The organism is uncultured Alistipes sp. (genome assembly GCF_902388705.1).
In the GTDB taxonomy this organism is placed as follows: Bacteria; Bacteroidota; Bacteroidia; order Bacteroidales; family Rikenellaceae; genus Alistipes.
Genome location: NZ_CABMQJ010000017.1, coordinates 1 through 42,774 on the forward strand (window position 1 = coordinate 1; position 42,774 = coordinate 42,774).

Below are 42,774 nucleotides of genomic sequence, written 5' to 3' on the forward strand. Positions count from 1 at the left end.
GCTTACCGAGGAGCGCGGATATGCGGGCGGCGCGGCGATCGACGGCCCGGTGAAACTGGTTTGCGGCGAGGGGCTCTATACGGTCGGCGACTGGTGCCGCAACGATGCGCTGCGCACCTATTCGGGTGCGGCCTGGTACACTGCCGACGTCGATTTGGATGCGGCTCCCGCGGGCCGCGTGACGCTCGATTTGGGCGAGGTCGTTTCGACGGCGAAGGTGCTGGTCAACGGCCGCGAAGCCGGGCTGCGGCTCACGCCGCCCTGGCGCTTCGATGTGACGGGGCTGCTGCACGCGGGAAACAACCGGATCGAAATACGGGTGTGCAACACGACAGCCAACATCTTCCTCGCTTCGCCCACGGTTTACCGCGGCGATACGAAAGCGGGTATCCTCGGGCCTGTACGGCTGGAGATCGGGGAGTGACCTGCCCGGAAAGGTTTAGCGTATTCCGGGAACAGAAACCGGACGGCATCGCATGCCGTCCGGTTTTTTGTCGGGAACTGCGGGCCGCCCGCATCGTCGCGGCACAGTCGGGGGCGGGTAATTGCGGAATGCCGGCCGGATATATGCCGGAAAATTGTACTGCGGGGTGTTCGGGCCGCTGCCGGGCGGCAGGTGCGTTGCCGGAAAAGCTGCCGGATTATCCCCGCGGCCACTCGCCGACCTCCATGTCGCGCATTTCGGTGCCGTCGATTACGAGCCGTACGGCCGTGCGCACCTTGTGGAGCCCGTATTGCCCGGCGGCGCCGGGATTGACGTGCAGCAGGTCGTAGACGGGATCGTAGACGACCTTCAGGATATGCGAATGTCCGGCGATGAAGAGCTTGGGGTGCAGCTCTTGTATCTTCGCCACGGCGCGCGGGTCGTAACGGCGGGGATAGCCGCCGATATGGGTCATCAGCACCCGTACGCCCTCGCAGTCGAACGAGAGGAAAGCAGGGTAGAGGCGGCGCGTGAGGCCGCCGTCGATATTGCCCGAAACGGCCCGCAGGGGTTTGAAGGCGGCGATGCGGTCGGCCAGTTCGAGCGAGCCGATGTCGCCCGCGTGCCAGATTTCGTCCACCTCTTTGAAAAAGTCGCGGAGCGTGTCGTCGAATGTGCCGTGCGTATCCGACAGGATGCCGATGCGTTTCATGTTATTTCAGTCGTTTGTTTGCCTGTGTTCAGGATATGGGGAATGCCGTACAGCGGCGCGAAAGAGTACCCGCGGGCAGGCGGCGTATATGCCGGCAGCGGATACGGCCTGCCGGAGGGCGAAGGCGAAACGGGCCATGCCGGGTTCACTTATATTTGTCTTTCCACAACTCCCGCATGCGTTCGGCGATTTTCGCTTCGGTGGCGTTTCCCGTGTTGGGCTCGTAGAATTTCGTGCCTGCGAGGCTTTCGGGCAGGAACTCCTGCTCGGCGAAATTGCCGGCGAAATCGTGGGCGTATTTGTAACCCTTGCCGTAGCCCGCCTTGTCCATCAGTTTGGTCGGGGCGTTGCGCAGGTGCAGCGGCACCGGGCGGTTGGTGGTGTCGTGCTCGACCAGCGACAGGGCCTTGTTGATGGCCATGTAGGCCGAGTTGCTCTTGGGGCTCGTGGCGAGGTAGATGGTGGTTTCGGCCAGCGTGATGCGTGCCTCGGGCATGCCGATTTTGTGCACCGTGTCGAAGCAGGCGTTGGCCAGCAGCAGGGCGTTGGGGTTCGCCAGCCCGATGTCTTCCGAGGCGAGGATTACCAGCCGCCGCGCGAGGAAGCGCGGCTCCTCGCCCCCGGCCAGCATGCGGGCGAGGTAGTAAATCGCGGCGTTGGGGTCGCTGCCCCGCACCGATTTGATGAAGGCCGAGATGACGTCGTAATGCTGTTCGCCGTTCTTGTCGTAGAGGGCGATGTTCTGCTGCAGGCAGTCGGTGACATACCGGTCGGTAATCGTCAGTCTGCCCTCGGTCGCACCGGCAAGGATGTCGAGGATGTTGAGCAGCTTGCGGGCGTCGCCGCCCGAGAATTTGAACAGCGCTCCGGTTTCCTTTACCTCGACCTGGCGCGCCTTGAGCTCCGTGTCGGTGGTCAGCGCACGGTCGAGCAGCGTTTGCAGGTCTTTGTCCTCCAGAGATTTGAGGATGTAAACCTGGCAGCGGCTCAACAGCGGGGAAATCACCTCGAACGAGGGATTCTCGGTCGTGGCGCCTATGAGCGTCACGATACCCTGCTCCACGGCGCCCAGCAGCGAATCCTGCTGCGACTTGTTGAAACGGTGGATTTCGTCGATGAACAGGAACGGCGGCCGGGCGTCGAAGAAACGCTGCTTTTTGGCCGACTCGATTACGTCGCGCACGTCCTTGACGCCCGAGGTGACGGCCGAGAGGGTGAAGAACGGCCGGTCGAGCTGCGTGGCGACGATTTTCGCCAGCGTGGTTTTGCCCACGCCCGGCGGGCCCCAGAGGATGAACGACGGTACGTTGCCCGTTTCGAAGAACTTGCGGAACACCCCGTTTTTACCCACGAGGTGCTCCTGCCCGATGTATTCGTCTATCGTGCGGGGGCGCAGTCGTTCGGCAAGGGGTGCTGACATATCCGGTTCGGTTTAATCAGATAAATGGTTGCAAAAGCTCCTTGATTTTTTCAACTGTTTTTACAAGGACCGCTGTTTTTAATGTTTTGAACCATTCAGGCTTATGAATAGGATTGTTGGGCTTTCGCTCTCCCTCCAATAATGTCATAATATTTAAGTCGACATTGAAATAGGACATCAAAACATGGGTTGAATAGCTGCCGTAAATTACCTCTTTATTTATTTGTGAATAATCGCCTGTCAGTTGGCTTTCGAGCTGCAACAAAGCACATTGCATTTGAGGATAAACGGTTTTCAGCAATGAAAAATCCACTAAAATCCTTTTCAACATGGCATTCTCGGTATAGGCCTTGCACTCAATTCCCAATACAAATTCATCTCTGATAAAGACATGTACGTCGACTTGCGCTTTATATATAAAACTCTCGTAATTCTCATCTATGTGTCGCCGTACTTCCGGTGATTTTATTTTTTTCAGATAACCTTCTTTCAGAGCAATAGGGACTTTATGCGAAGAGAGCGATAATAATTTTTTATCTCCTCCTAATTCGTCCCAAGCAATCTTTACCAACGCCTTGCACAACTTCTCTACCAAAGCTCCTTTTTTGGCTCTGACAATTCCTCCATATGCACGATCGATATCTTTTTTGGCGATTTGTTCAATGCCTCTGATCTGTGCATTGGCTTCTATCGCCAAATCATCCAATAAACGAATATTAGCTTCTTTCATTGAGCAAGTATTAAAAAAGGGAATTTGAGGTTCTTTTTTTTGCAGTTTCGCAATATTTTTCGGAGATATCGATACCTAGATACCTGCGATTTAGTTTTTTTGCAACGCTTGTCGTCGTTCCAGCCCCGTTAAAAGGGTCGAGGATGATGTCGTTCTCGAAAGAAAACAATTGTAATGCCCGCTGTACCAATTCTTCAGGAAACATCGCGGGATGATCAAATTCTTTCATTTTTCTTTCAGGGGCAATCGACCACTTACCGACAACCCATTTTTTAAAATTATCGGCGCTAATGTCGGCATTTGCCGAGTTTCCAACTTTTTTTAAATCTCCTTTGCAAAAAATCTCCAAAAATTCCCACGTGTATTTTAAATAGGGATTCGACGGACTTTTCCAACTGCCCCAAGCCGTGTATTTACAATTGTAATTATTCTTTTCCCATAGGATTTCGCCCTTCCAGATCATTTTCTTTTCAATAAAGAAATTGCTGATCAAATGATGGGTCGGAATGTAGTCGGAGAATAGGGGCTGTACGTTAATTACTGCGCGGCCACCGTATTTAAGTACCCTTATACACTCCGAAAATATTGCGAATAATATATCAAAATATACTTTCCAATGATTGTCGTCATCTGTAGACGTATAATCGAGTCCGAAATTATAAGGAGGAGAAGTAACAACCAAATCAATACAATTATCTGGTAAGCGGGATAAAATTTCCAGACTATCTCCGCAGATTATTTTGTTTTCGTAGGCTGCAGGAATCTCTACATTCGTTTTTGAAAAATCGTTACCTTTCGTATAATAAAACTGCTGCCTTTTTTCCTCTTTTTTCTTGCGGTTTTGTACTTTCCTTTCGTCGTTATAAGTGGCGTAAATCCTTTTTCCTCCCTTGATTCCATAACTTTTAATCGAAGCTATGGAATACAATATGTCATGTATGACTTTTTTTGAAGCGGCATTCAGAATGTTGTCGCTTAAAATTTTCTTTGCTGTATTTTCAAATAACGTGTAATCTAAAACAGCGAGATGAATTTTTGCTTGTTTTTTTGCAAAAACAAATGAAAAGTCTTTGCTGAAAAAGGAATCGAATAAATTCCGGATTTTATCTTTTTCAACTAAAATATCATTTTCAATTATAACAGGTATTACGATCTTTTTTGTCATACGATTCTATTGTCTGGCTCTTTGCATATTTGAGGCTATGCCGGACATTAAATGATTATTATTGCTTCTCTTCCGGTTTGCGAAGCTCCAAGAAGAGTTCGTCCAGCTGCGAACGGTCGATATAACTCGGGGCGTCGAGCATCATGTCGCGGCCGGCGTTGTTTTTCGGGAAGGCGATGTAGTCGCGGATGGAGTCCGAGCCGCCGAAGAGCGAGCAGAGGCGGTCGAAGCCGAATGCGAGGCCCCCGTGGGGAGGTGCGCCGTATTTGAATGCGTTCATCAGGAAGCCGAAACGCTTTTCTGCCTCTTCGGCCGTGAAGCCCAGCACCTCGAACATCTTGGCCTGCAGCTTCGAGTCGTGGATACGGATCGAGCCACCGCCGATTTCCGTGCCGTTGCAGACGAAGTCGTAGGCATTGGCGCGCACGCGGCCGGGGTCGCTGTCGATATACTGTACGTCCTCCAGCTTGGGCGAGGTGAACGGGTGGTGCATGGCGTAGTAGCGCTGCGTTTCGTCGTCCCACTCGAAGAGCGGGAAGTCCACGATCCACAGCGGTGCGAATTTCTGCGGATCGCGCAGCCCCAGTTGCTGGGCCACTTCGAGGCGCAGGGCGCACAATTGGGTCAGCGTCTTGAACTTCTTGCCGCAGAGGATGAAGACCATGTCGCCGGCTTTGGCGCCGCAGCGTTCGGCCATCGCGCGGACCTCTTCGGGCGAATAGAACTTGTCGACCGAAGATTTGACGCCCTCCTGCTCGACGCGTATCCAAATCAGCCCCTTGGCGCCGATTTGCTGGCGCTTGACGAACTCGGTGAGTGCGTCGATTTGCTTGCGCGTGTAGGCGGCGCAGCCCGCGGCGGCGAATCCGGTGACGTATTCGGCGGCGTCGAATACGCTGAACCCGTGGCCTTTGGCAAGGTCGGTGATGTCGGCGAACTCCATGCCGAACCTAAGGTCGGGTTTGTCCGAACCGTATTTCTCCATCGCTTCGATCCACGGCATGCGGCGCAGCGGCTCGCAAAGCTCGATGCCCATCACTTCGCGGAACATGTGCTTGGCCCAGCGTTCGAAAATCGCCAGTACGTCCTCCTGCTCGACGAACGACATCTCGCAGTCGATTTGCGTGAATTCGGGCTGGCGGTCAGCGCGCAGGTCTTCGTCGCGGAAGCAGCGCACGATCTGGAAATATTTGTCATAGCCGGCGACCATCAGCAGCTGCTTGAGGGTCTGCGGCGACTGGGGCAGGGCGTAGAACTGGTTGGGGTTCATGCGGCTGGGCACGACGAAGTCGCGCGCGCCTTCGGGCGTGGAGTTGACCAGGTAGGGCGTTTCGATTTCGAGGAATCCCTCGCTGTCGAGGAACCGGCGGATTTCCTGCGCCATCTTGTGCCGCAGAATCATGTTGCGCTGCAGCGGCGGGCGGCGCAAATCGAGGTAGCGGTATTTCATGCGCAGGTCGTCGCCGCCGTCCGACACCTCTTCGATGGTGAACGGGGGAACCTCGGCCTCGTGCAGCACGACTACCTTTTCGGCGGCGACTTCGATGTCGCCCGTAGCCATTTTAGGGTTTTTCGACGACCGTTCGACGACTTTGCCGGTGACCTGTACGACCCATTCGCGGCCCAGCCTGCCGGCCGTTTCGCGGGCTTCGGCCGGGGAGTGCTCCTCGACGACGATCTGCGTGATGCCGTAGCGGTCCCTCAAGTCGATGAAAGTCATGGCGCCGAGGTTCCTCACTTTCTGCACCCATCCGGCCAGGGTGACGGTTTCGTTGACGTTGCCGGCTCTCAAACAGCCGCACGTATGGGTTCTGTACATATGAAAATCAGTTTTTGTTTCGTTTTGTTCTTGTAACCCGCAAAGTTAAATAAAAGATACGAAATAAGGAACTGCGTCCGGGATTTTATTTGGCGCCGCAGGTGCCGGGCCGTTTTTGCGGGGAGGGCCGGGGCGGAAAATTGCGGGTTGTAAAAGTTTTTCCCTATTTTTGCGGAAAATCCCCGCTATGGAAGAACAACGTAAGACCGATGAAAAATTCATGCGGCTCGCACTAAACGAGGCCCGCAAAGCGTTACAGGAACAGGAGGTGCCCATCGGCGCCGTCGTCGTGGCCGACGGCGCGGTCGTGGGACGGGGACACAACCTCGTCGAAACACTTTCGGATCCCACGGCCCACGCCGAGATGCAGGCCCTGACGGCCGCGGCTTCGACGCTCGGGGGCAAATACCTGCAAGGATGCACGTTGTACGTCACGGTGGAGCCGTGTATCATGTGCGCCGGGGCCATCGGCTGGGCGCAGGTGGGCCGCGTGGTATGGGGCGCCGACGATCCGAAGAGGGGATACAGGCGTTATTCGGAAACGGTTTTCCATCCCAAAACGACGGCCGCAGGCGGGGTTCTCGCCGCGGAATGCGAAACGTTGATGACTTCGTTTTTCGCGGGTTTACGCGATTAGGCCGCATTTATTTTTGAAAAAAAAGAAAAAAAATATACTTTTGCATCCAACGCGCCCGGAAAGGGGGCGCAGAGAACTGAAAAATTTAAAAACGAATCTTAAAATCGAATAGGGAATGAAAAAATTATTTGTATCGGTAATCGCGCTGATGGCAGCAATGTCGCTTTCGGCGCAGGATTTAACGGCAATTTATAACGAAGCTGCGGCTGCGTTCGGCGCCAAGAATTTCCAGGCTGCCGCCGAGGGCTTCGAGAAAGTCATCGACCAGGGTATGGACGACGAGGGTGCGGCTTCGCTGGTGGCCACCGCCAAGTCGACGCTTCCGAAAGCCTATTTCATGCTGGGCGGCGGTGCATTGAAATCCAAGAATTACGACGAGGCGCTGAAGAACTTCAGCAAATCGGCGGAGCTGGCCGAACTCTACGGCGACATGACGCAGATGGCCAAGGCGAACGGTTGGGTTGCCAAAATCTACCAGATACAGGGCGGCGACGCTTTCAACAACAAAGATTACGTGACCGCTTCGGAGATTTTCGCCAAAGGCTACGCCGCCGACCCCGACAATACGGCCATGGCGCTCAACCTCGGTATGAGCTACTGCGAAATGTTCATGAACACGGGCGATATGGCGCAGTATGAGAAGGGCATGGACGTTTACGAGGCCGTTGCCGCCAAGACGCATCCCAAATATGCGGATGACGCCGCCAAGGCCAAGGAGATGATTACGCTCTACACCAACAACATGGTTGCCAAACTGCAGGCTGCCAACGATTTCGACGGCATCATCGCTGCTGCCGACGCCATGCTGGCCAAGAACCCCGAAAGTGCGCTGGCACAGAACGTGCGCCTGCAGGCTTATGCCAACAAGAAAGATTTCAACAAGGTGATCGAACTGGGCGAGGCAGCCGCAGCGGCGCAGACCGACCCGGCCGACAAGAGCCTGATGTACTACCAGATCGGCGTGGCTTACAATGCCAAGGAGATGAAGCCGCAGGCTATCGCCGCGTTCAAGAAAGTGACCGACGGCCCCGCAGTCGAAGGTGCCAAGACGGCGATTGCCGAACTTTCCAAGTAACAGCGTAGACCGCGATATACGAAGCGGGTTCCCTTTTCCGGGGAGCCCGCTTTTTTTTGTTTGCGGTGAGGATTCGGGCCGTAGCTGGACAGGGCCGGGCCGGTTGCGGCGCCGCTGGTTTTGCGGTGTTTCCCGCCTGCCTGCGCGCGTTTTTTCGGCCGTTGTACGGGGCGCCTTTCTGCCGCCTGGGGGCGCCGCCTGCTGCTTCGGGGAGCCGGTCTGCTGTCCGGGATGTTTGTCTGCCCTTGTCCGGAATCTCTTTTGCTGTCGTCCGGGATGTTTTTCGTGTCGTTTTCGGGAGCGTTTGCCTGTCATTACCGGGGGGCGCGTTGCTTTCGGGAGTGTTCGCCTGTCATTGCCGGGGCGTTTTTATGCTGTCGTCCGGTGCTTTTGCCTGTTCCCGTCCGACATGCCTTTCTGCCGCACTCCGGTGCGGCGATTCTCCTCCGGCTTTTTCTGATTGCCCCTCGCCCGTGCATGCCCGGTCCGCCTCTTCTCGCAGGTCGCTGTTTTGTCCCCTTTTCCGTCCGCCCTTTTGGTACGAAATATGCGTGCCGCCTGGATAATCAACAGCTTTATTATGGAACGTAAAACGTATGTCCGGCCGGAAACCGAGGTGCTCGAAGTGTATGTCGGGCGCGGCTTTGCGGCTTCTTTGGAGGGTGAGGTCGAGGGTTTCGACCGGGAGGAGTGGAATGAATAGGTTTACCTGGGCGGTGATGGTCTACTGCGGGCTGCTGTGCGCCTGCTCCGACGATCCGACGCAAGGCGTCATGCCGCCGAAGACCGTAACGCGCAGCGTGCGCATCGAGGCTTCCGCGCCCTCGACGCGAACCGAACTGGCCCCCGACGGCTACAACGTGCTCTGGTCGCCGGGCGACCGTATCGGCGTTTATGTCCGGAGCGGCGACACCTTTACGACGGTCAACGCCCCGCTGGCTTTCGCGGGGACGGAAGCGGCTGCGGGAGGCGTCTTCAGCGGCGACATCACGCTGGCGGAAGGGGCGTCCGACTACACGCTCTACGCCTATTATCCCTATTCGGAGCAGGCGTCCGCGGATGCGACCGGCGTGGACTTTACGCTGGCGTCGCAGCAGGTGCAGGCGGCAGCGGGCGACTCGTCGCACCTGGGCGACAACGATTTCCTGGTCGCAGGGGCCGTGACGGGTACGACGGGCGAATTCGGCGCCCTGCTTTTCAGACACGCCTTCGCCGTCATCGAAGCCGATTTGACGGGGTCGGGGGAGATGGCCGGGAAAAGCATCGCTTCGGTAATGCTTTTCAATACGGACGCTGCCTCGGTCGCCTCGAACGGCGCCCTGACCGATATGGCCAACATGACCGGCGGGTTCTCGTTCGATTTGACGGCGCCGACGGGCAACAATACGGCGACCTATACCTATCCCTCCGTGCAGCTCAACCTGTGCGGGCTGGCCTTTACGGAGCCGCCCGTACTCGGGACGTCGCCCGTGAAAGCCTATTTCACGGTGAATCCCGCCGATTATTCGCGCGGCAGCGGCCGGGTTTATATCGTGGTGACCACGACCGACGGTTATACGGCGACCTATTCGCGGCCGGGGCTGGTCATCGGCTCCGGGCAGATGAAAGTCATCACGCAGGACGTCGCCACGGGAACCGCACGCCAACCCGTCATCGACCTGACGGCAGACGGTAAGACGGCCAACTGCTACATCGCCACGCTTTCCTCGCAGGCCTATTCGTTCGATGCGACGGTCGCCGGCAACGGCGTCATCACCGACGGCCTGCGGCAGGCCGTGCAGAAATTCGAGGGGCGTGCGCTCTCGGCCTCGCTTTCCGGCGCCGAGGCCCGCCTGCTGTGGCAGAGCAACCCCTACCTGATCGAGCCGGGAAGCATCTCCTGTGCCGGCGGCCGAATCGGATTCTCCCTCTCCGGGCGTCCCACGTCGCTCGGGGGCAACGCCGTGATCGGCCTCTTCGCCGATGCCGCAGCGACGGAGGCGCTCTGGAGCTGGCATATCTGGATTACCGACAAGACCGGCGACGAACTGCTCGCACAGGCGGAAACGTATGCGATGTACCCGGCCTACGAGCAGGTGTACGGGGCCGGGACGGCCGTGATGATGGACCGCAACCTCGGGGCCATCTACAAGGAGGACGGCGCCTATGCCCGGTCGTTCCGGGCACCTCTCTACCAGTGGGGACGCAAAGACCCGTTCCCGTGGGGACTGGTGGTGTTCGACGCGCAGAACGTGCCGCATAATTACATCAGCGGATGGCAGCCCGAGCAGACGACGGGAGCGCCCGGCCAGTATGCCGGCTATGTCGGCAACACGTGGTATGCCACGGCACATCCCGACATCTTTATCGCCACCGTGCCCGGAACCTCCTACGACTGGTATTACGGCGGGGGCAAGGGCAACGGGCCGGATTACCGCAACAACGAACTCTGGGGCAATCCGACGGGGTACACCGTTGGGCAGACGACCGTCAAGACGCTGTTCGACCCCTGCCCGCCGGGGTGGAAGATACCGCATCCCTATGTTTTCAGCGCGTTTACCAAAACGGGCAATACCGCGACGGTGGCCAGCGGTGACGTGAACGCCACGGGCTCTTTCGTCCAGGGGTGGAATTTCGTCTACGACGGTACGAATACGACCTACTATCCCGGCGTGGGTTACCGTTACGACGAATTCGGCACCTTCTCGTTTACCCCGTCGGGGTATTACTGGTCGAGCGCGCCGGCGCCCTCGGACACGTTCGGGGCGTGGGTGTTCGGCCTTACGGGCACCAATATCTACCAGCGCTATTCCGACCCGCGGGGATTCGGACTGCCCGTGCGGTGTATGAAAGAGTGATTTACTCCGGGGCCTTGTCTTGCGACGGATACTGCTCCGGGGCGATGTTGCCCCGGATACGTGCGAGGCCGCTGCGGATAAGGGGCGTGCAGCCCATGCGGGCTTCGAACTGCGCCTCGTCCATCGCCAGCCATTCGGCGGCGTCCATCGCCAGCGGATCGAACACGGGGTCGAAAGCCGGGTTGGCGTGCATCGGCGCTTTGTGGTTGTGGGGGCAGCAGCTCTGGCAGCGGTCGCAGCCGAATATCCAGCCGTCGAGGCCGAGTTCTCCGGGGGGCTCTTTTTCGATTGTGTGGCACGAAATGCAGCGCCCCGTGTCGATGACTTTCGGGGCGACGATGGCCCCCGTGGGGCAGCTTTCGATGCAGTTGCGGCAGCGCCCGCAGCGCGAGCCCTCGAACGGCGCGTCGTAGGCGTCGGCCTCTTCGGTGAGCAGCAGCTCGCCCAGCAGGACGTAGGTGCCGTAACGGGGCGTCACGAGTAGCGACTGGCGGCCTATCCATCCCAGCCCGGCCTCCACGGCGAGTTGTTTCTCGAGCAGCGGGGCCGTGTCGACGAAAGCCCGGCCCCCGAGTCGGGGACAGGCGGCCTGCAGCGCTTCGAGCATGGAGCCCAGCATCCTTTTTATCGTCGCGTGGTAATCGGCCGCACAGGCGTAGGAGGCCACTTTCGTGCGGTGCCCCGGGGGATAGCCCTCGCCGATGCGGCTCTTGTAACCGACGGCGCAGACCACGGCCGTGCGAGCCCCCTCGACCAGCCTGCGGGGATCGGCGCGCTTGTCGACGTTGCGCTCCATATACCCCAGCGACGACTGGTATCCCTTGTCGAGCCATGCCCGCAGCCACGCTTCGTTGCATGCCAGGTGGCGGCAGGGCGCAAGGCCGCACAGGTCGAATCCCGCATCGGCGGCAAGTTTTTTGATGTGCAGATGGTCGAGCATCGTATTATTTTGGTTCAAAAATAGTGATTTTTAGCCGGAAATTAGTAATTTCGCCCCAAACTTTCGCGTTATTGGGACGTAGTTAAAACGAGAACGAATTATGACCATCAATACACTTTACGAACTGGCCCGCAACAGCGTGGAGAAGTTCGCGTCGAAAGTCGCCTTTTCGATGTTCGAAGGTGACGACGTGACTTATGCCGAGGTGGGCCGTCGTATGGAAAAAGTACAGGAAATCCTCACCGGGGCCGGGCTCCGCGCCGGGGACAAAGTCGCCTTGTTGAGCAGCAACATGCCCAACTGGGGCGTGTGTTATTTCGCCGTCACGTCGGCCGGCATGGTCGCCGTGCCTATTCTGCCCGATTTCTCGGGCGAGGAGCTCGACATGATCATCGAGCATTCGGAAGCCAAGGCCCTGCTCGTTTCCGACAAACTCTTCACCAAACTTTCGAAACAGACCATCGAACGGCTCAACGTGGTGGTGCGCACCAAAAACCTCGGCGTCATCGCGCAGCGGGTGCGGGGCGAGGGTTCGACCGCCGTGCCGCAGCCCGGCGATTTGGCCGTGATTATCTATACGTCGGGCACGACGTCGAAACCCAAGGGGGTGATGCTGACCCATTCGGCGCTCTGCGCCCAGGTCGCCATTTCGTCGAGCATCTTTCCCGTGCAGCCCGACGACGTTTTCCTCTCGGTGCTGCCCCTGTCGCACACCTACGAATGTTCGATCGGCATGATTTATCCTTTCTCGATGGGCGCCAGGGTCGTTTACCTCGACCGTCCGCCCACGGCTTCGGCGCTGATGCCGGCGCTGCGTGCGGTACGGCCCTCGGTGATGCTCATCGTGCCGCTCATCATCGAGAAGATTTACCGCCACCAGGTGCTGGCCAAATTCAACTCCAACGGATTTTGGCGCACGCTCTATAAAGTCGGCTTCATGCGCCGCTATCTGCACCGCGTGGCGGGTAAGAAACTGCTCAAGCTGTTCGGCGGCCGCCTGCGTTTCCTGGGTATCGGCGGCGCCAAGCTCGACGGCGGGGCCGAGAAATTCCTGCTGGAGGCGAAAGTTCCCTATGCCATCGGTTACGGGCTGACGGAAACCGCGCCCCTGCTGGCCGGTGCCGCACCCTCGCAGGTGCGCCTCGGCTCGACCGGGCCGCAGGCGCCGGGTGTCGAACTGCGGCTGGAGAACATCAATCCCGACACCAAGCAGGGCGAAATCGTGGCCCTCACGCCGAGCGTCATGCTCGGGTATTTCAAGAATCCCGAGGCAACCCGTGAGGTATTCACGGCCGACGGCTGGTTCCGCACGGGCGATTTGGGCGAGTTCGACAAGAACGGCTGGCTTTATATCAAGGGGCGCCTGAAGAACATGATTGTGGGCCCCGGCGGCGAAAACATCTATCCCGAGGATATCGAAACCGTGCTCAACTCGCACGTCTACATCGCCGATTCGATTGTCACCGAGCAGGAGGGGCGACTCGTGGCCCTCGTACACTTCAACCGCGACGAAATCGAGTCGATGATCGACGACTGGCGCGAAGAGTGGGAGACCAAAAAGGAGGCCTGGGAGGCCAAGACCGAGCAGCTCAAAAAGGAGATTATGGATTTCGTGAACGCCAAGGTCAACCGTTTCTCGCGTATTTCAGAGGTCGTCGAGGAGAAAGACGATTTCGCCAAGACCCCGACGCACAAAATCAAACGGTTCCTATATAATAAAAAGAGCGGGCACGGCAAGCAGGAGCAGCAACCTGCGGGAAAGCCCGAAACGAAATAGCGAACGCCCCGGATCATCCGGGGCGTTTTTGTCGTGCTCCTCCCGGTGCGGGGCGAGTGGTTGTGCTCGGGCGGGGACTGCGTATTTTCGGCGGCTCTCCGGACAGTGGTGCCCGAAGCCGGCAGGGGGCGAAGCCTGTGTGTGGCTTTTTCTTAATGGTCGTTATCCGGACGGGTCGGCGGGGTGTTTCGTTGATGCGGGAGCAGCTTATCCCGGCAGGAGGCGCCGATTCCGGCGGGGGTTATTCTATCTCTTTGAAAAAAGCTTCGAGCGATGTGTCGTAATAGCGGCAGAGCCGGGCGAGGGTGCTGACCGTGATGTTGTATTTTTCAGTTTCGATTTTGCCGATATGGATGCCCGTATCCTCGTATACGGCCTCCTGGGAGATGCCCCTGGCGGAACGCAGTTCCCGGAGCCGCCCTGCGATTGCTTTCAGCAACGGTTTATCTCGCCACGGTTGTTTCATGCTGACAAAGAAACGATGCTCCCCGAATTTTGGTAATGATGCATGCATCATTAACGGAGAAATTTGCGTACCTTTGTAACAAGTACAGAAAGCAAGCCAGAACGGGGCGGCAGCTCTTCGGGCGGGATGAGGCGTCGCTGTGAAGCGTACCCGCCGTTGCCGGGGCCGTTTTGACTGCGGGGAATCCTCTTGCGGGGGTTCCCTGTCTTTCTGTCGGGCATGGTTTTCCGGCGTATGGAAACCCCCTCCCCCGGGAGCCCGCAGGCGATTGAAAGGCTGTAACGACCCGATAATTCGGGCCGCTTCTTTTTTATAGGAGAATCGCTGACGGGAAGGCAGCGGTACTGGTTTCAATTTTCCGGGCATAATACTGCGTTCCCAATGACCTGTTGCAGGTTAGGAACTGATTGCCCGCAAGCCCGGAGATTTGCAGGACCGCGGACTGTTCGTCAGGTTGTCGGCGTAGGTTCTTTCGGCAGCAGGGCGGCGATTTCGGAACCTCGACCGGCAGCGGGGCGGCGATAGGCGGATGGCAAAGCCGGATAGCAAACCGGCCGTTCTCTCTTTCTGGAGGGGCGCAGCCGGTTGCTTGCCAGGAGCCGGCCGGGCTCCGGAAGAACGCTTTTCCCGGCTGAAATTGTCAAGCGGGGAAATAACTTCGAATACATAAATTTTCCCCGGAAACGAAAAAAATACCCGACTTTTTTGGATTTTCATTTTATCTCCCTATATTTGTCATACAAATAGGATTATTCAGTCTGTTTCTAAAAAAACTTATGAACCCAGATACCATGACAAAACTTTCCGGACTCATTCCTGCCGTATTCACACCGTTCGACAAGACCGGTGCAATCAATCTCCCGCAAATCCGACCCTACGCGGACAAACTCGTTGCCGACGGTGCCGACGGCGTATTCGTCTGCGGTTCGACGGGCGAATGTACCTCGATGACCGTCGCCGAGCGCAAAAGCGTCCTTGAAGCATGGGTCGAAGCCGCCGCGGGCCGCATGCGTGTCATTGCGCACGTGGGCGGCACCTGCCAGGCCGACTGCATCGAGCTCGCACGTCATGCCGCCGGGCAGGGAGTGGACGCCGTCGGCGCCATCGCCCCGTTCTATTTCAAACCCGCATCCGTCGAGGAGCTCGTGGCTTTCTACAAGCCGATTGCCGCAGCCGTCGCTCCGATTCCGTTCTACACCTACCACATGCCTTCGGTAACGGGCGTCAACCTGCCGATGAAGGAATTTCTCGAAAAAGGTTCGCGTGAGATTCCCAACCTGAACGGCATTAAATTCACTTCGAACAACTTCATGGAGATGCTCGAATGCATCCGCCTCGAAGACGGCCGTTTCGACATTCTCAACGGTTTCGACGAGATGCTGCTCTGCGGCATGGCCGTGGGTGCCCGCGGAGGCGTGGGCAGTACCTATAATTATTCGCTGTCGATTTACCGGAACCTCTACGACGCTTTCCTCGCAGGCGATATCGAACGTGCCCGCGTCTTCCAGCAGGAGTCGGTGGACATCGTGCACGTCATTATCCGCCACGGCGGCGGAGTTCGCGGCGGAAAGGCCATTATGAATTATCTGGGAATAGACTGCGGCGACTGCCGCCTGCCCTTCGCGCCCTACACCGGGGCCGAGATGCGCCAGCTGGGCGAGGAACTCGAGCGAATCGGCTTTGTGAAATAACGGCACCGCCAACCTCTTCCGACCTATGAGAAACCTGATACTGACACTTTTCCTGTTTTTCGGCACGGCTGTATCGACAGCAGGGGTTCCCGCAACGCAACTGACGGAAACCGATGCCATCCGCTGGGACTCCTCGCTGACCCTGCCGCAACTCGACGGGACGCCCAACATCGGAATAGCCGGCGCCTTCTCGGGCCGTATCGGCGAAAAGCTGCTGATTGCAGGCGGTGCCAACTTTCCCGACCGCACTCCCGCTGCGAACGGGGAGAAACGCTATCACCGGGATTTGTATATCTATGATACCTCCGGGGGCTGGCAGGTCATCCGCGATGCACTGCCCGTACCCCGGGCCTACGGAATCTCGGTCTCGCTGCCCGAGGGCGTGCTCTGCATCGGCGGTTGTAACGCCACGGACTGCACGGAGCAGGTATTGCTGCTGACACTCGACGGCGATCAGCCCCGCTTTACCCCCTGGCCTTCGCTGCCGCGCCCTTTGGCCAATGCTGCAGGGGCCCTGGTCGGCCATCGTATCTATGTGGCGGGCGGTATTGAGCGGGTAAACGAAGCTGCTGCTACCCGCAACTTCTTCATGTTCGATCTCCATGACCGCGGGCGCGGGTGGCAGGAATTGCCGCCATGGCCCGGGCCGGCGCGGGCATTCGCCGTGGCGGCGCCGCAAAGCGACGGATTCGACAACTGTTTTTACCTCTTTAGCGGCCGCGACTTTTCTGGCAATTCTGCCTGGACCGTGCACCATGACGGCTACTGCTACAACCCGCGGCTCGGGAGCTGGAGCAGCCTCGAAGGAGAATTTCCGGTCATGGCCGGAACAGCGGCGCCGTTCGGAACCAACCACATCCTGCTCATGGGCGGCCGTGACGGAACCAATTCCGACGACCAGTTGCTGCGGCTCTACCACACGATTACGGGAACACTGCGGGAAGTTCCGGTTCCCGGGGGCATCGTCCTCCCGGTCACGACAAATGTTCTCCCGGACAACGACGGCATATTGATTACCAGCGGTGAGATAAGTCCGGGGGTGCGCACGCCCGTCCTGCTGCGGGGAACGCTCCAAAGTACCATCCACCGCCTGACAGGACTCGACATCGGCGTCATCACCCTCTATTTCCTTTCGCTGGCATTCATCGGCTGGTACTTCTCGAAAAACCAGAAGACCTCCGACGACTATTTCAAGGGGGGAGGCCGCATCCCGTGGTTCATCGTCGGGTTGAGCATCTTCGGAACGGCACTCAGCGCCATTACCTTCATGGCCATTCCGGCCAAAGCCTTTGCCACGGATTGGAGCTATCTGCTTTTCAACTCGGGCATCGTGCTGGCCGTACCGGTCATCGTGTTGCTGTTCATCCCGTTCTACCGCAGGCTCAATGTCACCACGGCCTATGAATACCTCGAAGCACGTTTCAACCCCCTCGTGCGCATCCTGTGCAGCATCGCCTTCATCCTGTTTCAAATCGGACGCATGGGCGTCGTGCTGTTGCTGCCGTCGATTGCGCTCAATGTCGTCACGGGTTTCGACATCTTCCTCTGCATAACCCTGATGGGCGTATTGAGCCTCGCCTATACGCTTATGGGCGGCATCGAAGCCGTAGCGTGGACCGAAGCCCTGCAGGTCGTCGTGCTCCTGGGCGCTGCCGTCACGGTGCTGGTCATCGTCTGCCTCCAACTCCCCGAGGATTTGGGTACCATCGTCGCATCGGCATCCGAAGCCGGGAAGTTCAACCTCGGCTCGACGACTTTCGACCTGCGTCAGCCGACGATGTGGACGGTGCTGATTGCAACGTTCTTTACCAACATCACCACCTACGGCACCGACCAGACCATCGTCCAGCGCTACCTGACCACCGCCACCGAACGCGAAGCCCGCAAAGGTGTCTACGTCAACGCCGCACTGACCATTCCGGCTACCGTCCTCTTCTTTCTGGTAGGCACGGCGCTGTGGGCTTTCTATCGCCACTATCCGGCGGAGTTGAGTATGGCTGTCCGCGACAGCGACGCCATCCTGCCGTGGTATATCAGCACCCAACTGCCCTCGGGCGTGCTGGGGCTGATTATCGCCGGCCTGTTCGCCGCCGCCATGTCGACGCTCAGCAGCAGCATGAACTCCGCCGCCACGGCTTTTGTCACGGATATATACCGCAAAATCAGCCCTGCCGCACACGACGGCCGCGCACTGCTGCGCACGGCACGCCTCTCGACCCTCGTACTGGGGCTCGTCGGCGTAGGTTTCGCATTGATAATGGCTTCATGGGAGATAAAATCGCTGTGGGACGAATTTTCGAAGATTCTCGGCATTCTGCTCGGCGGCCTGGGCGGATTGTTCCTGCTGGGCCTCACGACTCGGCGTGCCAATACGTTCGGCGCCCTGTGCGGCATTGCAGCCAGCATCGTCGTGCAGATACTCGTGGCCCGCAGCGGGTATGTCAATCTGTTGCTTTATTCCACCACCGGATTCCTTTCCTGTTTCATTGTCGGTTACCTGGCGAGCCTCTGCGTGCCCCGCAGCAACCGCGATACCGACTCGCTGACCATCTACGGTAAACGAAAATCCCGGACGTAGTCTGCTCGCAACCGCTTTTTTACGGCATGAGGTTCGTGAAAAGCATTTCTGCCAGTCTATTTGTCTTATAAAACAAATAAATAATAACCAACCCTATATCATGAAACCAAAAATTACCGCCAAATGAAAAAACTCTACTACAAAGAGGCGTTTCGACTCCGGATACGGAAGATGAGCGTCGCATCGAGATGCCTCCTCTGTCTGGCGTTTATGTTCGCCGGTATGAGCGCTTGGGCTCAGACTCACCGCCTGACGGGGCGGGTCATGGACGACAATGGCCAGGCCGTTGTCGGAGCCTCGGTCATTGTCAAAGGCACGACCCAGGGTGTCACCACGGACTCGGAGGGCAGCTTCGCACTCGATTTGGCCAACGGCGATGCCACGCTGGTCGTATCGTTCATCGGTTACCGGACGCAGGAGGTTCCCGTAATCCGTTCGCAGAGCCGCATCGACGTAGAATTGGCCCCCGAATCCATCGCCGTGGATGAAGTCGTGGTGGTCGGCTACGGCGAACAATCGCGCCGGTCGGTGACCTCCTCGATTGCCAAACTCGACGGAGAGGCGCTGCAAAACATTCCGATTTCGACCGTCGGCGAAGGCCTGAAAGGCAAGATCGCCGGTCTGAAAGTCACGCAGACCAACTTCTCGCCCGGCGGCGGATTCTCTTACCAGATTCGCGGCGGTTCGTCGATCAACGGTTCGAACTCCCCGCTCGTGCTCGTCGACGGTGTCGAACGCGACTTTTCGGCCATCAACCCCAACGACATCGCCTCGATCGACGTGTTGAAAGACGCCGCTTCGTCGGCTATCTACGGGGCAAAGGCTTCGAACGGAATCATCCTCGTGACCACCAAGCGCGGCGGTTACAACAAGGCGCCCCGCATCACCTTTGAAGCCAACTGGGCCTGGCAGGACACCGAAACCGAGATCGAATTCCTGAACGCCCGCGAATACATCGAGGTCGTCCGCACGGCGGTCGCCGAATATTTGGGCACCCCTTCGCGTGTATCCGATGCCCTGAGCTACCTGAACGGAGCCCACTCGGCAGGTATCGGCAACAAGCCCAACGGCATCTTCTCGACCCGTTATTATGATCCCGCAACGGATGTGCTGCCTGCCGGATACAGGACCATGCCCGATCCGGTCAACCCCTCGAAAACAATCATGTACCGCGATACCGACTGGCAGGATTTGCTCTATAACGGTGCCTGGTGGCAAAACTACTACCTGGGAATCGACGGCGGCGGCGAACGCATCCGCTACTCGGCCAGCCTGGGATACACCGACGACGAAGGCGTGGCTCTCTCGACGGGTTACAACCGCGTAAACTTCAAGAGCAACCTCGACGCCAAGATTACCAAGCGGCTTACGGCCAGCTTCGGCGTGGATTTCGCCCGTACCAACACCGAAGCCTATGCCAACCAGCGCAACACCATCTCCCGCGCACTGGCCAACCCGCCGACGATGAACGCCTACTACGAAGACGGCACACCGGTCGAGGGTTACAACTCCTCGTCGCAGACTCCGCTCTTCTACAACAAGTACTATGACCGAAGCAACCAGAAAAACTACCTGTCGCTCATCGGAGGTCTGAAATGGGAGATTATCGACGGCCTGACGGCCAATGTGCAGGGGTCGTTCTTCCGCACCGACTCGAAAGCCAAGCAGTTCATCAAAGCCAATGTCTTCGATGCCACGCGCAAATCGTCGTGGAGCCAGACCCTGACTGAACGCCAAAAACTCGAAGCTTACGTTTCCTACAAAAAGACGTTCGCCGAAGATCACAATATCTCGATTATGGGAGGTTATTCCTACCAGAAACGCGATTACGAGACGGTCAAGATGGCCGGTTCGGGCGGTACTTCGGACAAAGTCACCACCATCAACGGCTCCTCGGTTTTCGAACCCGACGATATCTCCTCGTCGGAGCAGGCCGAGTGTCAGATCGGCTTCTTCGGACGCCTCAACTACGATTACAAAGGCAAATACCTGCTGACGGCCACCTTCCGCGAGGACGGCTCGTCGAAATTCGCCAAAGACGACCGCTGGGGCTTCTTCCCGGGCGTTTCGGGCGGCTGGGTGCTGACCGAAGAACCCTGGCTCAACGACATCCGCCAGCTGAATTTCCTCAAACTGCGCGCCAGCTACGGTTCGACCGGAAACAATGCCTCGGTGGGTATTTACGACGCCTATGGTTCCTACGGCGCCAGCTACATGTACAACGGGAATGCGGGTATCAAGCCCTCGGAGATGCCCAACGAGAAACTGCAATGGGAAACTTCGAACCAGCTCGACATCGGTATCGAAGCCGGCCTGTTCAAGAACCGCATCTACGTAAGCGCCGACTTCTTCGACAAGCGCACGCGCAACCTGCTCTACCAGCAGAACCTGCCCAACACGACGGGTTTCTCGAAGTTCTGGACCAACCTCGGAAAAGTCCGCTTCTGGGGCTATGAACTGGAGCTGACCACCCGCAACATCGTGAAAAAGAACTTCAGCTGGGAGTCGAAACTCGTATTGAGCTACCAGCAGAACAAGGTGCTCAAGCTGCCCAAAAACGGTATCGATAAGAACCGCACGGGCGGCATCGCCCTGGGCGACGGCACTTTCTTCGGCGGCATTGCCGAAGGCGAGCCCCTCAACCGCTTCTACGGCTATGTTGCCACGGGCATCATCGAAACCGAAGAGCAGGCCGCCAATGCCAATTACGACGCCCTGTCGCGTCTGCCCCGGAAGGGCGCCAAACGCGTCGGCGACTATGAATGGGCCGACCGGAACGGCGACGGGCAGATTACCACGGCCGACCAGTTCTGCCTGGGTGTCACCGTTCCGCCTTTCACCGGCGGCCTGCAGAACTCGTTCCGGCTCAAAAACTGGACCCTGTCGCTCTATCTGGACTGGGCCACGGGCCACTCGATTTTCGACGAATCCTATTCGCGCTACTTCTACGGCACCTTCACCAACAACTACGCATTGGCCAAGGATGTGCTCAAAGCGTGGAAAAAACCCGGCGACAAAACCAAGTACGCCAAATTCTACGCCAACGACTCGAACTGGGGCAACGACAACTACAATCGCCGCGCCACCAACACTTTCACCTACAAAGGCGACTACCTCTGCCTGCGCGAGATTACGCTTCAATACTCGCTGCCGTCGAAACTCTTCACGAAAGTCGGCCTGAAAGGCGTCACGTTGACCGTGTCGGGCAACAACCTCTACTATTTCACCGAGGTCAAGGGGATTTCGCCCGAAGCGGGGTCGTCGACCACCTACGACGGCGATGTATTCTACAACTATCCTCCGATCCGGCGCTTCTCGTTCGGCGTACGTCTGATCTTTTAATTAACTTCAAGCAAGAACCGTTATGAAAAACAGACTCATAAAACTCGTGCTGCTCGTCACGCTGTCGGCAGGTTCCGCTTCGTGCCTGGGTGACATGGACATCATTCAGAAAAGCAAGATCACGACTTCGAACATGTGGCTCGACGAAGGTGATGCCAAGGGTGCCCTCTACGGCATGTACCATCAGTTCCGCGCATCGTTCCAGACGGCCCTGATTTACTGGGGCGATTACCGTGCCGGAACCTTCACCAACGGAGCCGGCGGCTCGGGCTCGGCCGACAAGATGTTCAACAACGCGCTCGACAGCAGCGAAACCAAAGGCACCAACTGGGGTTCGAGCTACACGACGATTAACAATGCCAACCTCATCCTGCGCCATGTGCCGGGAATCACGTTCTCGGACGAAAACCTGAAGAACCTCATTCTGGCCAATGCCCATTTCGTGCGCGCCTACACCTATTACAACATCGCCCGCGTATGGGGTGATGCACCGCTGCTCCTGGAGGGTTTCGAGTCGAGCGACAGCGACCTGCAGCCTTCGCGCAGCGACGCGGCGCTGATCTACGAACAGGTGGCCCGCGACATCGAGGATGCGCTCCGCCTGATGCCTGCATCGGCTGCCGACTGCACCATCGCCACACGCAGCGCCGTACAGATGCTCAAGGCCGACTACAATCTCTGGCTTTACCAGACCCGCGAAGGCGGCGATGACGCCCTCACGGCAGCCGACGAGGCTCTGGCCGAAGTGTTCAAGGATTCGCGGCTCGACTTGATCGGCTCCTATGCCGACATTTTCGACATCACGAAAAAGAACAATGCCGAAATCATCCTCACCCTCCATTTCGGACAGGGAGAGTACGAAGGCGGCTATGCCAGCACCTACCTCATTCCGCAGACCCGGTTCCATTCGGCCAGCGAACATATCGAAACGCACGTCAAACTGATGACCTCCGACGACCAGCGTTTCATCTTCTCGCCGAGTCTCGTGGAACTTCTCTACAAGGACGAACGCGACACCCGCACCCCGGTCAGCTACGGCGACTGGACCGACGAAGAGGAGGGCTACCGCTACACATGGGTCAACAAGTTCGCCGGCAAATGGGCCGACAACAAACGCTATTTCATCTCCGACGTGCCGCTTTACCGCTATGCCGAAGCGCTGCTCTTCAAGGCCGAAATCGAAAACGAACGGGGCAACATCCCGACGGCGCTCACATACCTCAACCGCGTCGCCAAACGGGCTTACGGCATCGACAATTATTACGCCTCCTCGGATTACCACAGTTTCAAGGAGTCGCTGATGACCGAGTACCTGAAAGAATTCGCCGGTGAAGGCAAAAGCTGGTGGAGCTACATCCGCCTGGGCTACGCCTTTACGAAAATCGAATCGCTCCGCGGCCGCCAGAACGAAACCAATATCCTGCTGTGGCCCATCACGACCGCTTGCATGAACGAAAATCCGAATATCCGTCAAACGGTAGGTTACAACTAAAAAACACGCCACGATGAAAACTAAAATATTGAAACTCCTGCTTCCCGTGCTGGCGATGGCAGCCGTCGCCTGCGGCGATTCCTTCGAGTTCGGCACGCCGACCCACGATTTGGACGAAGGAACCGACCTTTCGGCCGGAACGACACAGGTGCTGTGGAAAAACAAGGGAGCCGTCTATCCCACCAAACGCATACACAATTTCCGCATCCCGGGACTGGTACGCACCCCGCACAAACTGATTGCCTTCTGCGAGGCGCGCGAAGAGACCGGCTCGACCAACAAGGACGGCGGCGACATCGATTTGGTCTACCGGGTTTCGACCGACGACGGCCAGACCTGGGGCCCCTCGCAGGTATTGTTCGACGACGAGGACAACACCTGCGGAAACGCCTGCGCCGTCTATACCGAAAGCGGCCGCCTGGTGGTATTCTGCTGCTGGGCGCGCACCGGGACGACCGAGGCGAAATTCAAAAGCAACTATTTCTCGTTCGAGGAGTCGCAGAGATACCACAACCACGTGGTCAGCTTCTACTCCGACGACGAAGGCCAAACCTGGTCGGGCCCGTTCAAGTGGTTCACCGAAAACCGCAATTCGAACCCCGACGCCTATCTGTGGACAGGCTTCTTCAAAGCGGGCCCCGGACACGCCATCCAGTTGAAATCCGGCCAGCACAAGGGACGCATCCTCGTCGGCTGCGACCACAAATATCAGGTCTACGCCGGAGTGCCCGTAACCGCTGATTCGGAGGACGAGAATTATTACGGTTCGCACGTCGCTTACTCCGACGACAACGGCGAGAGCTGGCACATGCTCGAACTCGACGAAGAACTGCACTACGGCAACGAATGCGTGCCGGTCGAGCTGTCCGACGGCCGCATCTATCTCGACATGCGCGGCACGGGAGCTTACAAGAAACAGCGCGGCTGGAGCGTCAGCGGGGACGGCGGCATCACCTGGAGCCGTTATACGGCCAACCCGCTGCGCACCGACCCGGGATGCCAGGGCTCGATTGTAAACTACAATACGAACGGCGTTCCTTCGTCGGTCATCCTGGCCAGCAGCAACAACAGCACCACACGTGACCATCTCTCGATTCGGGCCAGCCTGGACGACTGTGCCACCTGGAAAACGGACGTTTACCCGATTACCGACGGCAAGTCCGGTTATTCGGATCTGGTCGTCTTCGACGACGGCAGCGTCGGCATACTCTATGAAAACGGGCCGACGCATTACAGCGAACAGATTTCGTTCCGTAAGATTCCGGCTGCCACGATTGCAAAATACATCAACGAATAAACCCTCCGAGTCATGAAAAAACGAACCATAAGCCTTCTTTGCGGGCTTCTCGCCATAGCTTGCTCACCCGAACTGCACGACGAGAACAGCGTGTTGGAGAACAACCGGCAACAGGCCGAGATGAGCGTCGAGGTGCAGGTCAGCGGTACGATGGTTTCAACCCGCTCGACCGCTTCGGCCGACGAGCGGACTGTCACGAGTTACGATATCTATATTTTCGACGTTACGACCAATGCCCTGCAATACTACAGGCAGGGAATCGTCCCCATGGAACCGGAAAAAATCGCCGGAACGCACAACTACCGCATCGGCAGCGAGCAGATCATGCTTCCTACTTCCGGACAGAAGCATGTCTTCGTGCTGGGCAATGCCGGCGGCAGCGTGACGCTTCCGGCACTCGTCACGCTCGACGAAGCGACCGAAAGCGCTCCGGCCACGGAGCTCAACGATTTCCGCAGCGGCGTCGTCGTAACCCCTGCCGGTACCAAAGCCCCGGCAGCCCCCTTCGTCATGGCCGGCACGACTTTCATCGCCAGTGCGGGCAATGCCCATGTGCCGGTGTGCCTGGCCCGTACCGTCACCAAGATATCGCTTCGCAACACGCTTTCCGGGCAGATCGTCCTCTCGGATGTTTCGGTTTCCGGGGCTTCGGCGAGCGTCTATCCCTTTGTCAAGACCATTTCGGTCGATCTGCCGACCGTCGACTATTCCGCAGCGGCCGACCTCGCGCCGGGCGAAGAGGCCGGTGCTTTCTACCTGCTGCCGGCAACCGCCAACCAGACGGCCGTCACGGTGAAAGGCACTCTCTCGGGCAGCGATTTCGTCTGCAAAACCACGCTTGCCAGCACCCTTTACGCCGACTACGACTATAAACTGACGCTCCGCAACCGGGGCGGGGAGGTGACGGCCGTGCTGTCGCCCGACTTCAGCGGTGCGGCCGAAGTGGATGCCATCCAAATCACGGGCGAATGGCTTTCGGACAAGAATACCGTGACGCTGCCCTTCACCCCCGAACCGAACTACGGCTTCACGATAGGTTACATTCTCAACGTCGACGGCTCGGCCGAAATCGGAGCCATATCGGAAGACTGGTACGATGCCGCCATCGTCGGGGAGGGTACTATCCGTATCCGCACGCTGAAGGAGAATCCCGGCGAGGATCGGACGGCCTCTTTCGCCGTCAACGCCGGCGGTGCGACCTGCAATGTCAAGGTCGTCCAGCAGGGGCTCGCAGGCATCAAGACGATCAAGTTCGGCAACCTGGAGTGGATGGATCGCTCCATCGGCGCCACGCTCCGGGCTTCGCAGGCCTTCGCCAACGACGTGCGCAGTTTCGGTTACCTCTACCAGTGGGGCCGTACGATGCCCTTCCCCGCAACCGGCGACGTTGAAACCGTGTCGACGCAGATGACCCCCGCGGAGGCCCTCGCCAGCCCGGCGTTCATCGCCTATGCGGGCCAAACGCAGGACTGGAACGCGCAGGGCGTCGAAGGCTCCTTCGACCGGTACTGGGAATCCGTCACGACGAATCCCTGTCCCGCAGGCTGGAGGCTGCCGACCTACGAGGAGCTGGCCGACGTCATGCCTTATCGCACCAACGCCTTGATTTTCGCAAACGGAAAACAGGACAAGGCAGAAGTGCTTCCGAACGGAGTGACGCATCCCTATGTAGGTTTCGGTTCGGGAGCCATCACGAAAGATACGGAGACCATGTTCCACTCCGGCATCAAACAAAAGGGTACGGCCGATGCCTGGTACGTCCGCTACCTGTGGATAAACAAAGGCGGTACACAGACCACGACGCCGCCCTCCTATTCCAAAACCCATGAGAAGGATACGCAGAACCACATGACCGGCGGCGAGAATATCCTGCGCATCGACCGGCTCAAGGCCGACGCATCGGCCGACTTCCCCAAAGTGGCGGACGCCCGGAATTTCTGGCCGGAGCATGAAACCGATCCGGCCGTGGAAACCCTCATCTTCCCCTGCGGCGGACGCCGTGATGCCACGGGAGCCGTCGTGGAGTCGAACAACGCCGCGTTCTACTGGTCGCGCTCGATGTTCACGGGCGAAAACAATCCCTATTCGAAGACGTCCGCGACCTATGCTTCGGGACTGCTCTATTTCCGTCCGGCAGGCCGTTATACGTTCATGTTTGCTCCGGCTATCGGTACGGCCCAGGTGCATGCCGACACCGAAGACCTCGGCTACCGTAACCAGGCGATGCAAATCCGTTGCGTGAAAGAAAAATAAAACACCCGGAACGGTCGGAGGAAGGTGCCCCGGGCACTTTCCTCCGGACTGCTCCGCTCACCGAGAACGAAAATGAAAAAACTGTTCCTATTCATCGCACTCTGCGCCGCCTGGTGCGCGCAGGCGCAGAAGCCCAACATCGTGGGGCGAGTTACCTGCAAGGGGAAACCCGTCGCCGGGGTCGTCGTTTCGGACGGCGAACTGGTTGTTCGGACGAACTCCGACGGATGTTACGAAATGCGCTCCTCGAAACCCTGCGGATATGTATTCATGTCCATTCCCGGAGGTTACGAAACGGCTACTGACGGTCTGATTCCGCGTTTTTTCGGTTACACGACCCATTGCGATCTCGACGTAATCGACTTCCAACTCGAAAAACGCAGTAACGACAACTTCACGCTCTTCATCTCCACAGACACCCACCTGCGGGGCGATCCCGAAGAACTCGACCTGCCGCAGTTCCGCAAATGGTACCTGCCCGACATTTCGCATGAAATCGAGCGCACCAAAGGCCCGGTCTACTCGCTCCACCTGGGCGACATGACCACCGACATCATGTGGCATAAAAACGACTTCGCGCTGCGCAAGTACCTCGATGTGATGAAAACCTATCCCTCGCCCGTCTTCCACATTCCGGGAAACCACGACAACGAGCGGTTCGTCGATCCGGCGATTCCCGACGCGCAGTGGGACAGCATCGCACAGCGCCCGTTCCGGCAGATTATCGGCCCGAACTACTATTCGTTCAACCTCGGGAAGGTGCATTTCGTCATGCTCGACAACACCATCGTACGCAAAGGTGCGCTCAAGAACGGCAGGCGTCCTTCCCGCAATGACTACCGGCTCGACGAGCGCCAGCTCCGCTGGCTGGGCCGCGATCTGGAAACCGTCGGCAGCGACACTCCGCTCGTCGTCTGCATGCATGTACCCGTCGCCGACTGGACGGGGATTGGCAGCGACGGTATCCCCGAATTCTCGGCCCGGGAAAACCAGCAGGTCATGCACGACCAGCTCATGCCTTTGCTGGCTCGGTTCGGCGACGTGCGCCTGCTGACGGGTCACAACCACCGTTTCATCAACATCCCGCTGACCGACCGCATTTTCCAGCACACGCTCGTTTCGGCTTCAGCCGTGTCGTGGAAAATCAACGGTCCCGAAAGCCGGCTGGTGAGCGAGGACGGTTCTCCCGGCGGCTACCTGGTTCTGCGTTACCGCGGCGATCGGGCCAGCTGGCAGTTCAAGCCCAACGGCTACCGGGCCGACTGCAACCAGTTCCGCGTCTACGACCTGAACCGGGTGCCCGAGGAGTTCGGCGGACAGCCGGGCAGCAACCGTTGTCTGATTAACGTCTACAACTGGGACGAAAAATGGACGGTGCGCGTGCGCGAGAAGGGCCGCGACCTGAAAGTCGAACAGGTTTGGGCCAAAGATCCGCTCTACATCCTCATTCGCCGCGATGTGCTGCCCACGCGTCCCACGGCTTTCCGTGCCGTCGCCAATCCGCACATGTTCTCGGTCGAAGCCTCGGCCCCCGACACGCCGATCGAAGTAATCGTTACCGACCGTTTCGGCCGCAAATACCGCCAGACGGTCGAGCGCCCCAAGCAATTCGACTGGCAGACGGAGTGACGAATCGGAGCGTACTTTCGATTTGTCTGAATAATTTGACATGACAAAAAATAATTCGTATCTTTACAGAAAATTACCACAGATGGAGGTTCTGAAACTGGACAACCGCAATACCACGCTCGTCGACAGTGTCGAAGAGAGTCTGATTCGTTTCTTCAAGGAGAAGGGGCTGCGTCCGGGTAGCAGCATCCCCAACGAGATCGAACTGGCCGCATCGCTGGGCGTCGGGCGTCCGGTTCTGCGCGAAGCGTTGAGCCGTTTCAAGATGACCGGCATGATCGTTTCACGTACCAAGAAAGGCATGATGCTGGGTGAACCTTCGCTGCTCGGCGGCATGAAGCGCTGCATAAATCCGCTGTTGATGAACGAATCGACGCTGCGCGACATCCTTGAATTCCGCATAGCGCTCGAAATCGGCATCAGCAGCAACATTTTCAGCAATCTCACCCCGCAGGACATCGAAGAACTGGAACAGATCGTCGAAATGAGCCAGGTGATCGGCAACAACAAATACGCCCCCATCAGCGAGCACCGTTTCCATACGAAGCTCTATGAAATCACGGGCAACCGCATCATCTCGGAGTTCCAGGATATCATCTACCCGGTGCTGGATTTCGTCAAGGAGAAATACCGCGACTTCTTCGAACCCATCGAGCAGGAACTTATCCAGAACTGCGAGTTGGTCACCCACCGCCATCTGCTGGATTACATCAAACGCGGCGATCTCGAAGGGTACAAACACGCCATTGTCGAGCATTTCAAACTCTACACGATCTACCTCGAACGCCACAGACGGTAACCCCGTCCACATACCGATTACCATGAAACAGACTTTGCGAAGCCTTGTCGGGGGAATTATGCTCCTCGGCATAACGCTGGCAGCCGAAGCGGCAGCCGCATCCACAGCATTTACAGCATCCACCGCTGCCGGCAAGCCCGGCAAATCCGTCCGTAAGTCCGCCGCCCCCGTCGTCGGCGAGGCAGTCACGGTCTTTGCCGAAGGAGAGGACGGCTATGCGGGATTCCGGATTCCGGTCGTCGTCCGCACGGGCGACGATGCGCTGATAGCTTTCGCCGAAGCGCGCCGGCACGACAAACGCGACAGCGGCGACATCGACCTCGTGATGCGCCGTTCGGAGGATGACGGACACACCTGGGGCCCGATCACGACGGTCTGGGACGACGGCGGCAATACCTGCGGCAATCCGGCCCCCGCGGTTCTCGACGACGGGCGGATCGTCATGCTTGCAACCTGGAATCGCGGCTGCGACCGCGAACGGCAGATCGAGCGCCGCACGAGCGTCGATACGCGGCGTGTTTTCGTGCTTCGCTCCGAAGACCACGGACGAACCTGGAGCCGTCCCGAAGAGATCACCGCCGGGGTCAAGGCCCCGGACTGGACCTGGTACGCCACCGGCCCGTGCCACGCCATCGTCAAGCGCCGTGGGCCCCACAAAGGGCGTATCGTCGTCCCGGCCAACCACAAACGACTGGAAAACGACGGCCGGGTCGAATCCTATTCGCAATTGCTCTTCTCCGACGACGAAGGACTCACGTGGCAGTTGGGAGCTGTTTCGCAGCGCGGCGGAAACGAAAGCACGGTCGCCGAACTCGCAGACGGCTCGCTGTTGCTGAACATGCGTCACTACGAACGCAGCGACAGCCTCCGGCTTTACGCCGTAAGCCGCGACGGCGGGACAGGCTGGAGCATCCGGGGCGAACAACCCGAATTGGTCGAACCCCGTTGTCAGGGAAGTCTGCTGAACCTCACGCGCGGCAACCGTCCCACCCGGCGGCTGCTCTTCTGCAACCCGCACGATCCGCGCCGACGCCACAACCTCTCGCTGTGCGAGAGCCGCGACAACGGCCGGACATGGAGCCATCTGGTAACCGTCTGTCCCGGGCCGACAGCCTATTCCGATTTGGTGCGACTCGACCGGAACCGCGTAGGCGTGCTCTACGAAAACGGCGATGCCGACGACCTCTACCGCCGCATCTCATTCACCGTCGTTACGCTCCGCCCATGAATCTCCGAACCCTCTTTTTCCCTGCCGCGCTGACCGCCGCCGGCACAGCGTCGGCCCAACACGTCCTCACGCCGCCCAACATTGTCGTCATCCTGGCCGACGACCTCGGTTTTTCCGACCCGGGATGCTTCGGGGGCGAGATCGAAACGCCCGCACTGGATCGGCTGGCGGCCGAAGGCCTGCGACTCACGCAACTCTACAATTCGGGTCGCAGCTGCCCCTCGCGAGCCTGCCTTCTGACAGGACTCTATCCCCATCGGGTAGGTATCGGCGAAATGGTGCGCGACCACCGGGAAGCATGGCCCGAGGGTTACCGGGGCTATCGCCAGGACAACAACCTCACCATCGCCGAAGCGCTCCGCACGGCTGGTTATCATACCGCCATGGCGGGCAAATGGCACCTGGGAAAGGCGTATACCCCCGTCGACTGCGGCTTCGACGACTTTTACGGATTCCTCAACGGCGCCATGACCTACTGGAATCCCGAACGGTATGTCCGACTGCCCGAAACGGCACCCCGGCGGGAATATGCCCGGGGCGAATTTTACGCCACGGACGCCATTACCGACTACGCCATTGATTTTGCAGCCCGGGCGCGCGAACTGCACAAACCGCTCTTCCTGCACGTGACATACAACGCCCCGCATTTCCCGCTGCAAGCTCCCCGTGAGCGTATCGATCATTACATGGAGCTCTATCTGAAAGGCTGGGATGCGATCCGGGAGGAGCGCGAAGCGCGTCTGCGCCGCCTGGGATTGCTGGCCGACGGGGAGCTGGCTGCAGGTCGGGGCCAAGTGCCGGCAAGTCAGTTTATCGACCGGACACGATCGATTCCGGCATGGGACGCGCTTTCGGAGGAACAGCAGCGTGATTTGGCACGCCGCATGGCCATTTATGCGGCTATGGTCGACATCATGGACCGCAATATCGGACGCCTTATCGAAGCGCTGCGCGATAACGGACAATTGGAAAACACGCTCATACTCTTTCTCTCGGACAACGGAGCCTGCGCCGAATGGCATGAATTCGGGTTCGACGGCCGTAGCGGCACGAACTACCATGTCCACACCGCCGAGGAACTCGCCGGCATGGGACAGCCCGGAACTTATCACCACTACGGCACCGGCTGGGCCAATGTCTGCTGCGCTCCGTTTCGCCTTTACAAACATTTCGCTCACGAGGGCGGGATCTCTTCTCCGAGTATTCTGTGGTGGGGCAACCGGGTGAAACACCCGGGCGGCATCGACCACCAGCCCTGCCATCTCATCGATATCATGGCAACCTGCCTCGATGCCGCAGGAATAGGGTATCTCGACGAGTACGAGGGACGTCAACTGGTGCCGGCCGAAGGCGTTTCGCTTCTGCCCCTTGCCCGGGGACGGCGGCTTCCCGTCCGTGCGATCTTCGCCGAACACGAAGGAAACCGCATGGTACGCCTCGGACGATGGAAGCTCGTGGCTTCCTATTTCAACGGACAGCAATGGGAACTCTACGACATTGCGCACGACCGTACCGAGCAGCATAATCTGTCGGCCCGGCATCCCCGCAGGGTTGACCGAATGGCACAATGCTATTTCCGATGGGCCGATGCGAACGGTGTATTGCCCTATCCGCAGCTGATGAACGAATACGGCGGGCAGAAGATGAAAATATACAACGAACGGTAAAAAAGACCTTGCCGGACGGCCCGCGGGGCATCGATGATTTCCTGCCGGAGCATCCGCAGATTCCCGGGCCGGAGTCCCGGTTCGCGGGAGTGCGTCTTAAAGGGGAACAGCCGGTAAAACAGTCCCCTTTACGACAGGTATTTCATCCGACGTGCGACATGGCGGATGTTCACAGGAACGCCGCGGAACCTGTGCCGGATAAAGAATCAATGCCTGAATGTGCGATGCCATTCCTTTTCTGCATGTGCCTGTTTCGGCAAAAAAGCCCCTCCGTTGCGGAGGGGCTTTTTTGTCGTTCACGGCTGTCCGGCCGTCAGTTTGCGGTATCCTGCCGGGGCAGGAGCGTCGTGTCTATCTGGTGGGGTTTGTCGCCGACATCCACGAGGTTCTCCTCCTCCACGCCCAGCGTGCGGTAGTAGTCGTTGATTTCGGCTACGATTTCCTTGCGGCCCGCATAGACGGCCAGGTAGTAAATGTCGCCCAGCTGCTCGAGTTTGTCGTCGATGAGCGGGGAAACCATATCGCCCTGCACGCCCTCGAAGCGGAAGTAATGCTCGATGTACTCGATCAGCGTCCGCATGTACTCGCGCAGCAGCGCGTCGCCCTTTTCGGCGGCCTCTTCGACGCCCATCGCCGAGGCGGCGTAGTAGGCCTCGAGGAACGGGTAGGTGTTGGCGTCGGTGAAGCGGATCTGCGAGGTCGGCATCCGCTCGAGCCCCAGGTCGAGCAGTTCGACGGCCTCCTCGGCGCGCTCCTGCCGCAGCAGCTCCTTAGCCACGCGGGCAAAGGCGTCGCGGGCGTGCGAGGCGCTCAGGTTGTATTGGATGAAGTAGTCGGCGTAGACCCGCGGGTCGGCGAGGTTACCGTAGCGGAACGTGTCGCGCAGCAGCGGCGCCGCGTAGTCCGGGTCGACGCGCCCGATTTCCCACGGATTCTTCACGGGGGTCAGAATCGGCACGAAACGGTAGGCGTAGCCGTCGAACTGGAGGTAATCCATCAGGCCGAAGTCCTGCAGGATGTAGACCTGCGTCATGTAAATCGGGCGCTTCCAGTCGAAGTTGGCCAGCATGTCGAGAATCATCAGCTGGTTTTTGTCCAGCGAATTTTTCCGCAGGTTGAGGTATACCGTGTCGACGATCAAATCGCGGTCTTTCTCGGCCACGATGCCCGAGGCGATGGCGTTCTCCTTGTTCACCGGCAGCGCGATGCGCTTGGTGGGGATGTAGTCGGTCGTCGAACCGTCGGAGAGCTTGAGCTTGCTGCGCGGGTCGTCGCTGCGGATGAAATCGATAACCTCCTTGATGTCCACGGCCCGGTCGAAGCGGTTGTCCACGGGCACCCAGTCGTTGGTGAAGGTGTATTTGCGCTTGGGCAGCGAGAACGGTACGCCCGGCGCGTCGTTGGCCTTGGTTTTCATCTCGTCGATGTACCATTCGCCGCCCAGGTAGGAGGTGTTCATGATGCGCACGTCGGGACGTACGCCGTAGACCTCCTGGTTGTTCCACAGCGGGAACGTGTCGTTGTCGCCGTAGTTGAGGATGATCGAATTGGGAAGCGTCGACATGAGGTAGTTCCAGCCGATGTCGCGCGCCATGTAGCGGTGCGAGCGGTCGTGGTCGTCCCAGTTCTGCGCCGCAAGGATTGCGGGCACGCCCATGCACACAGCCGTCGCGACGGCCGCCGTTGCGACGTTGTTGCGTTTGGTGAGCCATGCCACGAGGTCGCGGATTGCCAGCACGCCGAAGCCTATCCAGATGGAGAAGGCGTAGAACGAGCCCGCATAGACGTAGTCGCGCTCGCGCGGCTCGCCCGGCGAGGTGTTGAAGTAGAACACCAGCGCGATACCCGTCATGATGAAGAGCCACATGACGATCGAGAAATTGCGCTGGTCGCGGTTGAGCTGGTAGAGCAGTCCGATGAGGCCCAGCAGGAAAGGCAGGAAATAGTAGGTGTTGCGCCCCTTGTTGTCGGCGATTTCACGCGGCAGGTTGTCCTGCGGCCCGAGGAACTTCTCGTCAATCCAGCCGATGCCCGAGAGCCAGTTGCCGTCGGTGATGGTCGTCTGCGTAGGCTGTATGTCGCTTTGGCGTCCCACGAAATTCCACAGGAAGTAGCGCCAGTACATGTACGAAAGCTGGTAGTTGAAGAAGTAGTTGAGGTTCTCGGCGAACGTCGGCTCGACGACGGTGCGGTTTTCGTAGCCGTCGTTGTAAATTTTCTTGCGGCCGAAATCGAGTACCTCGCCCTGTACGGGACGTCCCTGCGCATCGCGGATTACCTCGCCCTTGTCGTCGCGCAGGATTTCGGTCTTGGTGCGGTAGGCGGCCCACTGCCTGTACTCCTTTTCGCCCTTGCGGGTGTCCCACATGCGGGGGAAGAAGTGGATGAATTCCGGGGCGTGGGTGTAGCCCGTGATGACCGAGGCGGGTTTGTACTTGCCGTCCTCGTCGAGGTAGTAGAAATGTTTCTCCTTGTACCCCTCGGGCGGAGCCGAATAGTAGGCGCCGAACAGCAGCGGGCGGTCGCCGTACTGGTCGCGGTTGAGCACCGACATCAGCGCATGGGGGTTGTTGGGGTTGTTGCTGTTCATCGGCGGGTTGGCCGCGGCGCGGATTGTTACCGAGGCGTAGGACGAGAAGCCGACCAGAATCATTGTCGTCGAGAGCAGGATGACGTTCCAGACCACCTTGCCCTTGCGGTGGGTGTACCACGAGGCCCAGCCCAGGCCGCCGATCAGCGCCAGTGCGAAGAGCACCATGCCCGAGTTGACGGGCAGGCCCAGCGTGTTGACGAAGAAAAGGTCGAGCATCGCCCCGACGTAGACCGTGTAGGGGATGATGATGTTGTTGACGAACAGAAGGATGGCCCCGGCGATCAGGGTGGCGTAAGCGATGCCTTTGAAGGTTACCTTTTCGGTTTTGCGGAAGTAGTAGACGAACACCAGCGCCGGAATGGTCAGCAGGTTGAGGATGTGGACGCCGATCGAAAGGCCCATCATGTAGGCAATCAGGACGATCCAGCGCGACGAGTGGGGCTGGTCGGCCTCCTCTTCCCATTTGAGCATCAGCCACACCACGAGTGCCGTGAACATCGACGAGAGGGCGTATACCTCGCCTTCGATGGCCGAGAACCAGAACGTGTCGGTGAACGTGTAGGCCAGCGCGCCTACGGCGCCTGCGCCCAGGACGGCCCAGGTGTTGGCCCGGGTGAGCTGTCCGCCGTCGCGGGTCACGAGCCGCCGCGCCAGGTGCGTGACGGTCCAGAACAGGAACAGGATGCAGAATGCGCTGGCGATGGAGTTCATGGCGTTCACGGCCATGCCCACGTAATCGGGCGAGGGGGCGAACAGCGTGGCCAGGCGGGCCAGAATCATGAACAGCGGCGCCCCGGGCGGGTGGCCGACTTCGAGCTTATAGGAGGTGGCGATGAATTCCGAGCAGTCCCAGAGGCTCGACACGGGCTCCATGGTCATCAGGTAGACAACAGCGGCTATGGCAAAGACCGCCCAGCCGACGATGTTGTTCCAGCGTTTAAAGAATGTCATATTTTTCGGTATGTTCGCTTTGTACGTGCAAAAGTAATCATTTAACGGCGAAATCCAATCAATATTACCCGCCAAAGGCGGAAAGTTGCGATTTTTAAGGCTTTTCGGAGATTCGTGCGTAAGATTCCCGTTTTCCCTGTCTTTGCAAAAACCAAACGGTGACGCGATTATGGAAAGATTGATGGCGGCGCTCGCAGCGCTTGCGGTTCGTTCGTGCCGTCCGTGCGCAGGACGGCTTCGATGCGAAGATGCGAAATGCCGGAGCAACGCTCCGGCATTTGCAGATGGTGTGGCGGGCCGTTGTCCGGCGGTTACTTGCGTCCCGGCTTCAAAATGCCGGAGAGCCAGTTGCCCATGCCGGACTTTTTCTTTGCCGGAGCCAGGGCTTTGCGGGATGCCTCGGGGCTTTCCGCGGTTCGTTTGTCCCGGGCGGGTTTCGGGCTTCCGGCTTTGCGGCCCTCCTGTCCGCGTCCCGGGTTCGCGGCCGGGGCCTTTTGTCCCTCCGGCTTTTCTCCGCTGCGGTTGCTGTGCCGTGCCCGGCGGCGTGCCGTCCGTGCCACGGTATCCCGGCCTTCCTGCGGCTGCGTGTCCGCGCTTTGTCTGTTGCCGGTTTGCTGTCCCTGCAGTTGCGGGGTGCCGGGAGCTCGTCCCTGCGGCTTGCGCCTGCCCGGCCGCTGTCCTGCCCGGCTCTGCACGGGTTGTTTTGGTGCGGGTTGTTTCTGCACGCCGGCTTGCGCCGTGCCGGGGTTTTGTCCTGCGGGCTTTTGCCGGCTGTCTCGGGCGGGTGTCAGCTCCCCGGAATCCGGGTCGAGCACCAGTCCGGTGAGTTTCTGGATCTCCTTGAGCAGCGGACGTTCGTCCTCCGAGCAGAACGACACGGCCTCCCCGTCCCGTCCGGCGCGGCCCGTGCGGCCGATGCGGTGGACGTAGGTTTCGGCCACCTCCGGCAGGTCGTAGTTGATTACGAGCGGCAGCTCGCTGATGTCGATGCCGCGTGCGGCGATGTCGGTGGCAATCAGCACGCGGCAGGCTCCCGAGCGGAAGTCGTTCATGGCCCGTTCGCGGGCGCCCTGCGACTTGTCGCCGTGGATGGCGCGGCCCTCGATACCCGCTTTGGTGAGGATGCGGGCGATGCGGTCGGCGCCGTGCTTGGTGCGTGAGAAAACCAGCACCGATCCTTCGCTGCGCTGGCGCAGCAGGTCGATGAGCAGCCCTCTCTTGTCTGCTTTTTCGGCGAACAGGACGCTCTGTCGGATTGTTTCGACCACCGAGGCCGGGGGCGTTACGGTGACGCGCGCCGGGTCGTGGAGCAGCGTGTTGGCCAGCTTCACGATGTCGTCGGGCATCGTCGCCGAGAAAAAGAGCGTCTGGCGCTCGCGGGGAAGCAGCGGAAGAATGCGCCTGATGTCGTGGATAAAGCCCATGTCGAGCATGCGGTCGGCCTCGTCGAGCACGAAGAAGCGGATGGCGGCAAGCGAGATGTAACCCTGCCCGATCAGGTCTAACAGCCGTCCCGGCGTGGCGACCAGCAGGTCGATACCGCGTTGCAGCGCCTCGACCTGCGGCCGCTGGTTGACGCCGCCGAAAATCACGCAGTGGCGGATGTCCGTGTGGCGGGCGTAGTCGCGGCAGCATTCGTCGATTTGGATTGCCAGCTCGCGCGTCGGCGTGAGCACCAGCGCCCGGATGCTGCGGCGCCCTTTGGTGCGGGGCTCTTCGGTGAGCAGCTGGAGTATGGGCAGCGTGAAAGCCGCCGTTTTGCCCGTGCCGGTCTGGGCGCAGCCCAGCAAATCGCGGCCCTCGAGTGCGGGCGGGATGGCCTGTTCCTGAATGGGGGTGGGCGTCGTGTAGCCTTTTTCGGCCACGGCGAGCTCGATGGGTTCTATGAGGTTCAGTTCCTGAAAAGTCATTGCATGTGGGTTTTGTTCCGGTCGTTGTGTGCCGGATGAAATTAGTTTGATAATATACGGTGGGAAAACGGGAAGCGTCGGACCAACGCGCACTATTATTGGGTGCAAAGGTACGATTAATTCCGCGATTCTGGCGCATCTCGATTAAATTTCTTATTTTTGCACAATAATTTTTCGCAATTATGGAATCGAAGCTTGTACTTTACAATACGCTTACCCGCCGCAAGGAGGAGTTCGAACCCCTGACCCCCGGCCGTGTGGGCATGTATGTCTGCGGCCCGACGGTCTACGGCGACCCGCACCTGGGCCACGCCCGTCCTGCGGTGACGTTCGACCTCCTGTTCCGCTACCTGAAGGCCTGCGGCTACAAGGTGCGCTACGTGCGCAACATCACGGACGTCGGGCACCTGGAGCACGACGCCGACGAGGGCGAGGACAAGATTGCCAAGAAAGCCCGCCTCGAGCAGCTGGAGCCGATGGAGGTGGCGCACTACTATACGGAGCGTTATCACCGGGCGATGGAGGCATTGAACGTCGAAACCCCGTCTATCGAACCTTATGCCTCGGGGCACATCATCGAGCAGATCGAGTTCGTGAAGAAGATTCTGGCCGACGGCTATGCCTACGAGTCGAACGGGTCGGTCTACTTCGACGTGGAGAAGTATAACGCGAAGTATAATTACGGCCGCCTGTCGGGGCGCAACCTCGACGACATCATCGCCAACACCCGCGAACTGGACGGGCAGGGCGACAAGCGCCACTCGTACGACTTCGCGCTGTGGAAGAAAGCCGCCCCCGAGCATATCATGCGCTGGCCTTCGCCCTGGGGCGAGGGATTCCCCGGCTGGCACATGGAGTGTTCGGCGATGTCGACCCGCTACCTGGGCGAACGCTTCGACATCCACGGCGGAGGCATGGATTTGATGTTCCCGCACCACGAGTGCGAGATTGCGCAGTCGACCGCCGCACTGGGGCACGATTCGGCCCGCTACTGGGTGCATAACAACATGATTACGATCAACGGCCAGAAGATGGGCAAATCGCTGGGCAACTTCATCACCCTCGAGGAGCTCTTCACGGGCAGCCACAAACTGCTGGCGCAGGCCTACTCGCCGATGACCATCCGCTTCTTCGTGCTGCAGGCGCAGTACCGCTCGACGCTCGACTTCTCGAACGAGGCGCTGCAGGCCGCCGAAAAGGGCCTCGACCGCCTGATGAAAGGCATCGAGGCGCTGGACAAGGTCAAGCCGTCCGCCGCGTCGACTATCGATCCCGCCGATCTGGAGAACCGCTGCCGCGCGGCGATGGACGACGACCTGAACTCGCCGATGGTCATCTCGGCGCTGTTCGACTGGGTGCGCATCATCAACCAGCTGGCCGACGGGCAGCAGACCGTCACGGCCGCCGACCTCGAGGCGCTGAAAGCCACCGTTTACCGCTATGCGTTCGACATCCTCGGCCTGCGCGACGAGAAAGCCGCCGGTGCGGCGTCGGGGCGCGATTACGTGACTCCGCTGGTCGAAATGCTGCTCGACGAGCGCATGAAGGCCCGCGCCGCAAAGGACTGGGCCGCCTCCGACCGTATCCGCGATGGGCTTGCCGCCGCGGGTATCCGCGTCAAGGACGGCAAGCAGGGCAGCGACTGGGAGCTGGAATAGCGCTGCTGGTGCTGTTGGTGCTGCCGCTGCCGGTGCTGCCGGTACCGTCGGTCGCCGCCGGGTGGCGTACCGCTGCGTCCGGATGGTGTGGCGGGAGTGCCGGGACGTTCGGGATTTCCTGCTCCGGGCGGGCTCCGGCACAGGATGTGCGGCAGGGTTTTTCCGCCCGGACGCCGGCCGGGGATTCCGGTGCGGCGGCACAATATAACATACGTAAATTATGACTGCAACGATAAAAGGGGCGGCTGCGGAGCTCGGTACCGAGCGTATTCGCAAACTGCTCGTACAATATGCCGTGCCGGCAATCGTCGCCATGACGGCGGCGTCGCTCTACAACATGGTCGACAGCATCTTCATCGGCCACGGTGTGGGGCCCTTGGCCATTTCGGGCCTTGCGCTGACCTTTCCGCTGATGAACCTCGCCGCGGCTTTCGGCTCGCTGGTGGGCGTGGGCGCCGCGACGCTGGTGTCGATGCGTCTGGGGCAGCGCGACTACCAAACGGCGCAGAACATCCTCGGCAACGTCGTGGTGCTCAACCTCATCATCGGCCTTGCTTTCGGGTTCGTGACATTGCTTTTCCTCGACCCGATTCTCTATTTCTTCGGGGCCAGCGATGCGACGATAGGCTATGCGCGCGACTACATGACGATTATTCTGGCGGGTAACGTCATTACGCACATGTACCTGGGCCTGAACTCGGTGTTGCGCGCTTCGGGGCATCCGCGCAAGTCGATGTACGCCACGATTTATACCGTGGTTATCAACGCCGCGCTCGACCCGCTGTTCATCTACGGCTTCGGGTGGGGCATCCGCGGCGCCGCCGTTGCCACGATACTGGCGCAGGTCATCGCGCTCGCCTGGCAGTTCCGTATCCTTTCGGACAAAAGCGAGCTGCTCCATTTCCGGCGCGGGATTTACCGGCTGCGCCGCAAAATCGTGCGCGACATCATGGCCATCGGCATGTCGCCTTTTTTGATGAACCTCGCGGCGTGCTTCATCGTCATTCTGATAAACAAGGGACTGAAACAGTACGGCGGCGACCTGATGATCGGCGCCTACGGGATCGTCAACCGCCTGGCGTTCTTCTTCGTGATGATTGTCATGGGCATCAACCAGGGCATGCAGCCCATTGCGGGATATAACTTCGGCGCGCGGCAGTACGACCGCGTGCTGCGGGTGCTGAAACTGACAATCATCGGCGCGACGTGCGTCACGGGCGCCGGGTTCCTGATGGGCGAACTGGCGCCGCGGCTGGCGGTGTCGGCTTTCACGGACGACCCGGAGCTGATCCGGCTGGCCGTGGAGGGGATGCGGATTGTCTTCGTATGCTTCCCGATTATCGGGTTCCAGATGGTGGCGACCAACTTCTTCATGAGCATCGGCATGGCCGGGAAGGCGATTTTCCTGTCGCTTTCGCGGCAGCTGCTGTTCCTGATGCCGGGACTGATTTTCCTGCCGCATATTTTCGACGTGCATACCCGTTGGAACGGCAGCTGGGGCGTATGGTGCTCGATGCCGCTGTCCGATTTGCTGGCGTCGGTCGTCGCTTTCTTCATGCTGGCATACCAGTTGCGGAAATTCCGGGCGCAGATGGCTGCGGCCCGTTCGGAAAACCTTCAATAACGCGCGATTATGGAAGATAAATTCGTCATCAACATCGGGCGCCAGCTGGGCAGCGGCGGCAAGGCCGTCGGGGAGGCCGTGGCGCAGAGGCTCGGAATCAGGGTCTATGACAAGCAGCTTATCAACATGGCCGCCGAGCAGAGCGGCATGTGCCCCGAAATATTCGAACGGGTCGACGAAAAGGAGTCGCGCAACCTGTTCGCGACGTTTATCGGCTACCTGCGTTCGCCGTTTGTCGGCAGCGAGTATGCCGGGGGCAACGTGTTGAGCAACGACGCCCTGTTCAAAATCCAGAGCGACGTGATTCGCGACCTCGCGGCGCGCGAGTCGTGTGTGTTCGTGGGGCGCTGCGCCGACTATATCCTGCGCGACCACCCGCGCAGCGTCAACGTCTTTATCGCGGCGGGCCGCGCCGACCGTATCGGCCGCCTTTGCCGCCAGCAGGGCATTTCGCCCGAGGAGGCCGGGGCGATGATCGACCGCGCAGATGCACGCCGCGCCGCCTACTACAACTACTACAGCTGCGGCCGCTGGGGCGAGGCGGCGACCTACCACCTGTGTGTCGATTCGTCGGCGCTGGGCATCGGGGGAACCGTCGATTTCGTGCTGGAATTCGTGGAGCGCAAACTGGGCGTGAAAGTCCGGTAGGCGTGTCAATCCGATAATTATGCTGATATTATGATACTTGCAGACCAGATAAAGGAATTGGAACAGCGCCTTGCCGTGCTGGAGCGCTGCCTGGAGATAGAGCAGAAACGCATCGACCTGCGCAACGAGGAGGAGAAGACCCAGGAACCCGACTTCTGGGACAATCCCGACAAGGCGCGCGAGCAGCTGCGCAAAGTCGCTGCTATCAAGGCGTGGATCGAGGATTACGACAAGGCGGCCAAAGAGGTCGAAGACCTCGTGCTGATGCCCGATTTCGTGAAAGAACAGGTCGTGACCGAGGCGGAGATGGACGCCCATTATGCACAGACGCTGGAGCACGTCGAAGCGCTCGAAATGCGCAACATGCTGCGCCGCGACGAGGACAAGCTCGGGGCGATTATGGACATCAACGCCGGAGCCGGGGGCACCGAGGCGCTCGACTGGGCGTCGATGCTGCTGCGCATGTACACCCGCTGGGGCGAGGCGCACGGCTACAAGGTCAAGGTGCTCGACTACCAGGCCGGGGACGAGGTGGGGGTGAAATCCTGCACGCTCGAATTCGAGGGCGAGTACGCCTACGGCTACCTCAAGAGCGAGAACGGCGTGCACCGCATGGTGCGCCTGTCGCCGTTCAACGCCAACAACAAGCGCCAGACGACCTTCGCGTCGGTCTTCGTGTCGCCCGCCGTGGACGATACGATCGAGATTACGGTCAATCCGTCGGACATCGAATGGGATACGTTCCGGTCGAGCGGTGCCGGCGGCCAGAACGTCAACAAGGTCGAAACGGCCGTGCGCCTGCGCTACCACGGCAAGGACGCCGATACGGGCGAGCCGGTGGAGTTCCTGATAGAGAATATGGAAACCCGCTCGCAGCTGATGAACCGCGAGAATGCCATGCGTATCCTCCGTTCGAAACTCTACCAGCGCGAGCTGGACAAGCGTATGGCGACGCAGCAGGCGCTCGAGGCCTCGAAGAAAAAAATCGAGTGGGGTTCGCAGATTCGCTCCTACGTCTTCGACGACCGCCGCGTCAAGGACCACCGCACGGGCGTGCAGACCTCGGCCGTCGAGACGGTGATGGACGGCGATTTGGACGCCTTTATCAAGGCCTACCTGATGGAATACGGCGCCGAAGCGTAATGACCCCGGCCGCTGCTGCGGCGAAAACATTTTCCCGATGAAAAAACTGCTTTTCACCACCAGCCTTTTACTTTGCGCTTTCGGACTGCGGGCCCGAACGCAGGTGCAACTGCCTGTGTTTGCCTGTGACGATGCGATTGCAGAGCAGCCCGTTCTGGTCGGCATGACCGATACGGCGGCCTACTTCCCGCTGCTGGAGGGGCGGCGCGTGGCGGTGCTGGCGAACCATACGGCCGTCGCGGGGTTTGGCGGCGGGCAGGCGGCGGGAG

29 protein-coding genes and 1 pseudogene are annotated in these 42,774 nt (G+C 59.3%); 21 read left to right on the top strand and 9 right to left on the bottom strand.

What is annotated here, in order from left to right:
- On the top strand, window positions 1-424 hold a 424-nt coding region (locus tag QZT71_RS06385; RefSeq protein ID WP_367112541.1), incomplete at its 5' end, for a glycosylhydrolase-like jelly roll fold domain-containing protein.
- A gap of 217 nt (window positions 425-641) precedes the next feature.
- Here the strand turns inward: QZT71_RS06385 and QZT71_RS06390 are convergent.
- From QZT71_RS06390 to aspS, 5 genes are all read right to left on the bottom strand, one after another.
- Complete coding sequence (locus tag QZT71_RS06390) at window positions 642-1,136, bottom strand: metallophosphoesterase family protein (protein WP_295914032.1); 495 nt, start codon at window positions 1,134-1,136, stop codon at window positions 642-644.
- A 145-nt stretch (window positions 1,137-1,281) separates the two neighbouring features.
- The gene (locus tag QZT71_RS06395; protein WP_295914036.1) at window positions 1,282-2,556 is read right to left on the bottom strand and encodes a replication-associated recombination protein A; all 1,275 of its coding nucleotides are present in this window, start codon (window positions 2,554-2,556) and stop codon (window positions 1,282-1,284) included.
- A gap of 16 nt (window positions 2,557-2,572) precedes the next feature.
- Window positions 2,573-3,286: a hypothetical protein gene (locus QZT71_RS06400; protein ID WP_295914038.1), complete on the bottom strand. Its 714-nt coding sequence runs from the start codon at window positions 3,284-3,286 to the stop codon at window positions 2,573-2,575.
- A 10-nt stretch (window positions 3,287-3,296) separates the two neighbouring features.
- Entirely contained in the window at window positions 3,297-4,451 is a 1,155-nt protein-coding gene (locus QZT71_RS06405) for a site-specific DNA-methyltransferase (protein WP_295914041.1), read from the bottom strand.
- Between the two features lie 58 nt (window positions 4,452-4,509).
- Window positions 4,510-6,270: an aspartate--tRNA ligase gene (aspS, locus tag QZT71_RS06410; RefSeq protein ID WP_295914044.1), complete on the bottom strand. Its 1,761-nt coding sequence runs from the start codon at window positions 6,268-6,270 to the stop codon at window positions 4,510-4,512.
- A gap of 187 nt (window positions 6,271-6,457) precedes the next feature.
- On the opposite strand from aspS, the gene QZT71_RS06415 reads away from it, so the two are divergent.
- From QZT71_RS06415 to QZT71_RS06430, 4 genes are all read left to right on the top strand, one after another.
- Window positions 6,458-6,907, top strand: a complete 450-nt coding sequence (locus QZT71_RS06415) for a nucleoside deaminase (RefSeq protein WP_295914046.1) — start codon at window positions 6,458-6,460, stop codon at window positions 6,905-6,907.
- Window positions 6,908-7,022: 115 nt separating this feature from the next.
- Window positions 7,023-7,982, top strand: a complete 960-nt coding sequence (locus QZT71_RS06420) for a hypothetical protein (protein WP_295914048.1) — start codon at window positions 7,023-7,025, stop codon at window positions 7,980-7,982.
- Window positions 7,983-8,562: 580 nt separating this feature from the next.
- On the top strand, window positions 8,563-8,685 hold the full coding sequence (locus QZT71_RS06425) for a hypothetical protein (RefSeq protein ID WP_295914051.1): 123 nt from the start codon (window positions 8,563-8,565) through the stop codon (window positions 8,683-8,685).
- Window positions 8,678-10,819, top strand: a complete 2,142-nt coding sequence (locus QZT71_RS06430) for a fimbrillin family protein (protein WP_295914053.1) — start codon at window positions 8,678-8,680, stop codon at window positions 10,817-10,819. The genes QZT71_RS06425 and QZT71_RS06430 overlap by 8 nt, the downstream gene beginning before the upstream one ends.
- A 1-nt stretch (window position 10,820) precedes the next feature.
- Here QZT71_RS06430 and queG read toward each other — a convergent pair whose 3' ends face one another.
- Window positions 10,821-11,759 carry a tRNA epoxyqueuosine(34) reductase QueG gene (queG, locus tag QZT71_RS06435; RefSeq protein WP_295914094.1) on the bottom strand — a complete coding sequence of 313 codons (939 nt, stop codon included), beginning with the start codon at window positions 11,757-11,759 and terminating at the stop codon, window positions 10,821-10,823.
- Between the two features lie 100 nt (window positions 11,760-11,859).
- Between queG and QZT71_RS06440 the strand changes: the two genes are divergently transcribed.
- Window positions 11,860-13,536: an AMP-binding protein gene (locus QZT71_RS06440; protein ID WP_295914055.1), complete on the top strand. Its 1,677-nt coding sequence runs from the start codon at window positions 11,860-11,862 to the stop codon at window positions 13,534-13,536.
- Between the two features lie 241 nt (window positions 13,537-13,777).
- On the opposite strand, the gene QZT71_RS06445 is transcribed toward QZT71_RS06440, so the two are convergent.
- Window positions 13,778-13,975 carry a helix-turn-helix transcriptional regulator gene (locus QZT71_RS06445; protein ID WP_295914059.1) on the bottom strand — a complete coding sequence of 66 codons (198 nt, stop codon included), beginning with the start codon at window positions 13,973-13,975 and terminating at the stop codon, window positions 13,778-13,780.
- An 818-nt stretch (window positions 13,976-14,793) separates the two neighbouring features.
- Between QZT71_RS06445 and QZT71_RS06450 the strand changes: the two genes are divergently transcribed.
- The 10 genes from QZT71_RS06450 (at window position 14,794) to QZT71_RS06495 (ending at window position 31,978) form a co-directional block, all read left to right on the top strand.
- Window positions 14,794-15,693 carry a dihydrodipicolinate synthase family protein gene (locus QZT71_RS06450; RefSeq protein WP_295914060.1) on the top strand — a complete coding sequence of 300 codons (900 nt, stop codon included), beginning with the start codon at window positions 14,794-14,796 and terminating at the stop codon, window positions 15,691-15,693.
- A gap of 25 nt (window positions 15,694-15,718) precedes the next feature.
- The gene (locus tag QZT71_RS06455) at window positions 15,719-18,271 is read left to right on the top strand and encodes a sodium/solute symporter (protein WP_295914064.1); all 2,553 of its coding nucleotides are present in this window, start codon (window positions 15,719-15,721) and stop codon (window positions 18,269-18,271) included.
- 123 nt (window positions 18,272-18,394) lie between these two features.
- Window positions 18,395-21,613: a TonB-dependent receptor gene (locus QZT71_RS06460; RefSeq protein WP_295914067.1), complete on the top strand. Its 3,219-nt coding sequence runs from the start codon at window positions 18,395-18,397 to the stop codon at window positions 21,611-21,613.
- Between the two features lie 22 nt (window positions 21,614-21,635).
- Complete coding sequence (locus QZT71_RS06465) at window positions 21,636-23,105, top strand: RagB/SusD family nutrient uptake outer membrane protein (protein ID WP_295914068.1); 1,470 nt, start codon at window positions 21,636-21,638, stop codon at window positions 23,103-23,105.
- Window positions 23,106-23,118: 13 nt separating this feature from the next.
- Window positions 23,119-24,402 (top strand): exo-alpha-sialidase, encoded by a 1,284-nt coding sequence (locus tag QZT71_RS06470; protein WP_295914070.1) that lies wholly within the window; start codon window positions 23,119-23,121, stop codon window positions 24,400-24,402.
- Between the two features lie 12 nt (window positions 24,403-24,414).
- On the top strand, window positions 24,415-26,655 hold the full coding sequence (locus QZT71_RS06475) for a fimbrial protein (RefSeq protein ID WP_295914072.1): 2,241 nt from the start codon (window positions 24,415-24,417) through the stop codon (window positions 26,653-26,655).
- A gap of 72 nt (window positions 26,656-26,727) precedes the next feature.
- Window positions 26,728-28,284, top strand: coding sequence for a calcineurin-like phosphoesterase family protein (locus tag QZT71_RS06480; protein WP_295914075.1), 1,557 nt, complete (start codon window positions 26,728-26,730; stop codon window positions 28,282-28,284).
- An 82-nt stretch (window positions 28,285-28,366) separates the two neighbouring features.
- Window positions 28,367-29,083: a FadR/GntR family transcriptional regulator gene (locus QZT71_RS06485; RefSeq protein ID WP_295914077.1), complete on the top strand. Its 717-nt coding sequence runs from the start codon at window positions 28,367-28,369 to the stop codon at window positions 29,081-29,083.
- A 22-nt stretch (window positions 29,084-29,105) separates the two neighbouring features.
- Window positions 29,106-30,311, top strand: coding sequence for an exo-alpha-sialidase (locus QZT71_RS06490; protein WP_295914079.1), 1,206 nt, complete (start codon window positions 29,106-29,108; stop codon window positions 30,309-30,311).
- Window positions 30,308-31,978 carry an arylsulfatase gene (locus QZT71_RS06495; RefSeq protein ID WP_295914082.1) on the top strand — a complete coding sequence of 557 codons (1,671 nt, stop codon included), beginning with the start codon at window positions 30,308-30,310 and terminating at the stop codon, window positions 31,976-31,978. Before QZT71_RS06490 ends, QZT71_RS06495 begins: the two co-directional genes overlap by 4 nt.
- Window positions 31,979-32,291: 313 nt before the next feature.
- Here the strand turns inward: QZT71_RS06495 and QZT71_RS06500 are convergent, their stop codons facing one another.
- Window positions 32,292-35,522 (bottom strand): DUF2723 domain-containing protein, encoded by a 3,231-nt coding sequence (locus QZT71_RS06500; RefSeq protein WP_295914084.1) that lies wholly within the window; start codon window positions 35,520-35,522, stop codon window positions 32,292-32,294.
- Window positions 35,523-35,833: 311 nt separating this feature from the next.
- Window positions 35,834-37,432 (bottom strand): DEAD/DEAH box helicase, encoded by a 1,599-nt coding sequence (locus QZT71_RS06505; protein ID WP_295914085.1) that lies wholly within the window; start codon window positions 37,430-37,432, stop codon window positions 35,834-35,836.
- A gap of 182 nt (window positions 37,433-37,614) precedes the next feature.
- Here QZT71_RS06505 and cysS point away from each other — a divergent pair, with 182 nt between their 5' ends.
- The 5 genes and pseudogenes from cysS to QZT71_RS06530 all read left to right on the top strand — a co-directional run.
- The gene (gene cysS, locus QZT71_RS06510) at window positions 37,615-39,090 is read left to right on the top strand and encodes a cysteine--tRNA ligase (protein WP_295914086.1); all 1,476 of its coding nucleotides are present in this window, start codon (window positions 37,615-37,617) and stop codon (window positions 39,088-39,090) included.
- A 220-nt stretch (window positions 39,091-39,310) separates the two neighbouring features.
- A complete protein-coding gene (locus QZT71_RS06515) occupies window positions 39,311-40,714 on the top strand; it encodes an MATE family efflux transporter (RefSeq protein WP_295914088.1) in 1,404 nt (467 codons plus the stop codon).
- 9 nt (window positions 40,715-40,723) lie between these two features.
- Window positions 40,724-41,362 carry an AAA family ATPase gene (locus tag QZT71_RS06520; RefSeq protein WP_295914089.1) on the top strand — a complete coding sequence of 213 codons (639 nt, stop codon included), beginning with the start codon at window positions 40,724-40,726 and terminating at the stop codon, window positions 41,360-41,362.
- A 30-nt stretch (window positions 41,363-41,392) separates the two neighbouring features.
- On the top strand, window positions 41,393-42,505 hold the full coding sequence (gene prfB, locus QZT71_RS06525) for a peptide chain release factor 2 (protein WP_295914092.1): 1,113 nt from the start codon (window positions 41,393-41,395) through the stop codon (window positions 42,503-42,505).
- Between the two features lie 37 nt (window positions 42,506-42,542).
- Window positions 42,543-42,774 (top strand): annotated as a pseudogene (locus QZT71_RS06530) (DUF1343 domain-containing protein); the annotation flags it as partial.

Bases quoted from the DNA above. Each gene is read 5' to 3' on its own strand.
- QZT71_RS06405 (WP_295914041.1), bottom strand. From the start codon at position 4,451: ATGACAAAAAAGATCGTAATACCTGTTATAATTGAAAATGATATTTTA.
- QZT71_RS06480 (WP_295914075.1), top strand. From the start codon at position 26,728: ATGAAAAAACTGTTCCTATTCATCGCACTCTGCGCCGCCTGGTGCGCG.
- QZT71_RS06400 (WP_295914038.1), bottom strand. From the start codon at position 3,286: ATGAAAGAAGCTAATATTCGTTTATTGGATGATTTGGCGATAGAAGCC.
- QZT71_RS06415 (WP_295914046.1), top strand. From the start codon at position 6,458: ATGGAAGAACAACGTAAGACCGATGAAAAATTCATGCGGCTCGCACTA.
- QZT71_RS06475 (WP_295914072.1), top strand. From the start codon at position 24,415: ATGAAAAAACGAACCATAAGCCTTCTTTGCGGGCTTCTCGCCATAGCT.
- QZT71_RS06450 (WP_295914060.1), top strand. From the start codon at position 14,794: ATGACAAAACTTTCCGGACTCATTCCTGCCGTATTCACACCGTTCGAC.
- QZT71_RS06395 (WP_295914036.1), bottom strand. From the start codon at position 2,556: ATGTCAGCACCCCTTGCCGAACGACTGCGCCCCCGCACGATAGACGAA.
- aspS (WP_295914044.1), bottom strand. From the start codon at position 6,270: ATGTACAGAACCCATACGTGCGGCTGTTTGAGAGCCGGCAACGTCAAC.
- QZT71_RS06505 (WP_295914085.1), bottom strand. From the start codon at position 37,432: ATGACTTTTCAGGAACTGAACCTCATAGAACCCATCGAGCTCGCCGTG.
- QZT71_RS06460 (WP_295914067.1), top strand. From the start codon at position 18,395: ATGAAAAAACTCTACTACAAAGAGGCGTTTCGACTCCGGATACGGAAG.
- QZT71_RS06455 (WP_295914064.1), top strand. From the start codon at position 15,719: ATGAGAAACCTGATACTGACACTTTTCCTGTTTTTCGGCACGGCTGTA.
- QZT71_RS06495 (WP_295914082.1), top strand. From the start codon at position 30,308: ATGAATCTCCGAACCCTCTTTTTCCCTGCCGCGCTGACCGCCGCCGGC.
- queG (WP_295914094.1), bottom strand. From the start codon at position 11,759: ATGCTCGACCATCTGCACATCAAAAAACTTGCCGCCGATGCGGGATTC.
- QZT71_RS06390 (WP_295914032.1), bottom strand. From the start codon at position 1,136: ATGAAACGCATCGGCATCCTGTCGGATACGCACGGCACATTCGACGAC.
- QZT71_RS06420 (WP_295914048.1), top strand. From the start codon at position 7,023: ATGAAAAAATTATTTGTATCGGTAATCGCGCTGATGGCAGCAATGTCG.
- QZT71_RS06490 (WP_295914079.1), top strand. From the start codon at position 29,106: ATGAAACAGACTTTGCGAAGCCTTGTCGGGGGAATTATGCTCCTCGGC.
- QZT71_RS06500 (WP_295914084.1), bottom strand. From the start codon at position 35,522: ATGACATTCTTTAAACGCTGGAACAACATCGTCGGCTGGGCGGTCTTT.
- QZT71_RS06520 (WP_295914089.1), top strand. From the start codon at position 40,724: ATGGAAGATAAATTCGTCATCAACATCGGGCGCCAGCTGGGCAGCGGC.
- cysS (WP_295914086.1), top strand. From the start codon at position 37,615: ATGGAATCGAAGCTTGTACTTTACAATACGCTTACCCGCCGCAAGGAG.
- prfB (WP_295914092.1), top strand. From the start codon at position 41,393: ATGATACTTGCAGACCAGATAAAGGAATTGGAACAGCGCCTTGCCGTG.
- QZT71_RS06485 (WP_295914077.1), top strand. From the start codon at position 28,367: ATGGAGGTTCTGAAACTGGACAACCGCAATACCACGCTCGTCGACAGT.
- QZT71_RS06425 (WP_295914051.1), top strand. From the start codon at position 8,563: ATGGAACGTAAAACGTATGTCCGGCCGGAAACCGAGGTGCTCGAAGTG.
- QZT71_RS06515 (WP_295914088.1), top strand. From the start codon at position 39,311: ATGACTGCAACGATAAAAGGGGCGGCTGCGGAGCTCGGTACCGAGCGT.
- QZT71_RS06465 (WP_295914068.1), top strand. From the start codon at position 21,636: ATGAAAAACAGACTCATAAAACTCGTGCTGCTCGTCACGCTGTCGGCA.
- QZT71_RS06440 (WP_295914055.1), top strand. From the start codon at position 11,860: ATGACCATCAATACACTTTACGAACTGGCCCGCAACAGCGTGGAGAAG.
- QZT71_RS06430 (WP_295914053.1), top strand. From the start codon at position 8,678: ATGAATAGGTTTACCTGGGCGGTGATGGTCTACTGCGGGCTGCTGTGC.
- QZT71_RS06470 (WP_295914070.1), top strand. From the start codon at position 23,119: ATGAAAACTAAAATATTGAAACTCCTGCTTCCCGTGCTGGCGATGGCA.